Here is a 57,671-nt window from a genome sequence, read left to right on the forward strand (position 1 = left end):
CCAACTCCCAGGCGATTTAGTCAAACAAATTGAGCGCGAACGCAATAGTGCTGTTAGCCTTAAGAATCCTGGATAATTGGGCATTGGGCATTGGGCATTGGCGATTAAGTTTTATTCTCTATTCCCTATGTCCCATGCCCCATTCCCTACTTTGATATGCTTATTTGCAGACAAGTAATTGAGATATTAAACCAAAATGGAGATTCAGTTCCGCGAAATTAATCCTTTTGATGTGTGGATTTGGCTAAAATTCAGCACAAATCCTTCTGCGCGTGAAAAGCAGTATGTAGAAGAAGTTTTCAATTCCTGGTTTTATCTGGGTAAATTGGGTGCATTTAATGCAGAGAATCTTCAGGTGCAGGACACTGGACTCGATATCAGCTACATGAATTATGATGAACAAGGGTATGATAAAAGCCTACTAGCACTGATGCACAACATCGGTGAGTTTGAATATGAGGGTCAGTGGGGGCGTTGTTGGTTTGACTTAGGAACCAGTGATGCGATCGCATTGGATATTTTAATCAACGCTCTCACCCAGCTAAGTCAGGAATATGTCACCATTGAAGAATTGTACATCGGTGGTGAAAATCCAGATTGGCCTATTGAGGATAGCGAAAGTCGTCCTCAGTCTATTTATGATAATTAGTTACAAAAATGAATAAAGCAGGTGAAATTCGGGTAATAGCCTTGGGGTTAATTCGGAATGGCGATCGCATTTTTGTTTCTGAAGGCTACGATCCCGTAAAACAAGAAACATTTTATCGTGCTTTAGGCGGTGGTGTTGATTTTGGTGAAACCAGCCACGCCGCCTTAAAACGGGAATTTCAAGAGGAAATTCAGGCAGACTTAACCAATATTAAATATCTTGGTTGTATAGAGAACCTGTTTACATTTAATGGTAGGCAAGGTCATGAAATTATTCAGCTTTATCAATGTGACTTTGTTGATTCCAAATTTTATCAACTGGAAAGTTTAGTTTTTTCTGAATCACCACATCATAAACATAGAGCCTTATGGATAGACATCTCTCGCTTAAAATCTGGAGAATTAAGATTAGTACCCGAAGTATTTTTTGACTATTTATAAAGAATATGGAACTTTACTAAGATTACTTAGCTGTTAATTATGTTACTGCACTCAGCAAAGACACAATATACTGGTTGAGACTAACGCCCTCCCGTTCACAAGTCTCAGCTAAACGTCGATGTAAAGATTTCGGCATCCGTACTAGTAATTTACCGCTATAGCTATCGTTACTACTTGGTAAGGGAATATTATCATCGGCTTCATAAGCTGTCTCAATCCACAATTCCCGTGCCTCATTGAGATTTGCCATTGTTTCTTCAAGAGTTTCGCCTTGGGTAAGACATCCAGGTAAATCTTTAATTTGAGCTACATATCCATTCTCTGGGTCAGGGTAAAGTGTTACAGGGTACTGAAGATTTAAATAATATTCTAAGGATGGCTTCTCAATCTGCTGGTTCTTCTGGTTCAGTGTCTTCATCAATCCACTCTTCTAAATTTAATAGTTCAACTATTTGCTGTACATAGACTCCTTTAACTTTTTGTCCTCCTGTTTTGGGTACAGTGATGGTTTTACCTTGGGAGTCTCGGAAGCTATGATGGCTACCCTTAGACCTTTTCTCTTCAAAGCCAAAAGCTTCCAATAGATAGTAAACTTCCTGAAACCGCACTTCTGGAGGTCGTTTTAGGAACTGATCTACTAATTTTCTTAATTTGCTCATTGAGAAATGATACTATATATAGTATCAAAATTTTGAGAGATAAAAAAGCGATCGCTTGTTGTATAAAAAAAGGGCGATCACTTTAATCGAATCCGATCTACGTTAATTCTGCTTTAGATTTCGCCACCGTTTGCGCACAGTAAGCACCCATCTTTTAATCCAAATTGGGTATGCGAGCGCACTGTGTCGCTACAACTGAGAGAGCAACTTGTTATATTCTGCGTGTGAACCAAGCCAAAACCAAATAACGGTATCTCCATCTAACTGTCCAACCGCTCGATAATTTTTGCTAATCCGTGCTGAATAAATTGGTAGTTCTGTTGAACTTTTTTGAAGCGCAAGCTTGGATGACTCGGATCTTGTTTGAAGAGGCGGTATGCCTCACGCGTTTGCTCTTGAACTTGCTCAGGTAGATCAATCAGCAAACCCTTGACGAAACCGAGCGGTTATACGTGACTTCAGAATGTATCTGGATCTAACTCTTGGGTTTTACCTGCACGGTATTCAGCCATCGCTTCGGTTGCAAGTTTGGCAAACATATCTGGAGAACGGGCAAAAGCTTCATCCCAACGGCGTTCATCTTCTAGTTCTGCTAAAATCATTGTCGCGATGCCTACGGCGGGCTACGCCTACGCATCTTGTTCATTGGCAGGTAAATTTTTTAGTTTAGCGATCGCTTGTTCAAGTAGCTCAGTTATAGCTGTTAATCGTTACGAAAGTCATACTATAAATTATCTCTGCTTGCACTCTGTTGGGATTGTTTGCGATCACTAATAATGCAGTGGAGGTTAATATTACCTTCTCATAGAAGCCGGAACATCTGAGTCAGGTGAGTTCCGAAAAATAGCTCCACGGGCAAGTAGATTAGCTTTATCTTCTTCTGTTAAGCCACGATTTTCTCCAAAGATAGTGCTTTCTACAACAGTATTGGTGAAGTCAGCCTCACTAAGGTTAGCTCCAATAAGGTTTGCATAGCTAAGGATGGTATTTAGAAGATTGCTCCCACAGAGATCAGCCCTGTAAAGTTTAGCTCCGCTAAGGTTCGCCTCATGGAGGTTAGCTCCGCTGAGGTCAGCCCCAAGAAAGTTAGCTTCGCTGAAATTAGCTCCTGTGAAGTCGGCTCCGCTGAGGTCAGCCCCAATAAAATTTGACTCATTAAGATGGGATCTACTAAAGTTGACCTCACTGAGATGTCCTCTGCTGAAGTTGGCTTCATTGATATCCGCTTCACTAAAATCGGCTCCGCCTAGATGCGCTCTGCTGAAGTTGGCTTCGTTCAGGTTAGCTCTGCTAAAATTGGCTTCGCTCAGATTAGCTCTGCTGAAGTTGGCTTCGTTCAGATTAGCTCCCTGAAAGTTGGCTCTACTAAGGTGGGCATCTCGAAAGTCAGCATCTTGAAGGTCAGCCATGCCAAGATTCGCACCGCGAAGGTTGGCTCCGCGAAAGTCAGCCCCAGAGAGATTAGCCTCAGATAAGTTAGCTCCACGGAGATTTACTTTACTTAACTGGATCTCTATTGGTGTTTGTTGTCTCCAAGCATTCCATTCATGGATACTGCGCTGGAGTATTGCCAATTGAAAATCTTTAGTTATTAAAGGTTGTGAATGCTGATTTGATTCTTCTTGAGTTAACTCAAAAAGTTGTTTACTTGCTTCTGAACTGTGAAAATTTCGTTTGTACTCATCCCAGGCAACAAAAAGAACTCCAATAAAAATGTACATAGCTAACCAAGAGGAAGGTAGACGACCTCCGGTTACTAACAACAAGATTACAAACCCTAGAAAAACTAATGTCACCTGCTTGACTAATGATTTCAGGTTGACTTGAAGTTTTGTAACCATTGATAAATTAGGGGTTGCCGGCACGTTTACCTCCCTTCTTTGCAAGAAGTTGGTTAAGGTCTGACAGAAAGCGGCTTATTATTCTACCTGCTAGAACAATCCAAAGGCAAAAGTCGGAAATAACAATAATAAAACAGGCATAGCGGTTAACTCCAAATGGGCTTTCTTGCATACATACATCAAACCCTGAGAACTCTTTACCCAAAATCCATTTTCCAATTAAGCTCGGAATTTGGAGTAATAGACTCAGTGCGATCGCATCCTGTACGGACTCGTAAAAATTTTTCCATAGGTCGCCCATCAAAGCTTTGCCAAAGACATCAATAGGAGCTAAGACTGCTGCTAGAACTTTCTCTGCCTTTTCGCGTGGTGTCAGTTGTATCTTGGATGAAGAAGAACTAGATGGAGTCTGTGGAGAAGACATGGACAAAACTAAAAGTTCTTCTTTATTTTAGCCACTACTTACTACTTTTTAGCACATAAATTTTTCGGTATTGTTAGCCTAAAATATATTATTGTTAATAGAACATTAACAAGATTTGGCTTAGGGGAACCATTAGCTGTGCATAAAACAATTAAAGTGACTGATATTAAATGGGCTTATAGCAAAGTGCTAGACACTAGTACCACAGAAGGATTTATGAATAGCCTTTGCCTATTCGTTGGTGAAATAATTAGGAGTGACGAAGTAGGGCTTATTGTTTGGCAGCATCAACCTATCATGATGGTTTGCATCCATAAAGTAGATTTCGAGACTGAGGCAACTTATGCTGAAATGATCACCTTTAAGGATTCAGGATTGAAGGAGATGTTGAACAACTTACATCTTGAAAATAAAGATCCTAAAATAATTTGTTCAGGCTTTGAGGTATTCTGTTACCGTCCGAAACCGGAGCAACCGTATCATCCTAAAATTTATCCTACATACATTCGCGCTAGAGAACAAGCATCAAGAATATTGGATGCATTGTATGCATTGATAATAAATCCAGAAAGAGGAGCTTGTGTTTCGTTTGCTCAAGTTAGTGAGAAGATATCTAAAACTTTTTTTAAGAGATTGTCTAATAAAAACAAAAACCAACATGACCATGATGAAATAAGGAATTTTGCTATTGCTGTAGACACTTGGATGGGAGAATTTTATACAAACGAAATTGGATCAAAACAGTACAAAACTAAAAATAGGTATCCCATTGCTCCTAAACCTCTTGAAGGCGTTGAACTATTTATTATCACCTCAGATGAGGATGATAACCTCATATCCTACCAAACTAAAGTTTAAAGAACGCAATTTTATCTTGGGATCGCTTCCAAGTAGGTTTCTCCATCGGTATTTCTAAAACAATGTGCTGCTTGTTTTCTGGCTTAATCTGACTAAATCCGAGTTTTTTTGCTAACTATTTGAGTTCCATGACTCGTAAAAGTTGATTTGCCGATACTGGTAAAGTACCATAGCGATCGCCTTTAAATCCTAAACTCCACCTTGTAACTTCTCTAGGTTATCTCAACCTGAAATGCCATACTTTTGCTGCATTTCTTGGACAAAATCCCCAATGGGGCGAGTTTGACCAGCGTTGAGTTCCTCGAAACCTTGTCCAATACCAACAATTGTCTCTAACTGATCAATCAGTTGGCGTAATTTACTGGAGTCGATTTTACCAGGATCTAGAAAGGTGACGAGAACTTGGGAGCGATCGCTAATATCTTGCGGTAGCTGGGTGAGGTGAATTTCTCCATCCTGATAAATGCCTTCGACAGTTTTTATCATGAGTTGAAGTTGGGTTGATATTTACTTTAATTTTACTAACTAGACTCAAAGGGCTGGGTATGAAATTCTTGCCTGCTCAAGCGTCAATCATCTTTATAAACTTCTCTACGATGCCCTACTCTGACAACGGTTACTACTAAGACATCATCGTAAATATGATACAAAATCCGATAATCGCCTACTCTGATCCGATAACGATTTTCACCATTTTTTAATTTGCCGACACCATCAGGGCGAGGTTCAAGAGCTAATTGTTGAATTTTGCTCTCTAGTCTTTCTTGAATATCTACGGGTAATTTTTTGAGTTGTTTAGATGCATTTTTGGAAATTTCTACTCGGTAGCTCATGCAGTTTTTTGCTGATGTTCTGACCAAGTTAAAGTACCATTTTCTGCGATATCTTTTAATCCCTCTTCAAAGTCTCTTTCGTCGGACTCGTCTTCCTGCTTACGGATTTTCAACAGTGATAAAATTTCTTGCAATGTATCGTCATAAGCCAGTTCTAATTGTTCATTAATAGCCTTGATTAACGCTTGCCTTTTAGTTGTAGTTTCCATGTTTACACTCTTTTCAATTGCTCGTGATTGTCTATGCTTTGAACACCTTATTTTACTTTAAACTACTTCTCAGCAAGTCTGAGATATGTTTTCACTTGATGACTAATCTTTTTATCCCAATCAAACAACAGCCGCCTCTGGAATCGCACCTTGCATTCTCCCGAAAGCATCAATCAAATTTTGCAATTGTTGATCTGCTTTAAAAACTCCTAATCCGCGCACAGTCACTTTCCCCGGAGAATACACAAAGCGCGTCTTGAGATTGTCTGGTAAATTCGCCGCTAACAAATTCCAAGCAGGTTCTTCCATTGGCGTTTCTAAAACGACGTGCTGCTTGTTTTCTGGTTTAATCCGGCTAAATCCGAGCTTTTTCGCTAGTTGTTTGAGTTCCATAACTCGCAAAAGTTGATTTGCCGACACTGGTAAACTACCATAGCGATCGCTCCACTCGGCTGCAATCTGCTTTAATTCTGATTTAGATTTAGCTGTCGCTACCGCCCGATATGCACTCATCTTTTGATCCAAATCGGTGATATAATCTGCCGGAATAAATGCTGTCAAGTTGAGGTCAATCTGGGTATCCTCCACTTTCGGAATTTCTTGTCCGCGGATTTCCCGAATTGCTTCTTCAAGCATTTCCATGTATAAATCAAAACCGATGGCATCCATTTGACCGGATTGTTCTGCACCTAGCAAGTTACCCACGCCTCTGATTTCCATGTCGCGCATTGCTAGCTGATACCCAGAACCTAGCTGAGTAAATTCCTGAATTGCTCGTAATCGTTGCCGTGCCGCATCAGATAATGCCCGTTGCTTCGGATAAAATAACCAAGCATGAGCTTGTATCCCTGCACGTCCCACACGACCGCGTAATTGATACAGCTGTGCCAATCCAAAGCGGTGAGCATCTTCAATCAAAATCGTGTTGACTCGCGGAATATCTAAGCCAGACTCAATAATTGTCGTACAAACAAGGATATCTGCATCGCCATTACTGAAAGTGAGCATGGTTGATTCTAACTCGCTTTCATCCATTTGACCGTGAGCGATCGCAAACCTAGCCCCCGGTATTACTTCTCGTAAATTGGCTGTTGTCTCTTCAATTCCATCTACTCGTGGAACTACATAAAATACTTGTCCACCTCTGTCTAATTCTTGACGAATTGCAGTGCGGATACTTTCGGAATTTATCGGTGATAGATGGGTTTTAATCGGGCGTCTAGTTGGGGGTGGTGTGGTAATCAAACTCATTTCTCGAATTCCCGACAAGGACATATACAAAGTTCGGGGAATAGGGGTAGCTGAGAGGGTAAGCACATCAACTTGAGTTTTCAAGCTTTTAATTTTCTCTTTCTGGTTTACCCCAAATCGCTGTTCTTCATCTACTACCAACAGTCCTAAATCCCGGAATGTCACGCCTTTACCTAAAAGTTGGTGTGTACCAACTACTACATCTAATTCACCTGTTGCCAATCGCTTTTGAATATCACGGCGTTCTTCGGCGGAACGGAAACGGTTGAGCAAACCGACATTCACAGGGTAGGGTGCAAAACGTTCTTTGAGTGTATGGTAATGCTGCTGTGTTAAAATAGTCGTTGGCGCAAGGAGTGCCACTTGTTTACCGGCGGTGACTGCTTTGAAAATAGCACGAATCGCCACTTCCGTCTTTCCGAAACCGACATCGCCACAAACTAAGCGATCCATTGGGCGATCGCTTTCCATATCGCGTTTTACATCTTGTACAGCTTTGAGTTGATCCGTTGTGGGTTGGTAGGGGAAAGAATCTTCTAATTCCTCTTGCCAAGGCATATCACTTGGAAAGCTAAATCCTTGTTGTTGCGATCGCGCTGCATACAGTTTCAACAAGTCCACCGCCAATTTTTTGATCGCTTTGCGGACTTTATTCTTGGTATTTTCCCAAGCTTTACCAGTCATCCTGTTGAGTTCCGGTGCTTTATCACCTGCGGCACGGAACCGGGATAAAGCACCTACTTGATCGGCTGCGACTCGGAGTAAGCCATCAGCATACTGCACTACCAAATAATCACGGGTTTCATTATTAATCGTCAAACTTTCCAGCTTGACAAATTTACCAACACCATGATTTCTGTGAACTACATAATCGCCTGGACGCAGCTTATTGGGATCGACTTGTTTAGATGTCGCTTTGTGGCGCTTGCGGATATAGCCGGGAGTCGCCAAAGAATGCTGCCCAAAAAATTCCCGATCTGTGACAATTACTAATCGGTACGTAGGCAGAATAAAACCTTCTAGTTCCGCAAGCCCAGAATATTTTAAAGCTATGGGAGTATGGTTAATTTGCAGCTTATCAATCGCTTGGTAGTCGCGGGGATTGGGGATAAACTGAGCCGGACAATCATGTTCTTGTAACAGCGAGACAGAACGTGAAGGTTGAGCAGAAAGCAGCCAGATCGAGAAATTGCGATCGCGTTCTTGGCGGATGGTTTCAGCTAGTTTAGCAAACTGGTGTGGCGTGACTGGAACAGGACGGCTGGCAAGATTGATCCCATCATTTTCCTCTGACAATTCCGATAAATATAATGTTTTAAATCTGGCAACATCAACTAGACACTCATCAAACGAACGGTGAATTTTCGGCAATGTTAGAGGAGTAGATTCTTCCCCATACGCCATTCCCCATTGTTCCTGGGCATTTTCTACCCAGCGATCGCTATGAGCATGACACTGTTCTGGCTCATCAATGGCAATCAGGGTATTTTCTGCTAAGTAGTTTAGCAGAGATGCTGGTTGCTCAAACGCTAACCCCAAAAAGCGACGGCTACCCTCCAACATTGATGAGTTCGCAGTGCTAAGTTCTGAGTCAGAATTTAACTCAGCACTCAGCACTCCAAACTCAGCACTATTTTTCAGTGCAGCCATCACGATAGGAGTAAAGCTAGTGGGGGTAAGAATTAACTGGTCAACTTTGTCGAGGGCGGAACGTTGGGTTGCTGGGTCAAATTCCCGCATTTGCTCGATTTCATCACCAAACCATTCCAACCTGATTGGAAATTCCGAGGAAACCGGGAACACATCAACAATATCGCCCCGCCGACTCCATTGCCCCTCCATTTCCACCAAAGGAACTCTTTCATAGCCCAAAATAGTTATTTTTTCACTGAAGCTATTCAGGTCTAATTCCATCCCTTTTTTTAGGGTAAGACAGAATTGCCCAAAAGCTTCTGGTGGTGGTAAATGAGGTTGCAACGCCCCTTGAGTAGCCACAATCGCTAAATTTGTCCTTTGTCCTACCCTGCGGGAAGCCGCTGGCGCGTCTATGTCCCTTGTCATTTGTTCTTGGTTTGTTTCTAATGACAACTGACTAATGACTAATGACTCTTGATTTTTGAGTAAATCTGCTAAAACCTGCATTTGCCCCCAACTCATTTCAGTTTCCGGGTCAAAAGGTTCGTAGGGAGAAGCCTCGGAGGTAGGGTAAAAATGTACTGTTTGCCATCCCATTGCCTCCAGTTGTGCGTAAACGCGTCCAGCTTCTTCTAGGGTGGCGCAAACCACAAACAAATCTTTACCCTGAGACTGCGCTAATGCCGAAGCCACTAGAGTCTTGGGCAGCCTGGGAATGCCATTTAACCGCAATTCTTGTTGTCGATTCAGCTTAGAAATAAATTCGGTGGTGAGCGGCGATCGGCCTAAGGCACGCACAATAGAAGAAAATGACATAAGTACTACTAGCGATGGGAGTCTTTGTGGATCAGCAAATCTTGAGGCAGTTTATGTCAACTATTTTAAAAGTGTTAACAGCTTTCTTATTCTTTAGGTGCAAGAATAATGCACAGTGACTAATAAATTTAAGAACTATAACTACTACTTTGTGTATAGTCAAAGTATTTATCGAAGCACCTTTAATACTAGATACTAAGGATTGAGCTACGTTTGCTCTGATAAGCGGCAATTTTAAACATGTCCTCCATCACTTTTGAAATTTTAATCATTTTGGTGCTAATTATTGCCAATGGCGTGTTTTCTATGTCTGAGATGGCGATTGTCTCGGCACGGAAAGTAAGGTTACAACAGCTTGCCAATCAAGGAGATGTCAAGGCAATGGCAGCATTGAAATTAGCGGAGTCTCCAAATCATTTCCTGTCAACTGTTCAAGTGGGTATTTCCCTGATCGGTATCCTAACTGGTGCTTTTGGAGGAGCAACAATTGCCAATCGGCTGGCAGTCTATGTGCGACTTGTACCTTTGTTAGCACCTTATAGCGAACCGATATCTTTTGGAATAGTGGTTTTAATCATTACCTATTTGTCACTGATTGTTGGTGAATTAGTACCAAAGCGTCTGGCATTAAACAACCCAGAAAGAATTGCATCGACTGTAGCTATTCCAATGCGTGCCTTATCGGCGATCGCTTCGCCAATGGTATATCTATTAAGTGCTTCTACAGATTTGATCCTGCGAGTGCTAGGAATTACAGCTTCTACTGAGCCGCAAGTCACCGAAGAAGAAATTAAAATCTTAATCGAGCAAGGCACAGAGGCGGGAACCTTTGAGGAAGCTGAACAGGATATGGTAGAGCGAGTCTTTCGTTTAGGCGATCGCCCTGTCAGTTACTTAATGACACCCCGTCCTGATATTGTTTGGCTAGACTTAGACGACTCTGCCGAAGAAAATCGCCTAAAAATGGTTGATAGTGCTTATTCTCGGTATCCAGTTTGTCAGGGAGGACTTGACAATGTGCTGGGTGTTATCCCTGTCACCGACTTATTAGCCAGGAGTTTCCGAGGGGAACCACTAGACTTAACTATCGGATTGCGACAGCCTGTATTTGTGCCAGAAAGCACCCGTGGCTTGAAAGTTTTGGAATTGTTCAAGCAAACTATCACTCACATGGCGCTGGTAGTGGATGAATACGGCGTAATTCAAGGATTAGTCACTCTCAACGACATCATGAGTGAAATCGTAGGTGACGTTCCTTCAACGGATGGACAAGATCAACCACAAGCTGTACAACGCGAAGATGGTTCGTGGCTTTTGGATGGGATGTTGCCTGTAGAGGAGTTTTTGGAACTTTTTGGGATGGAAGAGTGGGAATCTGAGGAACGCGGTAGTTATCAAACATTAGGTGGTTTTGTGATTACCCATTTAGGTCGTATTCCTGCCGCAGCAGATCATTTTGAATGGCAAAGTATGCGAATTGAAGTAATGGATATGGATGGTAATCGCGTTGATAAGGTGCTAGTCGTACCGAAGGCAGTTAAATCAGCAGATACGAAAAAATCTGATTAGGATTGGGCATTGGGCATTGGGCATTGGGCATTGGGCATTAATAATTATCGTTTACTATTTACCATACGCCATAACCCATGCCCGATTTACGCAATTTATCAAGTGCGAGATAAACGTTTGACCTCTTCACCCACCAACATCTGATGAGCTTGTTTCAGGAGTTGGGGGATTTTATCGGCGTGGGGATTACGGGTAAGAGATTTCCCTAAATCTAATTCATCTAGCCGATCGGCTTTGTTGCCGGGGAACCAGTGACCGCCATTGCCAAGCAGGTTATAGCGCATTTTAGCGTAGTCTACTAAATCGTAGGCGATCGCTAAATTTCGCAGCCACAAAATCACCCGAATATTTACCTCACCAGGGGTTTCGTCAAAGGTTGGTAGATTTGTTTCCCAGGATTTTACCCAATCTTCTCCCAAAATTGCGATCGCTTCTTCTTCCAATCTTGCTAAAATTGGTGGCAAAATTTCTGATGCTCGATCTATTAATTCTAAAGTCTTCAGGTGTTCGTCAAAATCTTGTGGTTTTGCTGCTCCCAAGCTCAGGGTATGTACCTCTTGATGACTCAAACAAAACAAATCATTAAACACCATTGGACTCAACGGGGCACAAAGATTTACTAATTTTTGTGGAGGCTCATACAACAAACCTCCTTTATTAGATGGGCTAATAATAAACACCCCCATATCGTGGCGTTTAGCTGCTTCGATTGCCGCCCAATTCCATTGATTAATGTAGTACCAGTGCAGGTTCACGTAATCAAATTGATTGGTATTAATTGTCTGCACGATTATATCTGTCGAGCCATGTGTGGAAAAGCCAATAAATCTAACTTTTCCCTCTGCTCGCAACTGCTGCGCTACTTCCAAACAGCCGCCAGGACGGATGCTTTCATCTAACGACTCAGGATGATTAATGCCGTGCAACCCTAAAAGGTCAACATAATCTAGCTGAAGATTTTTCAAAGATTGTTCAAATGTCTCCCGAAATTCTTTCGCATCTGCCTTTGGATTTATTTTTGTCTGAACAATCAACTTTTCGCGGGGAAACTTGGGCAATATTCTCCCCAATTGCATTTCAGAAGTGCCATAACCACGGGCAGTTTCAATATGATTAATCCCAACCTCGACTGCCCTTCTAATAGTCGCTTCCAAGTTTGCCTGGTTATCAGCAGGAATTTCATGATTGGGAACATCCTCCCATTTGAACTGATATCTCATGCCACCGCAGGAAAACACTGGCATCTGTAATTCTGTGCGTCCAAATCTTCTATATAGCATCAGTGGATTGTGGATTGCTTACCAACTTAAAATCTAAAAACGATACTCATTCCAGCTTCTAGTGCCACAATCATTTCCTCTGTTCAATCTGTGACACTAGCAATATTCATCGCATTCTTAAATCGGTCAGGTCTTTTGGTTATTGGATTTTTACCAATATTCCAGTTCCACAGAATAATTATCTCACTCTAGTTACCACTAGCAAGCATTTTTCTATTATTATTTCAAGTTTAGACCATGAAATGGCAAAACAACCCAGCAGTCCTGAGTTGTGCGAAGGTGAACTAACGGAAAAGTTCAAATTAATTTTTTGCAATCTGAGACTGCGCCTGAGTTAAGCAATTTCTCAATTTTTCAGCTAATACTTGTACATGGGGTTCTTTAAGTATGTCAAGGTGAGATCCGGGAAGGTAATGAATATCTAATCCTCCAACTACTACCTCGTCCCAGCCGAATTGAGGAGCGTATTCTGTGCCTATAGCTTCGTCCCGATTTTGATCCTCTGTCCGCAAAAGAATAGCTCCACCAAGGTAAGGTGAAAAAATATAATCACTAAGGGCTTGAGTGTTAGTATCTATAACCTTTAAATGCTTGTCAGTTTCAGGTACATGAAGTACGTCTTCCAAATAACGGTTATATGTATTTTGCAGTTCTCGCTTACGCCAATAACTCCATCTCACAACCTTTTTCCAAACGTAGTTAGGCCCTTGTTGAACAATATTATTTAAATGCAAAAAAACTCGCTTCAGAAATGGCGCTTGCCAGCTATAACCTAGACGGCAACTATCAAGCATAACTAAAATGCCAATTTGTTCGCCTTGCTCATAGAGTTGCCGAGCCATCTCGAAGGCAACTGTACCCCCAAAGGAATAACCTCCGAGAAAATAAGGGCCATGAGGTTGAAGGGTTTGAATTTCTTGAATGTAGTGCGCTGCCATATCTTCAATGCGGGTATGGAGAGGGTATTTTTCATCTAGCCCTCGTGGTTGCAATCCGTAAAATGGTTGTTCTGTCCCCAGATGCAATGCCAATTCACGGAAACATAAGACTTCTCCACCCAGCCCGTGAATACAGAAAAAAGGTGGCTTGGAGCCGTTGGGTTGAATTTCTACTAGGGATGACCAGCTAGATTTTGACTGATTTAAGGTATTTACTAAAACCGAGTTTGTTGTTAAATCTTCTTCTTGACAGATTATTTTGGCTAGAGCTTCTACAGTCCCTGACTGGAAAAGAATAGCAAGAGGCAGGTTTTTATTAAATGTCTTTTCAATTTGCCAAAACAGTTTTACTGCTAGGATAGAATGTCCTCCTAGCTCGAAGAAATTATCTCTAACACCAATCGGCTGGACACCTAAAATTTGTTCCCAAATCTGGGTTAATTGACGTTCCACTTGATTGCGGGGAGCAACAAAGCTGGCTTCTGGCTCTTGCCTCGATAAGTCTGGTGCTGGTAGAGCGCGGCGGTCTACCTTGCCGTTGGGAGTTAAGGGCATGGTGTCCAGCACGACAAAAGCCGAAGGTAGCATGTACTGTGGCAATTTTGTCGAGAGGAAGCTACGGATATCAGTAATTGCAATTGCTGAGTCTTGATTCGGTATAATGTAAGCCACCAAACGTCGATCGCCAAGAACATCTTCACGAGCAATTACTACAGTCTGGAGTACATCTGGGTGTTGGGCTAACACCGTTTCAATTTCCCCTGGCTCAATGCGTATCCCCCGGATTTTGACTTGATGATCTCGGCGACCGAGAATTTCTAGAGAGCCATCTGGACGATAGCATCCGCGATCGCCTGTATAATAAAGCCAATCCTGGCGATCGTTCCGAAAAGGGTTCTTGACAAACCGAGAACGGTTTTCTTGCTGGGCATTGATATAGCCCAAACTGCGGAATGGAGTTCGGATTACAATATCGCCCGGTTCACCAATACCGCATGGTTGGTTATTTGATGTGAAAACCAGTGCTTGAGTTTGAGGCAACGGTAATCCTACTGGCTGTACACCAGGGCTACAGTCAACAGGTACTCGGTAATAACATTTTGCCAAAGTTGTTTCTGTCGGGCCGTAGAGATTAACTATTTCACCTGATTCTGGAAAAGCATCCCGCCAGCGAACTACAAGGGTTTCTTTCAAAGGTTCTCCAGCCAAGAATAACCAGCGTAAGTTACGTAAAGAGACTCCTGACGGCACATTCGCTAACCATAATTGCGCCAGCGAAGGAACTGTATGAAGTACGGAAATTTGCTCATTTTCCAAGTAACGCAGAATTCGAGTCGGTTCTAGATTATCGCCTTCTTCTGGCAAGCATAGGGTTGCACCACTAGTTAAAGGTAAAAAGATATCTCTAAGAACGACATCAAAAGAAAGACCAGTTAATTGGGCAATGCGGTCTTGCTGATTAATTTCAAAGGTCTGTCGCTGCCAGTTCAGAAAATGCGCCAACCCTTTATGACACCCCAGCACCCCTTTGGGTACACCAGTAGTGCCGGAAGTAAAGAAAATATAAGCTGCATCGTCGTCAGCGATTTCAGGTAGATTTACGGTTTCAATCCTTTTTTGGGAATTTATAGCTTCTCCTGTGTCTCGGTTAACACAGATGCTAGTTAAAGACTCCCCTATATTTTCGTCTTCTGGACGCTGACCATCAATATATAATATGTATTTAGCTTTAGCTTCCTGTAGCATCAGGCGCTGGCGTTGGCTGGGAAGTTTCGGATCGAGGGTGAGTAGCACACCACCACTCAAGAGTACACCAAGCATACTGGCAATTAGCCCAAAGCTGCGTGTACCATATACGGCTACAACATCTCCCCGCTTTATTCCGTAGGATAACAAAACCTGTGCTAAAGTTTGAGCGATTTTGCCTAATTCCTCATAATTCCAAGTGCGAATTCCTTGACGAAGTGATGAATGTTCTGGGGTACGGTTTACCCAAGAGGTAAACATTGTTGTCGTCAATTCATACTGTGGTTCTGGCAAAACCGCCCTTGGCTCTGGCAGCAAAGGTCGCGCTTCTGGTGTCACCAGAGAATATAAACTAATTTTCCTCTCTGGAGCAGCAACAATTTGATTTAGCAAGTGATGGAATTGATGAAGCATTTCCATCATCCGCTCGGAAGTAAACAGATCGGTGTTGTAGACTAAATCAAGTTGAATTCCTTGATTTTGTTCTGTAACGTAAAGGGTTAAGTCAAACTTAGAAGCTGTTTCCAGGATCGAGACTGGTTCGATAGCCACTCCAGGTAGTTTCAGTTGGATATCCCTTAAGTTGAGCATATTAAACCACACTTGAAACAGTGGGTTACGACTGGTATCTCGCTCTGGTTGCAGTTCTTCTACCAGTTTCTCGAAGGGCATATCTTGATGGGCATAAGCAGCTAATGCCATCTGGCGAACTCGATTTAGCACTGAACGAAAACTGGGGTTATCCGCAAAATCAGTCCGTAAAACAACAGTGTTAATAAAAAATCCAATTAACTCTTCAATCTCAGAACGGTTACGTCCGGCAATGGGAGAACCGATAAGAATGTCTTCTTGCCCAGTGTAGCGGTGCAGTATTGTCCCAAAAGCTGCCAGCAATGTCATGAATAGAGTGACACCCTCCTGATGCGAGAGTTCTGTGAGTGATGCACTCAAAGTCGGCGGTAGCATCAGAGATTGGGCTGCTCCTTGGTAAGTTTGCACTGGTGGCCGTGGTCGGTCGGTGGGTAATTCCAGTACAGTATTAGCACCTGCTAATTGGGTTTTCCAATAGTTAATTTGCTTAGAAAGTACCTCACCTGATAGCCATTGGTGCTGCCACACAGCAAAATCGGCATACTGAATGGGCAATTTTGCTAATGGAGAAGGCTTACTACTCAAAAAGGCTTCATAAAGCGCTATTAACTGCTGCCAAAGAATACCAATTGACCAACCATCTGAGGCGATGTGGTGCATCATTAACAGGAGTATATGCTCCTGCTCGTCTACTTGGAGCAAAGTAGCACGCAGCATTAAGTCAGATTCTAAGTTGAAGGGGCGTTGCACCTCTTGATTTAGGAGCAATTCTACTTGGTCTTTTGTTACCTGAATGATTTTAAGTTCCACTGGCCGAGGCGTGCCAATTACTTGTATGGGGCTACCATCAGGTGATGTAATAAAGTTGGTTCGCAATGCCTGATGATGGACAACGATCACATCTAATGACTGTTGTAATATACTCAGGTTTAACTTGCCCGTTAAGCGTTGTGCATTGGAGACAATATACGCTCGGCTGTTGGGTTCCAACTGCTCCAAAAACCAGACTCGCTGCTGAGCAAAGGATAGAGGGGCTGATTGCCGATTGGCTATTTGAGGAATGGTCTGATTTTGGGGGTCGTTTTTTGGAGTTTGGTTTTGGGTAATTGCTTGAGCTAAAGTAGCGATCGTGGGATTCTCAAATAAGAGTTGCAACGCTATTTCTATTTGAAAAGCTTGACGAACTCTAGACATCACTTGAGTGGCCAGGAGTGAATGCCCTCCCAATTCAAAAAAATTGTCGTGGATGCCTACTTGTTCCAGACACAAAACTTTCGCCCAAATGCCAGCTAAGACTTCTTCTGTCGAATTCTGAGGTGGAACAAAGTTATTTGACAGCCTAATATAAGATGTATCCGGTGCAGGTAAGGCGCGGCGCTCTATTTTACCGTTGGGATTTAATGGTAGGGTGTCCAAAAAGACAAAGAAAGCAGGCACCATGTATTCTGGCAACCGAGCTTCCAAAAAGCGACGCAATTCAGCCTGACTAGGAATTTGCTCTGGACTGGCAACAATATATGCTATGAGTCGCTTGTCTCCAGGCGCATCCTCTCTGGCTATGACTAAAGTCTGCGTCAGTGCTGGATGTTGAGCTAGTATGGCTTCAATTTCTCCTAATTCAATTCGGAAGCCACGTATTTTAACTTGGTGGTCAATCCGACCAAGGAATTCGATATTACCATCGCTCAAATAACGTGCTAAGTCCCCAGTTTTGTAAAGGCGTGCCCCAGGTTCAGAGCTAAAGGGGTCAAAAATAAACTTCTCTATGGTCAATTCTGGACGGTTAAGATAACCTCGCGCTAGACCAATACCGCCAATATGCAGTTCACCTGATTCACCAATAGGCACTGGCTGCAAATTGTCATCGAGGATGTGAATCTCTGCATTGGTAATCGGACGGCCAATGGGTGCAATAGCATAATTAGTGCCACGTTGGCAACTCCAGAAAGTGGTATCAATAGAAGCTTCTGTCGGGCCGTAACAATTATGTAAAACATTGTCCAAATTCAGTTGGGCAAAGAAGCGTTCTATAAGTTCGCCAGGTAAAGCTTCACCACCGCAGGTAATGTGTCTGATGAATCGGCAATTTTCAATTCCCTTCTCTTCTAATAAGACACGCAGGATAGAAGGTACTAAAGCCAGAACTGTGATTTGCTGCTCAGTAATCACCTTCACAAGATAGGCTGTATCTTGATGTCCACCAGGGCGAGCTATAAATAATTGCCCCCCAAAGCACAATGGCCAGAATATCTGCCACACTGAAGGATCGAAGCTAAAAGAAATAGTCAGTAAAACTTTGTCTGCGTGAGTTAATCCAAAAGTTGTTTGCTTCCAGTGGAGTTGATTGCAAATACCACGGTGAGAAATCATCACACCCTTGGGCTGTCCTGTAGAACCAGATGTGTAGATTACGTAGATGAGGTTATCAGCTGTAGTTTGATTTACAGGATTTTCTTGACTGTTTTGGATATTCCCTTGCCAGTTTGAGTCCAGACAAACCACTTGTGCCTGATGCGGTGGTAAGTTTTTGACCAATTTTTCTTGGGTTAACAATACTGCTGTTTGGGTGTCTTCCAAAATAAAGGCTAAACGTTCTGAGGGATATGCTGGATCTAAAGGCACATAAGCACCTCCAGCTTTGAGAATACCCAGTAATCCTATAATCATCTCTAAGGAGCGCTCCAGACATATACCCACAAGTACTTCCGGCCCAACGCCTAAAGAACGTAGGTAGTACGCTAGTTGATTCGCCCGCTGGTTTAACTGTTGATAAGTAAGTTGTGTATTTTCGCATATTACTGCAATGGCTTGGGGCGATCGCTCTACTTGCATCTCGAACATTTGATGAATGCACAGATACTGATGATAAACTACTTGGGTATCATTTAATTCCTGTAAAACTTGAGTGTCGATAATGTTAGTTAAGGTATTTAAGGTAATCTTTTGCTTATATTCTTCTGATGTCTGACTATTTATCTGCATTTTCTATATTAAGTTCCAGTGGGCATAAATAATTAAAGGTTTATGACTAAAAAAGATATGAGCAAATACAGTTTCCAATCTTTAGAAAATAAGCAGAATACTATTAGTTATCATAGAACTGATATACAGCAGTATTAAATCATACAGACGCTAGGAGCACACAGACATCTTGTGCACCCCTACTAATTATTTGAACTCCAAAGAATTGCAAACAGCTATAACACTTATCAAACTAAAAAGTTGCTTGCTCTTTAGTTTTTGACTATTACCAGTGCCTTCATTTCAGCATTGAGCAGAGGTTGATGATAATTTTTTTGGAGGTCTGGCACAGGTTTCCCATCTACAATAACTTTGTAGATTTTTGCATAGCAGTTGCTCGGTAAATTTTCAACAATTCTTGTTTTAAATGCATCAGGACTATAAGTTCTAGCAAAGCCTTCATATGCACCCCATCCAGCAAAGCTTGCAGTATTGTCAAAAATTGTAATTGCTTTGTCAACATTGGGCTTCTGAATCCGTTTATTGTTCCAGATTTCTGCATATTCGTTAGTTAAAAATAGCGGTGCAATGACAAGTTTTCTGCCCACTTTCAATAAACGTACTGCCTCTTTAATAAACTTAATATCCAAATCATCTTGAAAATGCTCAAAAGAATGATGACAGCTAATTCCATCTAAAGATTCATCTGGGAGAGGGATCGCATCAATAGAGCCACCAATGTACTTAATTCCATCTGTGACTTTTCCGTCCAATAAGGAGTCTTGACAGTAAGCATTCAATTTGAACTCCGAAACTGCCATTAAAGCCTTTATATATTCAGCTTTCTCACCACCAGCAGCATCTAGTATTTCATCACCTTCTTTCAAATCTAATAGACTCATTGTCGTCAGATATTCAAGTGGCTTAGAATGGATGTAATCAAGCTGATTATATTTACTTAATACATCCGAATTTATAAAATCCCTATAATCTTTTTCAGAAAAATATAAATTGTTTATCTCTATTTGGACTTTGCCTATTTCCGAATCATTTGTTGGTCGTAAAATCTTATTAACTTTTAAATTGTTTAGACGCAAATTTGTCAGCAAACGCCATTTTTTATTGTTTAAAAACCTGCCCAATCGATCTACTATATCTAATTTGCTAGTCACCATACTTTCACCCTGTGTCTTATTGATTGAAATGAAACTCGAAATTATTGCAGTTTAATCCCAAAAATCAAATTTCTGTTTTATCGAATAAATACAAACACTTACACGTAATTATAAAGGTACATTATCCTATCTCAGTAAAATCTACTTGATGAAAGATAGTTTTTACAAAATCTTCATTTTGTCTCTAATTATATAAATTTAATGTAAAGTCATAATCTTATTTTTTTGGATAATTTAGCCAACCTTATAAAACTCAATTAAGTTTGTAACATCAGCCTTCTACTCTAAACTACAGTCTCATCTTAAGGTTGCTGCCCTTTTAAGACTTCATTCAGAAATGTCTATGAAACTGACTTAAGTCACCAATGTAAAGTTTTATTACAAAAATCAAACTTTTAATGCATTTTGTTATAAGTTATGTAATATAATTTTTAATCAGTAATTCTGCGTAAGAACAACAGATAGAATAAGACAACTTTATATTCAAAGCTGAATTAGTCTAAATAAATATGCTAGAGTGATTTCTGAGGTTATATCAATAATTCTATACCTCGAACAAAGAAGTGAAACTCTCCAAGATATCTGCGATATCCACGATCGATCTGATGTATTAGTAACCTGGAAAATTATAATATTTTATTTTTATGTTTGCCTACTTGCTTGATTCTTAACATCCGCAGTTTTGTTTAATTACTAATAATCTAAATTGGTCAACAAATCCTTTTTTTCATTAAATTTGTACAGACTAAAATGTGATTATATACTGCAATCAAACCTAAATATCTCGTTAGTAAAACAGCACTCAACCCGACCTGGAAAATGTTTTTGATCGAGAACTTAAAGTTACTCTAAAGAAAATGATTAAGACTAAGACTAAAAATTCCAGGTTTATTTGTAAATAAAAATAGTGAAATAGCTAAATTGTCTTGTATTTTTAAGCTCCTATCAAATTTTACCTACACCAAGTGTTCCTACTCATGAGTAATCAAAGCATTACAACAAATAAATTCAGTGAAGCACCTTTGGATTTACGTGCATCGACGTTTGTCACAGTACGTAAGGGTTCGTGGTGGTTAAGATTAACAACATTATTCTTAGTAGACTGTACTCTTTTATTTTTAGCTTGGGTTTTAGCAGCATATCAATCTACTGATGGACACTTTAGTTGGTATATACCGAGCCATTATTTACCGATTTTAACAGCTATTGGGATTCAAATAGGATCGCTAGCTATCGAAGGAATTTATAGAGAAGGTCAAAAACGTTATGACTATTTCAATATTATCAAATCGCTAACTTTTGCTCATGGATTAATACTATTAGTTAGTTTTTTGTATAAACCAGTTATTGATATAACACGTCCAAAATTAATATTATTACCTTGGTTGCTAAGTGTATTTTTTGTTTGTACTGGTAGATATGCTGTAAATATTACTCTTGAATATCTACGCAAACAAAAAAAAATAGTTCGTTCTTCTGTTTTCATTATTTGCGATCCTCAGGATCACGAGCAGATAGAGAGTTTTATAAAAAAAGAAAAGCATTACATTATATCTGGAACTGCGAATGCCAATTCACTAGACAGATATCAGCGTCAGCAAACATTGACTCAGCTTAATCAACTAGGAGTGACAGAAGTCTTTATATCTTGGGATGCGCTAAAAAATAGAATGTTTTTGTGCTGGTTGTTTCAAGCATCTGGGATACAAGTACATATTTTACCGATGGAATTAAAACCAATTTATAAAAACGTACAATTCAACAAAATAGGAGGAATGCCTTGTTTAAGTTTGGATTGTCCGATAATTACAGGTAAAGATTTTTGGATAAAGCGTAGCTGTGATTTTTGTTTTGCAACTTTATTTGTAATGTTCTTATTCCCCATTTATATAGCTATAGCTATAGCTATAAAACTTGACTCTCCAGGCACAGTATTCTACAAACAAACGCGTATAGGTCTACATGGTCAACAGTTTAAAGTATGGAAATTCAGAACAATGAGGTCTGATGCGGAAAAGTTACAAAAAGAATTAGAAGCATTAAATGAAACAAAAGATGGGATTATCTTTAAAATTAAAGATGATCCTCGCATTACCCGTGTTGGAAAATTTCTCCGTCGTTACAGTTTAGACGAATTACCTCAACTTTTTAACGTTATCCTTGGAGAAATGAGTATAGTGGGACCTCGCCCTTTACCTACCAGAGATGTTGAAAAGTTTGCCGAACATCATTTTATTCGACATGAAATTTTACCTGGTATTACGGGTCTTTGGCAAGTCTCAGGTCGCTCAAATATTTTAGATTTTGAACAAGTGATTCATCTCGATATTAGCTATATCGAAAATTGGTCACTAAGGTTAGACTTTGAAATTCTCCTTAAAACAGTTATGGTGGTTTTGCAAAAAGATGGTGCTTACTAAGAGAAAAATCTCTAGCTGGGCAGCTATGATTAGAGAATTTACTTTTCGTATAAATCAATAAAATTATTGCAGTTTTCAGTTTAATTTGTGGCGGATTCAATTTAGATTTTTTACATTACACAGAGGATGTTCTAAAAAATCTAGCAGGATATATCCGAAAAAATCATGATGACTCAAAATGAAAGAATTAAGCTGAATTAAGAATTATAAGAATGGTAGAAAAGTACAAATTCATAAGTAATTCCTTCTCAATGATACTCAATCGTTTAGTACAAAGTGTTACAGCCTTTGTGTTAACCGCTTCGATTGCTCGTACTCTAGGAGCTGAGGCTTTAGGGCAGTATCTACTAGCATATAGCTACTATTTTATTTTTGTAGGCATTGCTTCACAAGGGCTAAAAACATTGTTCACTAGAGAACTAGCTCGTGAACCACAAAAAACATCAGTCTATTTAATGAGTGGTACTTGCTTACAGCTAATATTTAGTTTTTTCAGTTATGGAGCATTGGTGATTGTAGTATTTTTACTTCCCTATAGTACTAAAACCTCGACTGTTTGTTACATAATGGGTTTAACGATTATCCCCTTTGCGCTTTCTAATATCACAGAGGCAATTTTTCAAGCGAAAGAAAAGATGCATCTGATTGCGATCGCTACAGTGCCAGTTTATATTTTACGCCTAATAATTATGATTTGGGCGATGCAATTAAAATATGGAATTGAATATTTAGGGGCGATCCTAGTGTTTTCTGAAACACTAATTTTAGTAATTGAATGGATTTTTATCGCTCGGTTAGTAAAAATAAAATGGCAAATTGATAGAAATTTTGTCTTGAATACAATCAAAAATGCGCGCACATTTTTTGCTATTGAAGCAATAGCTGTAGTAATTGGCAGAATTCAAATACTGATCCTTTCATTATTAGGAAACGAGTTTTTAGTAGGTTTATTTGGCGGAATAACACAATTATTACAACCGTTTTTGATTATTGCTAACAGTATGAGTTTAGCAATATTTCCAAGGCTTTCAAAAGCAGTAGAGCAAGGAAGGGAAAAGCAGAGGCAGATAGCTGAAAATCTTATCGAAATCCTACTAATCATCGCATTGCCCTTATTTCTTGGGATCTTATTGTTTGGCAAAGATTTATTAGTTTTTCTCTATAATGCTAGCTTTGCTGAAGCAAATATAGCTCTTACGATCAGCGCTGCATCACTTATTTTTTTGCCGTTTACCCGCTCACTGACTTATTTACTTGTAGCCAATGGTTTCGAGATAGTGAACCTACGTGAAGTAGTTATTACCAGTACATTAGGGAGCTTAGGAGGTGTGGTATTAGTTTCGCGCTATCAGTTACTAGGTGCAGCTTTAATGGTATTATTAATGACTATTTCTGGTTTTAGCCAGTATATTTATTTCACCTATACTCGCCTATTTTCATTAAATTTATGGCAAATTGTGCGCCGACCATTAATAATAACTATTGTAATGCTACCTATATTAATATTTTTACAAAAACTTAGTTTAAACTTTATATTAACTCTAATTATTGCAACTTGTGTTTATACTTTATTTGTAGCTTATTTAGGTATTCGTGCATTTGGAGGGTTTCGGTTTTTATGGTTGAAATTGTTAAGATCGCAGTAATGTAATTAGTCTCAAATAAATTATTATTAACTCATAAATAAAAAAATATAAAAACTGATGAAATAAAGAATTTAAGAGGGAGGATATAATTGTAATTATGATTAAAGTTGCTTTATTACATTTTAGCTTTGAAGATTACACTATTGAATTAGCAAACAGTCTGGTTAAATATGTTGATTTAACGCTAATTCACCCGGAAAAAGTTTCAAATGTCTGTAGCAATGTTCTCGATCCCAACATCCGCGTAATTAGCTTTAAAAAACCACGGATTCGCGATCCACGCAACCTATTGTCGATGTACGCGATGATGCGTATTATCAAAGACATACAGCCGGATATCTTGCATGTGCAAGAAACTAACGATCCTTGGTATGATTGGGCTTTGTTACTCAACAAAATGCCGCCATTGGTGACAACTATCCACGACATATTCCGTCACCCAGGAGATAGCATGGCTGTATTCGGTTCAGAGTATACTAGGCGTATTGCCTTCTATCGTTCCCAACAATTGATTGTTCATACTCATCAACTAAAAAAGATTCTAATTGAACAATTTCGTATACCTCAAGAGCGAGTCAATGTTTTACCACATGGGGAACTTGGTAGTTTGTATCAGCGTCGGGGTAAGAAATATAGTCAGACTCGCGATCCAAATACGTTACTATTTTTTGGCCGCATCTGGCCATACAAAGGATTGAAATATTTACTTCAGGCTATGCCTTTAATTGCTGAACGTATACCTGAAGTCAAACTGATTATCGCTGGACGGGGAGAAAATATCAAACAATATTTCCCTAATGGTTATGATGAGAAACACTACGAAATTATCAATGACTTTATCCCCCTTGAAGAAGTAAGTAATCTATTTCAACGCAGTACGATAACAGTTCTACCATACATAGAAGCCTCTCAAAGTGGAGTGGCAGCCTTATCTTATGGGATGGGAACCTTGGTTGTAGCCTCTGAAGTAGGGGGATTAAGTGAGATAATTCAGCATAAAAAAGATGGTTTGTTAGTTCCACCTTGTGATGTTCAATCTTTAGCTGATGCCATTATTTATTTGTTAAGCGATCGCGATTTGCAACAAGGTATGCAAGCTGCGGCATTAGCTCGCTGTCAGGAAGATTTAAATTGGTCAAATATTGCCGCTCAAACAGTTCAAGTTTATTATAAAGAACTGAATATGCAAAATAAATATTAGTTAATTTATTTATGAGGAAAATACTAATTTTTGCTGAACAGGTATTCACAATTTTGAGCTTGCTGATGTATTCAGGGGCAATTTTTGTTGTTGTACTGTCAGGAGGAGCAGGGCAGACTGATTTAGTAGAATATGATAGCTCTGTGATTCGAATTATTTATTCTTTAATCTACCTAGTTACCTTAGTACTATTAGTTTTGCGTTGGAAGAAAACTCTTTATTTCCTTAGGAAAGACTTTTGGCTTTATTCTTTAATTTTATTGTCAGCTTTTTCTATTATTTGGTCTTTTGAACCATCAACAACATTAAAAAATAGTTTTTCCCTGATTAATTCCAGTTTATTTGGACTATATTTTGCTTCGCGATATAGCTTAAAACAGCAGTTACATTTACTTGCTTGGAATTTTGCAATTATTATAATACTCAGTTTTGTTTTTGCCATAGCTTTGCCTAAATACGGAATACAGAGCGATTTGGATGGCTCAAAGTGGCGTGGAGTATTCACGCACAAAAACGGTCTGGGAGCAAGAATGGTAACGAGTAGTATGACTTTTTTTATACTTGGTTATCAAACTCAAAGACGTAATTGGCTTTTCTGGGCAGGGTTTGTCTTGTCAATACTACTCTTACGGCTTTCTGCTTCCGGTTCATCTTTAGTTAACCTATTAATCATAATATTGACATTTTTTGCTTTTCAAATTTGGCGTTGGTCTTACCAGTTCATGGTACCAACCCTAATAATGATCGCTACTATCGGCCAAAGCTTATATTTTTGGTTGTCTAGTAACGCGAATGTCCTGTTCAATGCAATTGGTAAAGATGCGACGCTGACGGGTCGAACAGAGTTGTGGCCATTAGTAATTGATAAGATTTGGAAACATCCTTGGCTTGGTTACGGTTATGGTGGATTCTGGCAAGGATGGAATGGCGAATCTGCCGATATTTGGCTTGCAGCTGCATGGACGCCAAGCCACCCCCACAATGGATATCTGGCTCTTTGCCTAGATTTGGGTCTTTTGGGCTTAGGAGTCTTCTTTTTTGGATTTTGGCGCAATTATCTCCAAGGATTTGCTTGGGTGCGTAGTAGCAAAACAGCATTTGATATTTGGCCACTTATACACATGACATATATACTTTTATCTAGCCTCACTGAGTCTAACTTAATGGAATCAAATAGTTTGACTTGGATACTCTATGTGGCGGCATCTCTCTCAGTCAAAATCTAAAAATCAGATGATTAATCAATATAATTGTAACCAGCTAATAACAGCAAAACTGATAGCTGTCATGATGTGTATATGCATATTTATTATTTAATCCAGTTTCGCCAAGTTATGAATATAAGTTCCATAAATGAGGTATATTTTAGACTTGACGACTGAGTGTTTTACTAAAGTAGCCTTTCACATTTACCCTGGCTATACCCATAAATTCAGGGTTTCAACCATTTTTCCGAGTGAGTGAATAATTACTGACTAAACTAATTAAAAATTGAAATTATTATGGCATCACCGAAAAAAGTATTAATTATTGTTGAAAATCTCCCAGTTCCTTTTGATAGACGGGTATGGATGGAAGCAACTACTTTGCAAAAAGCTGGGTATGAAGTTAGTGTAATTTCACCTACGGGTAATGGCTTTGAAAAAGATTACGAAATTATTGAGCAGATTCACATTTACCGTCACCCTCTACCACCGGAAGAAAGTTCTGTCATTGGCTATCTCCGAGAGTACAGTTGGGCGATTAACTGGCAATTCCGTCTAGCTCAAAGGGTATGGCGAGAGCGTGGTTTTGATGTCATACATATTTGTAATCCGCCCGATTTACTTTTCTTGGTAGCAGCATGGTTTAAATTATTTCATGGTATATCTATTATCTTCGATCATCACGATCTCAGTCCAGAAATGTATGAAGCTAAGTATCGTCGGCGCGATATTTTTTATTATGGATTACGCTGGGCCGAACGCTTAACCTATGCCACAGCAGATATGGTAATTTCAACGAACGAGTCACACCGAGAAGTAGCTCTTAAGCGTGGGCACAAGAAACCAGAGAAAGTATTTGTAGTTCGTAGTGCGCCGGATCTTTCGCGCTTTCGCCGAATGCCTCCAAACCCCAATTACCGCAGAGGTAGAAACTACTTGATAGGTTACATGGGTGTCATGGGAGAACCAGAAGGTATCGATTATCTCTTAAGAATGGTATATTACATTGTCCACAAAAAAAATCGCTCTGATATTCACTTTATGCTAATTGGTAGTGGTCCTATGGCAGAAAAGCTCAAGGACTTATCCAAAGAGTTAGAAGTGAATGATTTTGTAGAATTTACAGGGTTTAAGCAAGGTGAAGAACTTTTAGAGCGGCTTTCCAGCTGCGACGTGTGTGTAGAACCTTCTCCAACATCTGCTTATAACGAAAACTGCACTATGAATAAAATTCTTGAATACATGGCAATGGGAAAAGCAATTGTCCAGTTTGATTTGCGAGAGGGAAGACGTTCTGCACAAGAAGCATCTCTTTATGCCAAACCTAATGATGAGGTAGAATTTGCCGAGAAAATTTTGGAACTTCTAGATTCTCCTGAACGTAGACAAAAGATCGGAGCCGAGGGCCGACGTAGAATGGAGGAAATTCTTGAATGGCAATATCAAGCTCCAAAACTGTTAGATGCTTACGATAAAGTTTGGCAAAGTAGGTAGCTACTTTAACTTTCAGAATTACTATATTAAGTAGTAAGTGAGTTGAGTAATGAGTAAATGTTTATGGTCAAAAATTACAAAATGACTAAAGAACGAGTTTTTTACTTGACTTTGAAATTTTTGCTTTGGCTAAGATAGTTAATATGACAAGGAATCTAGCCGTATAATATCTAAGTAAAAAATCCATCTAAGTAAAAAATCAAGTCTTTGATAATCCAAAAATAAATTTGAATGAATATTAGTGGTTGATGGCTAATGCAAAAAAAATTTAATTTAACCTCTTGTTATTAAAGGGTTGATTTATGGGAAGGCAGTTATAGTTAGGACGTAGTTAACTCACTTGAAATCCCAAAGCTAATAAAGGTTTTGCTCAATAAAGGTACACACACTACCGTTATAGATTTGCACTCAATGGGGACTAAATTTTTCACTTAAATATATACTACAATACATTTCATTTAAGCACTTCTTGCTTCTTTTATTTGCGTCTTTGGCGGTTCGTTAAAAAAAGGATTTCGATAAAGAGTTAAGCTTTAACTGAACCGTATTCGTCTATACTATGTTTTATATTGTAAAATTATACATAATCAGTATTGTCAATTGCACTGGTTTGTGACTGTTATAAGTCAATTTTGAGTTTCTTGCTTAAGACCTGTACTTTGGAAGATTTATGTCAGAAAAATCTATGGAATCTAGAGAATCTATTGATTTAGACCTTAATCGTTACTTATTGATATTGAAACGCTGGTGGTTGCCTGCTTTCAGTATATTTGTGGCGACAGTTATTCTGAGTGCCATATCTACACAATTTCTGAAGCCAGACTATGAAGCAGAAGGAAAACTGTTATTCAGGATTCCCAGTTTTAAAGTAGCAGGCAATAATCTTTACCCTGATACCTCTGAAGGAGGAGAAGCAGGAGATCTGAAACCATTGGTAGCAACTCAAAATCCCATAAGCAGTCAAATAGAAGTTATTTCTTCCCCAGCTTTATTACAACGGACAATAGACAAACTACAACTAAAAGACAACGAAGGTGAACCTTTGGAGGTGAAAGCATTACTAAAAGCCCTGAACCTAAAAATTGTTGGTGGGACAGATGTATTGCGTATTACTTATAAAAGTCACAATCCTGAAGAAGCAGCAGCAGTAGTCAACACAATTATGAGGTTTTATTTAGAAAATGATATTCTGACAAATCGCTCTGAGGCAGGAGCGACTCGTCAGTTTATGGCCAAGCAACTTCCTACAACTCAAGCTGCTGTTAATAATGCAGAAGTAGCGCTACGTATATTTAAACAAAAGCATCAGATTGCAGATTTATCAGAGGAAACAAGGTCAGCTGTTGCGACTATTGGAAATCTAGACAATGAGATGAATACTGTTAAGGCTCAACTGGATGAGGTAAATGCCCAAACCAATCAACTACGGCAGAAAGTAGAGCTAAATTCTCAGGAAGCGATCGCTGTGAGTGCCCTCAGTCAGTCACCAGCAGTACAGGGAATTCTTACACAACTCCAAGAGACCGATCGGCAGTTAGCGGTTGAGCGCAGCCGTTTTCTAGATGATAACCCAGTAATTATTAACCTAGAAGCAAAAAAAGCGAATTTAAAATCTCTCCTACAACAGCAAGTTGGTCAGACTGTTGGCAATCAAACACAAGTTCCCCAGAGCCTATTGCAGATTGGAGAACTCAGACAAAGCCTGATACAAAACTTTCTGCAATCAGAAATACAACGTTTTGGCTTAACTCAAAGACTCTCGTCACTATATAATTCTCGTGCCAGCTATGAACAGCGGGTGAAACTCATACCCCAGTTGGCTCAAAACCAGCGGGAGTTAGAACGGAAAGTTGAAGTTGCAGAATCGACCTATCAAACTCTATTGAAAAAGGTTCAAGAATTACAGTTAGTTGAAAATACAAATACCCCTAGTTCCCGAATTATTGCTCAGGCTTTAGTGCCTGAAGATCCTACATTAACCAAAAAAATAATTGTTTTGGTGCTAGGAGTCATGTTCGGTTTGTTTTTTGCTACCACAACTGTACTTTTTCTCGCGATGAGAGATAGATCTCTAAAAACACTTAAAGAAATTAGAGATGTATTTGGATATACTTTGCTAGGAATTGTTCCTTTGTCTGTTAAAAAGCTTCGTTCCCGTGATTCCAATGCAGAATCAACGTCTCAAACAGTTGCCGTCAGAGATACTCCCCACTCTTTAACGAGTGAAATGTACCGAATGATTCAAGCAAATCTGAAATTCTTAAGTTCAGATAAATTGCTTAAAACCATTGTGATAACTAGTGCAATTCCTAAAGAAGGCAAGTCTACAGTTTCAGCTAATTTGGCAGCAGCGATCGCTCAACTAGGACGTCAAGTTTTATTAATAGATGCAGATATGCGAGTTCCTTCTCAACATCATCTCTGGCAATTAACCAATGAAGTTGGTTTAAGTGAGGTTCTCGTAGGTCAGGCTGAATTTAACATTGCCGTATCTAAGGTAATGGACAACCTTGATGTTTTAACTGCTGGAGTTAGGCCTCCCAACCCACTTGCTTTGCTTGACTCAAAACGGATGGCATCACTCATTGATAGTTTCTCATCCCAGTATAAGTATGACTTTGTAATTATTGATGCTCCTCCACTGCTTTTGGCAGCCGATGCTTTGACTTTAAGCCAAATGACTGATGGTATTTTGTTAGTAGCCCGACCCGGAGTAATTGATTCCAACAGTGCTAATGCTGCTCAAGAGATATTAGAGAGATCCAATTACAACGTTCTAGGTTTAGTAGTCAATGGAGTCATTGATAAAAATGAATCTAGTAGTTATCGATATCATTCTCACGAATACTTTAACCCAAGAGAGTTGAAAAAAGAGCTTAAGGGACTGGCGAAAAAATAAAGCTTCTAAAAAATTATTTTAGGAGTTACATCAAGTCCGGATAAATATTTATTAATAAAGACTGACGTAAAGACGCCAGAAGTTTTAAATAATAAGTAATTAACCGGACTAAGAATTATTTATATAGCGCTCCTAGATCGGATAAGATATATCTTCACTGTTTTGCTTCGTGGCTGTTGCTGGCCTTCTTGAATTGAGTTGTAGACAAAAGCTATATATCAATAAAAACTTTATCCTACAACCCAATGCCATACTTTTAACTACTACCGATTTTCGTATGCTCCTCTATCAGGTGCAGAACCGGACACACGAGGATTGCCTAGAAAATCAGTTTTCAAACTACTCCACTTTAAGCCACTATTAATTGCCGGACTTGTTGATTTCAATCTAAAGTCACGAGCCGAGGCATTAACAAACTGTGGATCTGCAATCATATCGTTAGGCCCTGTAATCTTGATTGTCGAATTATTACGATAAACATTGTAGTTATAACTGACGTTGACATTTTTCATATTGCTATTCGCAACATTACCAGGGGAAGGATACATAATGTTATTGAAAATTTTGACATCAGACGAATAACCCGCATAAATTTCGCCTTTTCCCTTTTTTTTAACTTCTGGACTTTGCTGATTCAAATATGCCGTGTTGTTGATAATATCGATATGCTGACTATCATGGGAATGAATACCTGAACCGCCATTATTGTAGGTGAGATTGTTTGCAATTAAAATCCGTCCTCTATATCCTTTTGAAACATCAACAATAATACCATTACCGTCTGAAATCGTTCCGGAACCAATCCAAGGAACGTACATTCGATTATTGTAGCTTCTGTTATTGGTCACAAATATCTTGTATCCCTGCTTGTTGTCAGAACTCCAATTATTAAGCAGGGAAATGCCACTGCAACCATGAACTGTGTACCAAGCGTTATTGAAAACAGTGTTATTATCCACTTTCACATAATCAGCTTGGATTGCTGAGATACCTGCTCCTCCACAATCATGCACTTTGTTGTTTAGAATATTTATATGATGAGAACGGCCTTTGTTTCCTCCATCAATGCTTATGCAATTTCCGCTAGTAAACTGATTTGATGTGTTATATTTCTGACTTAACGCATAATTACGGGTGATATTAGCATTGTTCCCTATAACCTCCAGCTCGTTAATCTCGATGTATGAAGCTCCATTTGAAATCGAGATACCATTCCACGTATTGTGCTGAATTTTTGGAAAATGCCCAGGATATGCTTTATATTTAATCCATGCATTTGCAGTTCCAGAACGTTTAATACTTAGTACAGCACCGTTTTTGGGCCCATTTTTGTATTGCCCGTTCATAATAAGTACCGTGTCGCCAGGATTAGTCAGGTTTGCTGCCCTTTGAAGTGTTCTAAAAGCGGATGAGGTAGAAAGTCCGCTATTTCTGTCGTTTCCGTTACCACTAACATAGTATGTTGTCCCAGTTGAAATACCACTGATCAACTTGCGGTTAGGTAGTGGTGTTTCCTGAATAGTGGATGGCTGAGGAACATCTTTAAAGAAAGACTCTGTTATTCTCTGCCCTTGAACCAGACCTGTTAATGCCCAGGGAAGTACAAGAGATGCGCTCAAACTGAGAAAACCGAAACCATGAATCATCATAGGGAAAAAATAGGGTATGTTGCAAAAACTCAATCGTTAACGGTTAGTAACTCTAGCCTTAGTTAATAACCCAGTATTGGATACGGTCGTATCACTGCCACTTGTAAGTTTATACACGGTTTTATAGGTTTAAACCTGCGCATTTTCGCGTAAATATGGCTGAACCACCTTTTGAGCTTGTGTTCCAAAAAATTGCAAACATCTGATAAAGTCACTGAATAAAAAATATCAGTATCCAGAGTTACCCTATTCATGAACACCAAGCAACCGTACAAATGGCGTCATTTCCAATTCGACATCATTCTACTGTGTATACGCGGTATCTGTGGTTAAAATAGTATATCTGTCATCAATTAGTTGATTTACTTAAATAATTCTTATGATAATAAGAATCACTGAATGACTAAAAATCAGTGATGAACTAGTATTTACGAAATCTGCTTTCTAAAATATTCTCATTATCATAAGAAATCCGAGTACCTACAATAAAGATTTCAAAAGCCTATCAATGCACATTATAAATTTACAGTGAGAGTTTTAAAGTTTACAGTATTTTTTTATAGGTAATATTACTTAAAATTATTATAATGACGGATATATAAAAGTGGTCAGATAGCTTAGAACATTGGCAAATCAGAAGAGAGCGGCTGTCAGAGTATTTATAGCAGACTTGTCTTAACAAGTATCACAGCATTTAGAAAACGCAAGTTGGAAGAAGCAATGTCTTGTGAAGCGTTTGTTATGTGTAACTTGCTTTTGATTAAAGGATAGTGCAATTTTAGGGACGAAGAGGGTTGGCTAACGTCCCCAATTTGCATCTATCTTTTAAACTAAAGTCCGAATAAGTTCAAAAGATTAAAGATAACACCTAGAGGTCCAGTTATGGTGTTGACGGTATCGCCAGTCTTAGCTGAACCAGATCGGTTGACTACTACAACGTCATTATTGCGGAGTATGGGATTAGTTTGCTCATTAATCCCAGCCGAGAAATCCACTTTTACTATACGTTTAGTGACAGAACCATTAGGGTTGAGGCGAATTAAATCAACAGCACTACTACTAGCTCTGGCATCATTAAATCCGCCAGCAGCGAGTATAGCTTGATTTAAAGAACTATTTGGTTGAACGTCTGTTAGACCTGGTTTTTTAACTTCGCCTACCACACCAACCTGAATCCGTGTAGGAGACAAAGTAGTCGTAGCTAATTGAGTCGCTTCTGCGGGGTTAATTTCAGTTGCCGTCGGAATAACAATTGTATCTCCGTCTTGCACAATGATGTCTTGATTGGCATCACCACTCTGTAACAGTTGCCAAAGATTAATATCTATAGATTGTTCTGAGCCAGTTCTTGTAGGTCGGCGTAGCTTGAGATTACGCACATCAGCTTGTGCTGTAATCCCGCCAGCTAATTGAATTACTCGTGTCACATTTGGTAAACCAGTGGGACTGGCAGTGCCACTGTTAGGGGTTGCGCCCACTTGGCTATCTGTATTACCTGGGGTGACAAGATACGAACCAGGACGGTTAACTTCACCAATAATTGTTACTGTGCGGGGTGTGGTTTGACTGGCGGCAAAGTTGGATGCAAATATATTGCGAGATTCTGCGACGTTGAAGTTGGTTGCTGTTGGCACAACTATAGTGTCTCCATCCCGCAAGGTAATATCCTGCGATAACTTGCCTGTTTGAATGAGTTCTTTCAAATTGAGGGTGACAGATTGCTCTGAAGAACGTCCTATTCTACGCCGTAATTGAACTTGAGTCACATCCGCAGCTAAAGTCACCCCCTGCGCTGTTGTTAATGCGGCTAATACAGTGGGGTATTGTACGCCTGGATTGTTCCCGGCGCCTCCACTCAAGTTTAGAGTGTAAGCTCCAGGACGTGTCACCTCTCCAGCAACAAAAATATTTATAGGACGAGGAGACAAGAGATTGACTGAAATCAAGGGACGTTTGAGGAAGCGAGCATATCTTCTAGCTATTTCGTCAGAAGCTTGTTCAGTTGTTAGCCCTAATACCGATACACTGCCAATTAAAGGTAGGTTGATTGCTCCACCGGGAGGAATTTGGTATTCACCTGTATATTCAGGTACTTCAAATACATTTACACGGATGAGATCGCCGCCTCCTAATGAATAATTAGTATCTAATTGTGTTTGTGTAATTGGTGGTTGTGTTGTTGGTGGTAATGGTTGTCCCTGAGCTAGACTGGCAGATGACACAGCGGCATTGACAGCAGTTAACAAAGCCATACCTACAGCTGGCTGAATTAGGAATTTAGACAAACTTTTGTTAAGCATATTTACTTGAGACTCTGAAACTACAATCAATAAAGTACTGTCTAAACATTTTTATTTTGACTATACCTAAGTATTCATGTTCCCCGACACTCTTATTTTCCTAGAAAAGTGTGATTTTCCGGAGGAAATTTGTTTATTGAAGTTAAATTTTTAGTGAAGTTAGCTTAAAGTTAATGTTGCTTGAATAGAGTAATATCAAAAAACATAGGATTTACGCCAATAAACCCAGTTTCTACAATAAATTATCTGTTAGCTAACAATCAAGTAGTCACGAATAAATTTTTATTGTCAGAGTTAATTTGATGACATTTAAAATCTGTGATGAGTAGTAAGGGACTACTAAAATTAGGAACAAGTTCATTAAATAAATACAAATAACCTTGAAAAAATGTCGGAATTTTATTTTTTGTAGATTGTGTTGGCAAAGAGAACTCAAAAAGGCAGAATTTTGGGTTTTGTTCTTCAAGCCAGTCGACAATTTACTATTTGGCAACAAGACTAATTTAAGGGGTTGTTTTTTCTTTGGATCTGTTGAATAAAAAATTCTTCTAGGGATTGACGTGACAAGTTAATGGCGATAATTTTACCTTCCATAAGACGAAGACTGGCAAGAAAATCATAGTAACCATCTTGTAATGTACCGTGCCAGGAACCATCAGGCTCAAATATGAGAGTGGGTATCCATTTTTTGAGAATTTCCCAGTCACCACCTTGACCTTTTACTTGATATGTGTCATTTATGCCTAAGAGTTCATTGAGGGAACCAGAGCAAATTAGTTCACCTTGAGCGAGGATGGCAATGCGATCGCAAATCTGTTCTACTTCACTAAGAACGTGGCTGTTGAAAAAAATCGTCTTACCAGCAGCTTTGAGCGCCAGAATAATTTCTCGCATTTGGTAGCGTCCCACCGGATCGAGACCAGACATTGGTTCATCTAGAAAAACCAAATCTGGTTCGTTAATTAGCGCCTGTGCCATACCAACACGCTGGAGCATTCCTTTGGAATAGCGGCGCAAAAGCTTTTTACGGGCATCAGCTTGGGATAAACCTACTAATTCCAATAGTTGGGGAATGCGCTGGCGTTGGACACTTTGGGGAATTTGGAATAACCCAGCAGCAAGCTGTAAAAACTCCCAACCAGTGAGATAGTCATACAAATAGGGATTTTCTGGCAGATAGCCAATATGTTGCTTAACACTGCGATCGCCTATTGGCTTATCGAATAATAATCCCCGTCCAGAGGTAGGATGAATAATTCCCAGCAACAATTTTAAAAGGGTGGTTTTACCAGCGCCATTAGGCCCCAACAACCCAAAGGTTTCGCCTTTGTAAACCGTTAAAGAACAGTTTTTGAGAGATACGACTTTTTGATTTAGCCAAAAACCAGTGCGATAGACTTTTCGCAACTCAGAAGTTAGGACTACTGGCGGAGTGTCTGTCGTATTAAGTTGAGAATTAGGGTCATCTGCAACAGACTTCATCTCGGTTAAATCACTATTTATCAGCTTGGTATTAATTAAAAATTACCCGGTAGGCTGATAATAACCATCACAAACGAGTGTGTCAATTAGCTCAAACTGGTGAGTGGGGATTGGGAAGACAAGGGTGGATTTTTCCCAATGCCGAATACAACTCTTGAAGAGGCTGCGCCCGAAGCGTAGCTATGCCGCAGGCTTTACGACTACGCGATAGTTGAGCGCAGTCGAAACTCAGTACAAGTGCCCAATGCCCAATGCCGAATGGCACGCTTGTTAACGGCAAACCTATTATTCGTAAGGCTTTTGGGTGTGGGGTGTGGGGTGTGGGGTGTAGTGAGCAAGAAGTTCATTGATGTTCGCACGAGGATTGTACTTTTCTTACTTTTTCCCTACACCCTACACCCTACCCCCAACACCCAGCCCTAGCAGGGGTTTTATCTTTTCTTAGTGCCATTCGCCCAATGCTCAATGCCTAATCCCAATATTCAATTTGACTCCTGTCATAGAACTCCCTTAGAACTGGGAATAAAGCCAGCACGTCGGGGGTCAATTTCTACCGCCTGCCGTGTTGCTCTTGCAAAGGCTTTAAATGTCGCTTCAATAATGTGATGGGAATTAATACCATCCAGTTGCCGAATGTGCAGTGTCATTTGGCTATGGTTCACCAAAGCCACAAAAAATTCTCGCACCAGTTGGGTGTCATATGTTCCTACCCTCTGAGTAGGAATTTGCAAGCCGTAGCTGAGGTGAGGCCGTCCAGAAAAGTCTAGCGCTACCTGAACTAAGGCTTCATCCAGTGGTGCAAGAAAATTACCAAAGCGGACAATGCCTTTTCTGTCGCCTAGTGCTTGGTTGAAAGCTTGCCCTAAAGTAATGCCTACATCTTCGTTGGTGTGATGGTCATCAATTTCCCAGTCTCCCTTGGCTTGGACATCTATATCAATCAGCCCGTGGGAGGCAATTTGATGCAACATATGATCCAAAAACGGAATGCCTGTTCCTGCTGTGCAAGTTCCTCTACCATCCAGGTTGATGGTAACTTGCACATCAGTTTCACCAGTAGTGCGGTGAACAGTGGCAATCCGAGAAGTTTCAGTTAGGCGATCGTAGTTTGAATTAACTTGGCGATTGGTTGTTTGCATGGGGAGTGAAAAGAGTTAGGAGTTAGAAGTTAGGAGTTAAAAATTCATAACTCATAACTCCTAACTCCTAACTTTATCGCGTCACATTCCCATAATTTCATATCCTGCATCTACATATAGAATTTGTCCGGTAATCCCACTGGACAAATCACTACACAAGAAAGCCGCAGCGTTGCCTACTTCTAGCTGAGTGACGGTGCGTCGTAGGGGAGCTACTTCTTCTACATGATGAATCATATCCAAAATTCCACCCACTGCTGAAGATGCCAATGTACGGATGGGGCCTGCGGAGATGGCATTCACGCGGATATTTTGCGGCCCTAGTTCAGCAGCCAGGTAACGCACACTCATTTCTAAACCCGCTTTAGCAATTCCCATAACGTTGTAGTTGGGGATTGCCCTAACACCACCTAAATATGTCAGGGTGACGATACTACCTCCCTCTGTCATCAAAGGTTTCGCTGCACCACTTAATTGCACTAGTGAGTAAGTACTAATTTCTAAGGCGGTGTTGAAGCCAGAACGAGAGGTTTGGCTAAAATCTCCACTTAAATCGTCTTTGCTGGCAAAAGCCAGACAATGGATGAGGATATCTAGCTTTCCCCACTGTTCGCGAATTGTCTCAAAGGTAGATTTAATTTGGTCTTCATCTTGGACATTACAGGGAAGAAATAAGCTGGGGTTAAGAGGTTCTACCAACTCCGCGACTTTTTTCTCCATCTTGCCGCGTTCATCCGGCAGGTAAGTAATACCCAGGTTTGCTCCAGCTTTGTGCAGTTGTTGGGCGATGCCCCAAGCGATCGAGCGGTTATTGGCAATACCTGTAACAAGGGCATTTTTTCCAGTCAGATTTAGCATATAAATTGTTAATGCGATCGATCATTAGGAGCATACTAGAATCTGAGGCACGTTTTGTCTTTGTTTTATACAGGCTTGACAAAAATGAATATTGCTAAGGGTGTTTGCTGTGACAAAAACCTTGATTTTTTATAAAGATATTCTCAAGATATCTTTATTTGTTCTTCAAAAAACCTTTTGAATATAGCTATTGGAAGTACTTATCAACAATTAGTAGCTGAAAGGATCAACAATTATGTATCATTATAAACAAAGAGTTATGAAGAGATTAGTTGGAGTATAGGAAAGTACAGAAAGGTTGACGGTGCTTTATTCATTTTTCGGGTGTATTCTTAGGTAATCAGTTTTTGTTTTTCCGGCATTGGGTAGGGGAAGGGAGATGATCGTGACACAAGATAAAGCCCTAGCAAATGTTTTTCGTCAGATGGCGACCGGGGCGTTTCCGCCAGTTGTGGAAACGTTTGAACGCAATAAAACGATCTTTTTTCCTGGCGATCCTGCCGAACGAGTTTATTTTCTTTTGAAAGGTGCTGTTAAACTTTCCAGGGTGTACGAGGCAGGAGAGGAAATAACGGTAGCGTTGCTGCGGGAAAATAGTGTTTTTGGTGTATTGTCATTGCTGACAGGAAATAAGTCGGATCGGTTTTACCATGCGGTTGCATTTACGCCTGCGGAATTACTGTCAGCACCAATTGAACAAGTGGAACAAGCACTCAAGGAAAATCCAGAATTATCAATGTTAATGCTGCGAGGTCTGTCTTCGCGCATTTTACAAACAGAGATGATGATTGAAACTCTTGCTCACCGAGATATGGGTTCTAGGTTGGTGAGTTTTTTGTTAATTCTTTGTCGGGATTTTGGCGTTCCTTGTGCAGATGGGATCACAATTGATTTGAAATTATCTCATCAAGCGATCGCAGAGGCAATTGGTTCAACTCGTGTTACCGTTACTAGGCTACTGGGAGATTTGCGTGAGAAAAAAATGATTTCTATCCACAAAAAGAAGATTACTGTGCATAAACCTGTTACCTTAAGTAGACAGTTCACATAAAAACAATTGGAGAAAGGGGAATCGGCGCGTGTTCTATTTTGAAAAATGACACTAATAGCTAGAGGTAAATCTAAAATTGAATAATTTCAGCTATTGCCAATTTCCACTTCTTTCCAGACAATGCTTAAAAGTAGTAGGCTGTATCAGGAAGGATTTCGGTAGCTAAAGATGACCACCGGATACATCCTCATCGCAGCAATTTTGATTCTGGGAGGCGTAATTGCCACCGTGGGCGATCGCATCGGCACACGAGTTGGCAAAGCCCGCCTCTCACTTTTTAAGCTTCGTCCAAAAAATACCGCCGTACTAGTAACAATTTTTACTGGTGGTTTGATTTCAGCATCAACGTTAGGGATTTTATTCGCTGCTGACGAAGGTTTGCGAAAAGGAGTCTTTGAGTTAGAAGATATTCAAACAGACCTCAGACAGAAGCGGGAACAGCTAAAAACCGCAGAAACGCAGAAAAGTCAGGTAGAGGGTGAGCTAAATCAAGCAAGAATTGCCCAAGCAAAGGCACAACAAGACTTGCAGGCAATTAATCAATCTTTGCAGGCGGCGAATGCCAAACAGAGGGAAACGCAAGCCCAGCTGAACCGTACCATTAGTCAACAAGCCCAAACCCAAACTCAACTCCAACGCACTCAAGGCCAGCTAGGACAAGTTGTAACTCAGTACCAAAAAGCCATAGCTGAGTTGCAAAGCGTTTCCAATCAGAGAAAACAGCTACAGGCGGCAGTTGAACTCTTGAAAACAGAACGTCAAAGACTGTATGCAGAAGCGAAAAAAGCCATTGACGAAGCCAAAACAGCAATTGAAAAACGCGATCGCGAACTTGCTAACCGTCAAGAAGCCATAGAAGCGCGCGATCAAAAAATTGCTCAACTGGATCAACTGATTCAAAAGCGTAACGTAGAAGTTGCAGCACGAGAGCAAGTGATTGCCAAACGGGAATCGCGCCTCAAAGAATTGGAAGCACAACAGGAGGAACTAGAACAGGAAGTTGCCAGACTGGAAAAATATTATCAGTCCTACCGCGACCTGCGTTTGGGTAAGCTGGCTTTAGTTCGCGGTCAAGTTCTGTCCGCTGCTGTAATTCGTGTTACTCAACCTGCCGCTGCTCGTCAGGCAGTGGTACAACTTTTACAAGAAGCCAATCGCAACGCCAACCTCGAATTAAGCGAACCTGGTGCAAATTCGGCAAACTTAGAGCTGTTGCGCGTGACCCAGGATCGGGTCGATCAATTAAGCAAGCAAATTGGCGATGGTAAAGAATACGTCGTGCGAATTTTTTCTGCTGGTAATTACGTCAGGGGAGAAAAGCAGATCGAATTTTTTGCGGATACAGCCCAGAATCAACTGGTTTTTTCGGGAGGCACGGTGTTAGCCACGACTACTGCTGATTCCCAAACCATGACATCTTATCAGTTACAGCAGCGGCTAGAAATACTGATTTCTGCTTCCCAATTTCGTGCCCGTAATGCCGGAATTGTCGAAAATGTGCAAGTAGAGGGGACTTTTCTGCGCTTTGTCAGCCAATTAAGACAGTATAATCAACTTTTGGAGATCAAAGCGATCGCAGCAGAGGATACTTATACAGCCGGGCCATTGAGAGTAAAATTGGTGGCAATAGTTAACGGAAAAATTATTTTTAGTACTTAAAAAATTATTTGCACACTGTTATTAGTAAGATTTAAACATATTGAGCAGCAGTCAAAATAATTGCTGTAGCTGCATTTTTTATTTAGCAGATACTATGCGAACATTTTTAATTTTTAATTAATTATGAATTTCCGTGAATTTTCACCAACACAACCAGTCATCTTGGGGTTTGATCCAGGTCGAGATAAGTGTGGTTTAGGGGTGATGGGACTGGATCGGCAACTGTATTATCATCAAGTCGTGTTAGCAAAAGAGGCGATCGCTAGTATTGAGACACTGCGCCAAAGGTTTCCGATCTCTTTGATGGTCATGGGCGACCAAACTACAGCCAAACAGTGGAGACAGAGATTATATCAAGAATTGACAGAACCGTTGAGTATTATTTTAGTAGATGAGCGCTACACAACCTTAGAAGCACGCGATCGCTATTGGCAAATGTTCCCGCCCAAAGGGCTAATCAAGCTATTGCCACAGGGTCTACGACAGCCTCCAAGACCCATAGATGACATTGTTGCCATCCTTTTAATCGAAAGATACTTAAATCGCCTCACTGAATCAGCAACCAGCCAATTTTAGATTTTAGACTTCGGCTTACCTTAGCTCCGGTTCCATTGAGCGAAGTCGAGATGCTCGGCACACGCTCAGTCGAATACTTTTTTCTTCAATCCAGAATCCAAAATTGAATAACTCCAAACTTTTAAAGTTCCGCCCGAATCGTAAAAGCATAGTCTCCTCCAGGCTCTAGCTGGTAGTCTTGTTGCTCCAAGAATCGACCGAGAGGTTCTTTGATTAAGGCGCGACCTTGGGAAGGCTTGACGGCAAGTTCTCCTCGACGAAAATGCCACTGGAAATGCCACTCAAACTCACCCGCACTCACTTCACCCTCAAGGAAGCCGTGTTGCCAGGATTGGCGGGTAATTCTGACATGGGCAATGGTTTCTGGCAGACGTTTTGCACTCACAATGCTTTATGTCAAGTGTGGAATAACAGCCGATGATCTAGGCTACTTATTTTATTTACCAAACATATCTCAATTAGACAAACTGACAAAGTGGGTATTTGTAGTTAACTAGGTTGTGTTTATGAGTAAGATGACTTCAGCATCCTGGAGTTGCGCCACCGATAGTGTAAGCAAACTAGGCGTAGCCTCTCCTAGAGAAGCGTTAGCGAGTTTTACTTCGAGGGTCATAGTTCGTCATAGAGATTGGAAAATAAATCAAACGAGAAATGCTAATTTTTTCGTTGCTTCTAGCGATCGCATTTCAACTACTGGTACATTTCAGGAATCGTTCCCACTCGCAATGTGAAGCAGTCTCTAGCGTAAATACCCAAATTAAGCAGTGTCTAACACTCGTATCATAATTATGTCGCTGAAAGTTTTTGTTGGGAACCCACAATATATTTATGCCGCAAGATAGCTGTTTTTTGAATCTATATGTACTTCAAATGTTGGGCAAAAGTATCTGAAGCATACAATAAATTAAAAACTACAGATAAAAAGATTTTGTGAATTACGCATAGACTCTTATACGATTGGGTAGTCTTACTAAAATAACTATCTCTAACACCAATGCCTAAAAAAGTAGGGAGAATGTCTTGTGGAGTCCTCATCACAAACTAAAAAAGGCTTTTTAAAAGTTAGTGGTTTCTAAGTGGATTTTCATAAATAACTTTATATATTTTAGCATTTCATTTAGTTTGACTGCTTCAATAGTTTGTCAAAAACGATTTAGGTAGAACTATTAGTTATTACTATTTATGTGATGCTCAATTCCCTAACTCAAGTAAGATGTGCCCTCACTCTCAAAATAGATATTATATTTATTAAATGTAAATTTCAGTTTACGTAATGAGGTAAGTAATGGCAATTAAATTGAAAGTTCCCGATATTAAAGGTGATGAGTGCGCTAAGAAAATAACTAAATCTATTCTGACTATGGAATCTGATGCCAAAGTAGATGTGAACGTTGATACTAAAACCGTAACTGTAGATGCTGCGGCTTCTGAAGAATCAATTAAACAGATGGTTCAATCTGCTGGTTATACTATAGAGGGCTATTAATTAAATTTCTAAATTTCCTAATAAATTTAGAGGAAATAATTTAGCCAGCACAATTACTTAATGATATTTACGTCCGTTTGACGGGCGTAAATGTTAATATATTACTTTACTCGATCGCAACTATTCCTACTCTGATAGCATGGCAAACGGCTATAAATATTGGTAAGTATCAATAATAATTAATTTCACTAAGAGGATGTTTGAAAAGTCATGATTAATGTATTAAATATTTTTTACCCCACCCTAACCCTCCCCTTGTAAAGGGGAGGGAACTGGATTTTTGGTTTCCCCCAATGTATCGGGGGGATTAAGGGGGGTAATTTTAATCACAGCCAACCACTTTTCAAACAACCTCTAAGACCCAATCAAAGATGACTTTTAGAAAATGAAATTAAAAATTTCATGTCAATCATCTTTATTAAGTATAAGTTAGAGTAAATCGTCGTTTATCTGTCAAATAATGTGGTATGTCACACATAGCAGAAAGAAGAATTACATTCACTTATCCTCAAGTCTAAGTACTAGGGAGGATTTCTGATGAATAACTAACTGATAGATAATTGGGGCAGAAAGCTATAGCTAAAAGCATGGAAACCAAACAGCTAGGAAAAACTGGTATCTTTGTAAGTGCGATTGGTTTGGGTGGTATGCCGATGTCAATTGCTAATCGTCCTCCTGAATCGGAATCAATCCAAGTTATCCATCGGGCTTTGGATTTGGGTATTACATTTATTGACACAGCCGATTCTTACTGCAAAGATGAGTCAGATAAGCACCACAATGAGCAGCTAATTCACAAAGCACTTAGTAGTTACAAAGGCGATGTTAGCCAAGTGATTGTAGCAACTAAGGGCGGGTTGATGCGTCCCAATGGCAACTGGACAAGCAACGGCAACCCAGAACATTTGCGCCAAACAATTCGAGCCAGTTTTGAGGCTTTGGGCAGTGCTAAACCCATCGATGTTTGGCAATACCATTCTCCCGATCCTAATTACACCATTGAAGAATCTCTTACGCCAGTTAAAGAAGCAGTGGAGGCTGGTTTGATTCGGTTTGTAGGAGTTTCTAACTTTTCCGTTGAACAAATTAAGCGGGCGCGGGATATCGTCGATATTGTTTCGGTGCAAAATCAATACAGCCCTTGGCAGCGACAGCCAGAAAATGACGGCGTATTAGAATATTGCGAACAGCAGGGATTGACCTTTTTACCTTGGAGTCCCTTTGGTGGTAGGCGTCGCCATCAGGATTTGCAAGATATTTCTGCGATCGCTAAATTAGCTAAAGAAAAAGGCGTGTCGGTGTATAATATCGTTCTAGCGTGGTTGCGTTCCAAATCGCCCATTATTTTGCCTATTCCTGGTGCTAGCAAGGTTTCCAGCATTGAAGACTCAACGCGTGCTATCAACGTGAAATTATCTGACGAAGAAGTGCAAAAAATCGATCGGGCAACTTAATTATTCGGCGTTACTAATTCAATCTATGAATCTGCGTGTAAAGACGTTGCTATGTAAAGTTTTTACAAAAATTTTGAAATCATGCAAAAGCATTTTTCTACCTGAATTCAGTAACGCCAATCATTCCACTGGCTAATATAAATATGGTAGAAATTGCCTATAAAAAAAGACATGATATTAGAAACACACCGCTTGCTAATGCGTGATTTTGTAAAGACAGATTTGCAGGCGGTTTTTGCCTATCAATCCGATCCTTTGTATTTGCGTTATAACTACTGGACACAACGCACACAGAACGATGTTTGCGAGTTTATCCAGATATTTATCGATCAGCAAAAAGAGCAACCCCGAACTAAGTTTCAGTTAGCTATTGTCCTCAAAGAAGAAAATCGGCTGATTGGTAATTGTGGTATCCGTGTAAACCATCCAGAAATGCGGGAAGCAAATATCGGCTATGAACTAAATACTCAATATTGGGGACAAGGTTATGCAACAGAAGCAGCAGAGGCAATTTTAAAGTTTGGCTTTGAAGAATTGAGAATGCATCGTATCTGGTCTTGGTGTGTTGCAGAAAATGTTGCTTCTGTAAAGGTATTAGAAAAAATTCGTATGCGTCGTGAAGGTTATCTGCGGGAAAAAGAGTTAATCAAAGGCAGATGGTACGACAACTTTCTTTACGCGATCCTTGAGCATGAGTGGCAAGCAAACTAATATTGCTTCTATGAGCTACCTCAGAGACAATATCATAAATTACTGAGAAATTGAGGATAAGACAAGTTCAGAGGGTCGCACAGATGATCAACCCTATCCTCTATTTTCAAACAGCTATAGAACACGAAGCATTAGCAGCAGCGGGTAAAAAGTATCTGCATTCTCGTAGACGAATAGCTACAGAGAAATTATCTCAGCGGGCAAACTTTCAGCCTGGAAGATTATCAGCTTTTATTTACAGATCATAATCCGAAAATCTTATGAATTGGTGTTTTTGTTTTGATATCTACTAATCTGATGCTTGAAAAATTGAAGAAAACCTGACATTTTTGCTCACCCTCTCAGAGAAAGTCACAGCGAAAACTTAATTAATTTTGGAGTCTAAAAAAAATGCGATCGCTACTTTTAACTTTTGCTCAAAATTTGAACTTTTCTGAAACTCAGTTGGAAGAAATACTATCACAACTTTTAACTGAAGTTCTCAATTCACCTGGATTGCAACAAGAATTAAACAGCTTAGATACCAGTTTACTTAAGGAAACTTTACCCACAGCAGGAGGAGTTTTAGCTAAGGAATTACCACCTTTTTACAACTGGCTAAAAAATGAGTTGGGAGTCAAGCGGGTTCCTGATAGTCCCGATCACACAACAACATGGGTAATTGGTTTTCTCCATAATCAAGAAAGTCTAACTCATTTAGTTGAGTTGCACCGTCCAGTACCTCGTCCGGCTTTAGAAGCTTCTATTCCCCGCTTGATAGGTATGTTTGAAGATGTCGAAGACGCGCAAGTTCGGCAAGAATGGCAAAAAGCGATCGCAGCTCTATGTCTAGTTTTAGTTGTGGCTGCACGCGAACAAGATAGAGCAGCTGTAGCAGTCTGAATTGCTGTCTACCGCGTGTAGTGGCGCACAGATGTGCGCCCCGACTAATCTATATCTCCAGATGCGATCGCATCCAATTTCTTAACATCAAGGATCGTAATCGTCCCACCCCGACGATAAGCAATTACTGACTTGAGACTTTTAATTAATCGCACGCATTCTTCGTAAGTAATGCCGCTACTTCGAGCCATCCGATAATAAGATAATTTAACTTTTAAACACTCGCCTTGTGAAGTAGATTCAGTTCCCGATTCAGCAGCAAAATATTGAATTAATCTCGCAAGGCGAACAATCGCTCTTTCAGAAACTAATCCGTGGACTGTTTGATGTAATTGCTGAATCCGACTGTTAAAAACCATCAGCATTCGTAAGGCGATTTCAGGATTTTCGCCAATAGCTTTTAATAAAGCATCTCGCTCTACAGTGAGGATTTCACAATCAGATTCAGCAGTGACAGTTGCCGGAGAAATTCCATTTCCCAACAAAGCAGGAGCCGCAAAAATTTCTCCAGCAGCTAAGGCACGAAGAATTGTTTCTTTCCCCGTTGTTGCTGTTTTAGTAACTTGAATCGATCCATTGACAAGAGCGTAGAGTTTTGCTGGTAAACGATCGCCTTCATGGAGAATAATCTCTCCTTTGCGATAGCCTTGTACCTGAGTGTAAGCTTGTAAACCGATCTTCTCTGCCGTTTTTAAACCCGCAAACACGATAATTTGTGAAAGTTGTTCCAGGGACGCTTGCATGATTAGCCTGATATTGCCCAGGCTGGACGATGATGAATCCAAGGATTAGCCGCTTCTAATTGTGCTGCTAGGCTGATGATTGTGGCTTCAGCGGCAGGTTTACCAATTAGCTGCACACTGATGGGTAAACCTTGATTATCAAAGCCGACAGGAATTGCGATCGCAGGTTGTCCAGTTGCATTCGCAGGCGGACAAGGGGCAACCCACTCAATAATATTTTGGAATGTCTCTTCTGGACTGAGCGAAGCCCATTCCCCAACGCGGATAGGTGAATGTAGATAAACTGGCAATACCAGCACATCCACGGTATCGAAAAACGCCACAATTTGACGTGCTACTATCTGCATTTGAGAAACTGCTTGCAGGTATTCTCCAACGGAACCTGTACGTGCAAATAGCCAGCGATTTAATGGCTGCAAAGCTTCAGCAGGAAGTCCCGATGCGGCTACCCCAGCTTGCCAAACGATTTGAAATGGTTCAACTAAACTACTAAAATCTGGGGATTTTTGTTCAACGTGGTGGCCGAGTTGTTCTAACAACTGGACTGTTTGGCGAACACCTTGCTGACAGTTAACGTCAGCTTCTCCCAAAGGAGAAATGCTAGTGTCAAAGGCAATTCGCAAAGCACCGAGTTTTGTCTGAGTAGCGGCGAGAAATGATGGTTCGGGATCTGGCAACCAGTAAGGATCGCCTGTCATGTAACCAGATATGGCATCTAAAAGGGCAGCAGCATCAGCAACAGTGCGGGCGATCGGCCCGTTGACGGCAATTCCAGCGAGGCGTTCGCCTACGGGTGCTTTACTCACCCTGCCTCTGGATGGTTTAAGTCCCACTAAACCACAACAAGCCGCAGGCCCGCGAATTGAACCACCGCCATCAGAACCTTGAGCGATCGCACACAGTCCCGCCGCTACCGCCGCCGCCGCGCCACCACTGGAACCGCCAGGGGTGTATCCTAAATTCCACGGATTTCTCGCTGGGGGAAAACCCATAGGTTCGCTGTAGGGAAAAGAACCTAATTCGGAAGTGGCTGTTTTACCAAGAATAGTAAATCCAGCTTGCTTAATCCGCGTTACAACACCATCATCATAGTTAGGGATATTGTTCAGTAATGCCGGATTTCCATAAGTACAGGTAACACCTGCTACAGCATTGAGGTCTTTAATAGAAATCGGCACGCCAAAAAATGGCGGTAGTTCTGAGGTAGTTGTTAATAATTCTGTTTTGGCTTTGGCATCTGCGATCGCTAATTCTGCCGTCACTGTAAAATAACTTCCTAATTGAGGATTTAATTGCCCAATCCGTTCTAAATATATTTCTACCAACTCTAGCGGTGATATTTCCCGGCGACGAATTAATTGCGCCAACTCTAATGCTGGGGTAAATGCTAAATCAACTTCATTCATAGGTTAGTGAATGGGTAATTTTGTCTTTCTCTGGGATTTTTAAACTGAAATTGTTACTTTAGCAGGATTTCCGGGAACTATAAATTTTATAGCTCCTAAGATTTGTGACTTGTTTAGGATGCTCAGATGCAATAAACGTGGTTGTATTACTCAAGCTATTTTAATTGTTCTGCATAAACTTTCGACAAATCCCCAAGGGGTATTTATGGCTAACCTAGAAATACTTGTTAGTAAATTGCCAACACTAATTCAAAATTTAAAACTGACTATTGGTGATTCTAATCAAATTATGGAACAAATTATCTTAATCAATAATGCTCAGGAACAGCTACGGAGTATTAAAAAAATAATCGCTCAGGAATTGAGATTCGAGCGCACTAAGAATTCTGCGATCGCTACACTTCCTCCATTGAGCGCAGCAGCTACTTTATTTATACCTAATTTGGGATTAGTCGATCCAGCGATCGCAGAAAAGTTTGGGAACTCAGAAACTAAAATTTCATTAACTGATTTACAATCAAAAATTGATGATTGGATTGAATGGGGTTATTTTTTACAAGCGATAGCTGCTGATATTCTTAGCGACATTCAATTAGTAAATCAACTAAATTCTGATATTCTTAATTTAAGTATATCTAATGAATTTCAAACCTTTAATGACAGCTTAAAAATTGACTTAGCCTTGGCGAAATCTAATATTTTAAAACATCAAATTGAAAAAATTGGCGATTCTCAAACACAACTCTTACAGTTACAGCAAAAATTAAATTATATTTTTGATACTATTAAAAATAGTCGTAGCTTATTAAATATTTTATTAGGTGTCTCAGCTTTTTATGGTAAATCTGGTTTCGCTTTAGAGTGGTTAGACGATGACCACGAATTAATTATATCGAGTGAGGGAAAATTTCAAGAATTGACAGATATTCTCAATGATTGTGATTCTTTCCAAGAACAAATTGCTGCTTTAATTATTAGGGGTAATACTTTAACTCAACAGGGAGAACAAGCCCTGAAAAACATTGAACAGGAAAGTAGTAGAGAAGCAACCAGTAGCCAGGAAGTAGGAATATTAACAAAGTTTTCAACACCAAAAATAATACGTTCAGCTTTGATTATCACTTCAAGTTTATTAATCTTAACTTTTGCTGGTTTGAAAATTAGAGAACAAAGTCTAAGTTTAACTCAAGAAGGAAGTGCGATCGTTAACTTTAAATCTGCTCAAAAACTTGGTATGGAGGCTGCTTCTCTGGTTCAAAAGCCACCGCATCCTTTAAAAGTCTGGCAACAAGCAGAAACTAAATGGTATCAAGCAATAATTTTATTAGATAACATTCCTGCTAAAACATCAGTTTATGACCGGGCAAAGAAGAAATTAGCTTACTATCAAATTAACTATGAATCTATTAGTCAAAGAGTACTAATTGAAAATAAAGCTGTAGGAAACTTAGAATTAGCCCACAAGTTAGCAACAGAAGCTAATTTAGTTGTTAAAAATTCACCTCATTCACGACTAAGTCGGCAGCAAGCACAAAATAAATGGCGGCAAGCAATTAATTTGTTAGAAGCTATTCCAGAAAGTACGTCTGTCTTTGTGCAAGCTAAAGAGATGCTTTCTATTTACAAAACTAATTATGCAGGGACTAATCAGCAGTCCTAAATCATTTATGAAAAATTAGATAGGATTGCTATAGCAGTTATTGAATATTTTACAAATTGGGTTAAACAAATAAAGAGATAAATCGCCCTCTTTTGACGCTTTACCTCTCTCAACAACAGATAATTACAACTAAACAATTACAGCTTAGAACGGTCAGTTAAAATCTCATAACCAGTCTCCGTTACCAAAACTGTATGCTCAAATTGAGCCGACAAAGAATTATCCATAGTGACTGCTGTCCAACGGTCAGATAATGTTCGTGTGTGTCTGGAACCCGCGTTTAAAATTGGCTCAATTGCCAGCGTCATCCCCGCCCGGAGTTTAACATTTGGCATCTCACGAGTACGATAGTTGAATACTGAAGGTTCTTCATGCAGGTTACGACCGACACCGTGTCCAGTAAACTCTTCAACTATACTAAAGCCGTTAGATTTCACATGATCTTCAATTGCTCCAGCTAAGTCAAGTAGGTATACACCAGCCTTTACTTGTTCAATGCCTTTATATAAAGCTTCTTCTGCTACGCGAATTAATTTAGCAGCTTCTTGCGTCACTTCACCGACAGCAATTGAAATGCAAGAATCACCATGAAAGCCTTGGTAATAAGCACCCGTATCTACTTTTAATACATCCCCGACGCGAATCACTTTTTTGGGGCTAGGAATGCCATGTACTGCTTCATTATTAATACTGGAACAGATAGAACCCGGAAAACCGTGATATCCTTTAAAACTCGGTGTTGCACCCATTTCGCGGATGCGTTTTTCTGCATAAGCATCCAAATCAGCTGTTGTCATTCCTGGCTTTACTAGCTCGGAAATTTCTTTGAGGACAGTTGCGACAATTGCCGATGATTGCCGCATGATTTCTATTTCACGCGGCGATTTAATTTCAATTCCTCGGCGCTGTTTTTTCGCAGGTGCAGGCTGAGTCGCTTGAGAAAGTAAGTTACTGAAAATGTTCATGGGAAATTAATAATTACTGGTGGCTGTGACGCTGAAGTATGAATGCTTTCTCTAGATTAATTGAGAAATAATATCTATAATTTAACACTATGGGAGTTAGTACAGTTTAGTCTAAAATTGTGGTGAATTGAGGTTTCAAATTTAAACGCAAAGGGGCGCAAAGTTAAGCGCAAAGGTACGCAGAGAATTTCATGAAATGTTGTATTTATCTCAATTATTTTTAATTTTTGATGGCAATTTCTCCAATCATACCCGCTTCTGTATGTCCTGGTATTGTACAACGTAAGCCATAAGTACCAGATTTCAAGGGCACAAATACCCATTCGGCTTCAGCACCGGGCTTAAGTTCCAGTTCGTGAATGGCTCCTTTGATTTCTACTTTGCCTGCTTCAACTTTTTGTGTCCAGATGCCATCGGCAAAATCTTTAGCGGTAAAATAGTGCTTCAGTTGGCTGGGATTATTAAGCCGTAGTTGATAACGTTTACCAACCTCAAATTCCAAATGATTTGGCTCAAATTTGAGGTCGTTAGCCGCATTACCCAAGCTAACTGTAATTTCTGTGGCTGGTTGCTTGAGCAAATCAAAAGACTTATTCGCCGCCATTGCTGGAGTAGCAGCGATGAAATTTAGAGCTAGGAGTAACATTAAGATCGCGTAGTTACACCGTAATATTTGTACCCAAGTAGGAAGTGTGAAACTAAGGGATTTAATTACAAATTCGTAAAAATAGTTATAAATTTTCATCACTAATTCTCAAAAGGCAATGCTGATGAGCAATAACAATTAATAGGTAGCGGGGAAAACCACTTTACCTATTCTTTATATTATCCATGCCCAGTGCCTTATCTCTACCTAATACTTTTCTCTACTAACACAGATGGCCCAGCAGTAACGACTACGATTTGATCTGGGTGGAGTAACTCACGAGCCGCTTGATTAACTTGAGTAAGGGTAACTTTCTGGATTTTATCAGCGAAGGAGTGCAATTCTACTTTATTTAGTCCATACACCTCATTCATCAGTATTCTATCTGTTAATTCCTCTGGGTTTGCTAGGGAAACGTTGTAGTTGCTGATAAGGGTGTGTTTAGCTGTTTCAACTTCCAGTGCCGTGACACCTTGTTGATGGATTTGTTGTAGTATTTGACGGGTACTAGCGATCGCTTTACTGCTATCTTCAGGACTAGTCTGCATCTCAATCAAAAATGTCCCTACATTCTTCCCGGCTTGGAAGGAGCTATAAATCCCATAGCTCAAACCTTGGCGATCGCGCACTTCTGCACCTAGTCTACTAGATAAGGTATCGCCTCCCAATATCTGGTTTAATACTAAGGCTGAATGAAATCGAGGATCGTAACGGTTAATGCCTGTGTAACCCATATAAGTTACAGCTTGGGCTTTATCTGGTAAAACTGGGTTGACACTGACAATTTTCTGTGGCATTGCCACCGGAGGATATTTTAATGTGGGTGCTTGGCCGCTAACTTCCCAGTCTCCCAACTTATTTTTAATCAGCGATCGGACTTTGTCTAGATCGAAATCTCCCACCAGCGCTAGCACTGTTGTATCTGGGCGATAATGTTTAGCTTTGAAATCAATCACATCCTGGCGCTGAATCTGCTGTAAACTCTCCTCTGTCGGGAAGGTATGTAAGGGGTGTTTTTTCGGATAAATTGACTGAACAAATACTCTTCTGGCTACTTCTGATGGCTCATCTAATTCCTGTTGCAAATCAGTTAAAGTTTGTTGGCGATGCAGTTCTAACTCTTTGCTGGGAAAGGTACTATTTTTCACAACATCTGCTAATATCTCTAGGAGTATTGGCAAATCATCTGCTAAACTATCACCTTCGATATGCACGCCTTCGCGGTAGGTTTGAAAGTCTAGACTTGCGCCTCGTTCTCCTAAGACTTTAGCAATAGTTAAAACATCTTTGCTCTTAGTACCATTTAGCAAATTATCTGCCACAAAAGCAGCCAATCCAGCTTTATTCTCTGGATCGAATTCCGTCCCAGCTTGAATATAACCGCTCAAGGTAACGGTGGGAGTACTCCGATCTGGTAACAGTAATAACCGCAATCCATTAGTCAATTTAAATTCCTGGGGTAAGACTTGGGCAATCGCATCTGTAGCCAAATCCACAGGCGGTAAGTACTTTATCACCTCAGAAAAAAGCACAGGTGCGCCAGGAGAGAAATTTTCTGTAGTTTGGGCTGAGTCTGGTTTTTCACCAACTTCTGTTATCCGCTTTTGAGTTGGTTCAAAAAAGCCTACTGTCCGCGCTTCTTTTGTCAGGTATTTGTTAATCACAGCAACGACATCCGTCGGCTTCACCAAACGAACAGCTGCCAAATAGCGGTCTGTGTAGCTATAATCACCAACAGTTGTCTCATCAGTGCCCAATCGCATTGCTTGAGAGGTGATATCACGATTACTCAAAATTACATCTGCTGCTAATTGAGTTTTGGCTCGTTCTACTTCCTCAGATGTCACACCTTTTTCTGCTACATTGGCGATCGCACTACTCAACATTGAGTCAATTTTTTTCAAATCTTGTTTAGCTCCAGCCGTTACCAACAACTCATACCAGCCAGATTCTCGCAAACTGGTAACGGATGCTGTAAGTTCACTAGCTAAACCTGATTCCACCAATGCCTGATAAAGTCTAGAATTCCGTCCCTCTGTCAAGATGTAATCCATCACATCCAGCGCCGGGACATCCGGTTGATTTGCATCCGGTAACGGATACACAGCTTGTAACAGCCGCCCTGCTCCCGGTTCTCGCAATACTATTGGGGATGAGGGAGAAATAATTTCTGCCTTCTGTCTCCTGCCTTCTGCCTCCTGCCTCCTGCCCCCTGCCTCTTGCCTGGGTAATTTACCAAACACTTCTTTAATTGTTTCGAGAGTATTTGCTGTTTGAAAATCTCCCACAATCACTAAGACAGCATTATCAGGACTGTAAAAATTGCGGTAATATTTTTCTACCTGCTCGACTTCAAATTTCTCGACATCAGCTTTGGTGCCACCTACAGGCAACCCATAAGCATGATTAGGAAACGCCGCTTGCATAACGGCGCGGTTGAGGCGATATTCTGGACTATTTTCGTAACCCTGTAACTCGGAAATTACTACCCGCTTTTCACTGGCTAATTGCTCCGGCTCAATCTGGGAATTTCGCATTCTGTCTGCTTCCAGCACCAAGAGCGCTTTCAGCTTGTTTCGTTCCACAGTACCGTAATATGCAGTTTGGTCATAGCTGGTGAAAGCATTAGAATCACTACCTAAAGCACTAAACAAACGTCCAAATTGAATTGGACGGTTTTTTGTACCTTTAAACATCATGTGTTCTAGCTGGTGGGCAATGCCATTCACGCCTGGTTCTTCGTTACGCGAGCCAACCTTGTACCACACTTGCACCGTCACCACTGGCGCAGTATGCACTTCCTTTGTCAGGACAGTTAGACCATTCTCTAGTACTGTCTTGCGGACATTTTCTGTCAGTGTTGAGGGCATTATTCTTTTTGCTAGCAAGGTTGACTGATATTTTTCTTTGTTAGTAAATATAACTGGATGTTGGCTATGAGCAGGTCGATCGCTCAACAAAAAAACAGCTACTAGCCATAAACTTAAAAGTAATATCGGCAAGGGATATTTATAAAATTTAGAATAAAATTTGGAAAATCCATACATGTATTTAGCAGATTTATTTGTAAATTAAGTTACATAGTTATTTTGAAGAATGACTACACTCTAATCTGACGAAAAAATCTGTGACTTCAGTAACAATACAGAAAAACAATATATTAGCAACAAAGCTAATAAAAAAGCTGAATTACGAGAGTTTTGCTAAAATCCGAATGAATTCCAGAGGTAAGCCATCAGTATCGGCGATGAAAGCCACTTCGTAAATGCGATCGCCTATTTGCTGTTGTGTCGGTTCTAAAAGTACCTTCAACGGTTCTAATCCTTCGGTTTGACTCTCAACAGCTTGCAATGCACGTTCTTGTAAACTTGTCAACCAGCTAGGTAAATCTGGTGTAATCTCAGTTAAATCGAACGAAAGATGATAATACCCTACATAATGTTCGTCAGCAAAGGCGTCTGGGGCTGGCTTTGGTTCGGGAATTTGGATCAGTTCAATTCTGCCGCCCAATCCTTCCATCCAGCAAGCTAAGGTGTAGCCTGTGGTAAAGCGTTCTGAGATTGTAAACCCTAAAAGTTCGTAGAAAGCGATCGCTCGATGAATATTCGCAGTCCGAATAGAAGCGTGGTGCATAACAAAAGTTAGGAGTTGTAAGTTATGAGTTCTAAATTGAATTTAACTCTTAACTCCTCACTCCTAACTCCTAACTTTACTCAAACAACCTGAAATAAGGGTAGCGTACAGGGACACCAGGCTCTTTTTCCAAGTCAAAATTAATCACTTCCCAACAGGCATCATCTGAGCTATCGGGGCTAAACTCCACGGGTAAACCGTACAAACGTGCCGCAGTAGCTTCTGGTTGTCCAGAACGCCAAGGCGTGCTGCGTTCTAAGTAGCCACTCATTAATTCCTGATAGCGTCGAGCAATAATCACTCGTGTTGCTCGAAAACCTTGGGTATAGAGCTTGTCTAATGCTTCGTGAATTTCAAAGCGAATACCATCAGGATGAGTATGTTGTCTATACCATTCATTATTCCATCTCCGCCAATGACGCCCCGATTGCAAATGGATTAACTCTCCATTTTTAGGATTAGCTTCAAACGCGCCATGACGCGGACACAGATAGGTATCTGTGAGTGTCAACGCCGGAATAGTCTGGCGACAATGGGGACACTGTATTTCCGGCCCAAACATCGGGTACTGCAAACCTGGATTCATCATGAAGTGCGTACAAACATAGTTTTGTCTTCACCAGCACTAGTGGGTTGGATTATACACTTCGGCTCAACCACTTTGGGTTACTTGCTCGCTGCTGCATAGACACGGTGTTGCGGCAGGAACATTGTTCACTAGTGTTTTCCTCAGCGTAGAGGCTTGACGCTGTGATATCCTGGTTGTGCAACCAGCCTCAAAGGTTGGTGTTTCTCCAGTGTTCCTGGGTACCATATTCATATTCTATCGTGTCTACCGCTTCTTACTGGACATCTCCTGATTTTTCTCAAGCTGCCTTCATTGCGAACAATGCTGTTGTTATGGGTTCGGTAAATATAGCAACAGGAGTGAGCATTTGGTATGGAGCAGTGGTTAGGGGAGATGTAGAACGAATTGAAATTGGCGAATGCACAAATATTCAGGATGGTGCAATTCTACATGGTGACGCTGGTTTTCCAACAATTTTAGAAGATCATGTTACCGTAGGGCATCGCGCTGTAGTACATTCTGCTTACATTGAGCGTGGAAGTTTGATTGGCATTGGCGCAGTGATTTTAGATGGGGTACGAGTGGGCGCTGGTAGCATTATTGGTGCTGGCGCAGTAGTAACTAAAAATGTACCGCCTTTGTCATTAGTTGTCGGTATTCCAGGTAAAGTATTACGGCAAGTAACAGATGTTGAAGCCGCAGAACTGATTGAACACGCTAAACGTTACCAAAAGTTAGCTTTAGTTCATGCTGGTAAGGGTACTGATATTGGTTTTAGCAAGGCTTAGAGAGTAGGGAGTAGGGAGTAGGGAGGCAGGGGGGCAGGGGAGCAGGGGGGCAGGGGAGCAGGGGAGGCAGGGGAGGCAGGGGGAGAAGAATTAATAACCAATGCCCAATCCCCAATGCCCAATGCTCAATACCCCATAATTTAAACATTCTTTACATTTGGATTTGGAAAAATTGCCCACTTCAGCTAAAAATAAAAATGAGAGCTGTTGACAAAACTTTAATTTCTACTTAAAAGAGGGGTTCTTAGATATGGATATCGATTTTCGTATAGCGATCGTTTTAGCACCAGTAGTCATTGCTGCTAGTTGGGCAGTGTTTAATATTGGCGCTGCGGCTTTAAGACAATTTCAAGGCTTTTTCGATAGAGAAGCTTAAATTCATTAATGGGGCATGGGGCACGGGGTACTTGTACTGAGTTTCGACTGCGCTCAACTACCGCGAAGCCGAAGTATTGAGCATTGATTATTCATCTTGTCCCCTTGTCCCCTTGTCCCCTTGTCCCCTTGTCTCCACTCCCTACTCCCATTCCTTGGATATCGATTCTGTAATACAACCCCTGCAACGCTTTGGTGTCCATTTGGGACTCGATCGCATTGTCAACCTATTGGCAAATCTCGGCAATCCCCATCACCAAGTCCCGGTAATTCATGTTGCTGGCACTAATGGCAAAGGTTCTGTCTGTGCCTATATTTCCTCAGTACTCACAGAGGCTGGTTATCGTACAGGACGCTACACTTCACCCCATCTAGTTGATTGGACGGAACGTATTTGTCTGAACGAGCAGCAAATTTCCTCTGAGGAATTGAGTCAATTATTAGAAAAAGTCCAAGCGGTTATTCGTCATCAGGACGAATCGGCAACTCAGTTTGAAGTAATTACGGCGGCTGCTTGGTTATATTTTGCTCGGCAGCAAGTTGATGTAGCTGTGGTAGAAGTCGGACTGGGAGGGCGCTTAGATGCAACCAATATCTGCTTGGAACCTTTGGTTACACTCATTACTTCCATTAGCTGGGAACACTGGCAACAACTTGGCCCTACTGTCGCTGACATTGCTGGAGAAAAAGCAGGTATTCTCAAACCTGGATGTCCCGTTGTGGTTGGGCCATTACCACCAGAGGCAGACCAAGTGGTGCGATCGCGCGCCTTAAAATTACAATGTCCAATTTTTACACCTCAACCCGCCCGTGAAATCGCTACAGGATGGGCAGAATATCAAAATATTCAAAATTCAAACTTAATTAAATATCCGTTGCCGTTAGCGGGACAAATTCAGT

Annotated in this window: 47 protein-coding genes and 2 pseudogenes (2 of these 49 running past the window's edge); 23 read left to right on the forward strand and 26 right to left on the reverse strand. The window is 40.4% G+C overall.

Annotated features, from left to right (window positions below):
* The 3 genes from RM049_RS00525 to RM049_RS00535 all read left to right on the forward strand — a co-directional run.
* Positions 1-76, forward strand: the end of a protein-coding gene (locus RM049_RS00525) for a Sll0314/Alr1548 family TPR repeat-containing protein (protein WP_322702798.1). 857 nt of this gene lie to the left of the window's left edge; the window shows 76 of its 933 coding nt (coding positions 858-933); its start codon lies beyond the left edge, outside the window; its stop codon occupies positions 74-76.
* A gap of 120 nt (positions 77-196) precedes the next feature.
* The gene (locus tag RM049_RS00530; protein ID WP_322673316.1) at positions 197-649 is read left to right on the forward strand and encodes a DUF3531 family protein; all 453 of its coding nucleotides are present in this window, start codon (positions 197-199) and stop codon (positions 647-649) included.
* A gap of 8 nt (positions 650-657) precedes the next feature.
* On the forward strand, positions 658-1,089 hold the full coding sequence (locus RM049_RS00535; protein ID WP_322702799.1) for an NUDIX hydrolase: 432 nt from the start codon (positions 658-660) through the stop codon (positions 1,087-1,089).
* Between the two features lie 37 nt (positions 1,090-1,126).
* On the opposite strand, the gene RM049_RS00540 is transcribed toward RM049_RS00535, so the two are convergent.
* The 5 genes and pseudogenes from RM049_RS00540 to RM049_RS00565 form a co-directional block, all read right to left on the reverse strand.
* A complete protein-coding gene (locus tag RM049_RS00540; RefSeq protein ID WP_322702800.1) occupies positions 1,127-1,507 on the reverse strand; it encodes a type II toxin-antitoxin system HicB family antitoxin in 381 nt (126 codons plus the stop codon).
* Positions 1,473-1,748, reverse strand: coding sequence for a type II toxin-antitoxin system HicA family toxin (locus tag RM049_RS00545; RefSeq protein WP_180277449.1), 276 nt, complete (start codon positions 1,746-1,748; stop codon positions 1,473-1,475). Before RM049_RS00545 ends, RM049_RS00540 begins: the two co-directional genes overlap by 35 nt.
* 458 nt (positions 1,749-2,206) lie before the next feature.
* Positions 2,207-2,446, reverse strand: a pseudogene (locus tag RM049_RS00555) (hypothetical protein).
* A gap of 96 nt (positions 2,447-2,542) precedes the next feature.
* Entirely contained in the window at positions 2,543-3,589 is a 1,047-nt protein-coding gene (locus RM049_RS00560; protein ID WP_322702801.1) for a pentapeptide repeat-containing protein, read from the reverse strand.
* A 7-nt stretch (positions 3,590-3,596) separates the two neighbouring features.
* Positions 3,597-4,013, reverse strand: coding sequence for a hypothetical protein (locus tag RM049_RS00565; RefSeq protein WP_322702802.1), 417 nt, complete (start codon positions 4,011-4,013; stop codon positions 3,597-3,599).
* A 138-nt stretch (positions 4,014-4,151) separates the two neighbouring features.
* Here RM049_RS00565 and RM049_RS00570 point away from each other — a divergent pair, with 138 nt between their 5' ends.
* Complete coding sequence (locus RM049_RS00570; RefSeq protein WP_322702803.1) at positions 4,152-4,871, forward strand: hypothetical protein; 720 nt, start codon at positions 4,152-4,154, stop codon at positions 4,869-4,871.
* Positions 4,872-4,899: 28 nt separating this feature from the next.
* Here RM049_RS00570 and RM049_RS39175 read toward each other — a convergent pair.
* From RM049_RS39175 to mfd, 5 genes and pseudogenes are all read right to left on the reverse strand, one after another.
* A pseudogene (locus tag RM049_RS39175) lies at positions 4,900-5,049 on the reverse strand (TRCF domain-containing protein); the annotation flags it as partial.
* A gap of 44 nt (positions 5,050-5,093) precedes the next feature.
* On the reverse strand, positions 5,094-5,357 hold the full coding sequence (locus RM049_RS00575) for a hypothetical protein (protein ID WP_322702804.1): 264 nt from the start codon (positions 5,355-5,357) through the stop codon (positions 5,094-5,096).
* A gap of 83 nt (positions 5,358-5,440) precedes the next feature.
* Positions 5,441-5,704, reverse strand: coding sequence for a type II toxin-antitoxin system RelE/ParE family toxin (locus RM049_RS00580; RefSeq protein WP_322702806.1), 264 nt, complete (start codon positions 5,702-5,704; stop codon positions 5,441-5,443).
* The gene (locus RM049_RS00585) at positions 5,701-5,913 is read right to left on the reverse strand and encodes a hypothetical protein (protein ID WP_322702807.1); all 213 of its coding nucleotides are present in this window, start codon (positions 5,911-5,913) and stop codon (positions 5,701-5,703) included. Before RM049_RS00585 ends, RM049_RS00580 begins: the two co-directional genes overlap by 4 nt.
* A gap of 120 nt (positions 5,914-6,033) precedes the next feature.
* A complete protein-coding gene (gene mfd / locus RM049_RS00590; RefSeq protein WP_322702808.1) occupies positions 6,034-9,615 on the reverse strand; it encodes a transcription-repair coupling factor in 3,582 nt (1,193 codons plus the stop codon).
* 240 nt (positions 9,616-9,855) lie between these two features.
* On the opposite strand from mfd, the gene RM049_RS00595 reads away from it, so the two are divergent.
* The gene (locus tag RM049_RS00595; protein ID WP_322671717.1) at positions 9,856-11,184 is read left to right on the forward strand and encodes a hemolysin family protein; all 1,329 of its coding nucleotides are present in this window, start codon (positions 9,856-9,858) and stop codon (positions 11,182-11,184) included.
* A 98-nt stretch (positions 11,185-11,282) separates the two neighbouring features.
* On the opposite strand, the gene RM049_RS00600 is transcribed toward RM049_RS00595, so the two are convergent.
* From RM049_RS00600 to RM049_RS00610, 3 genes are all read right to left on the reverse strand, one after another.
* On the reverse strand, positions 11,283-12,464 hold the full coding sequence (locus RM049_RS00600) for an aldo/keto reductase (RefSeq protein ID WP_322702809.1): 1,182 nt from the start codon (positions 12,462-12,464) through the stop codon (positions 11,283-11,285).
* A 302-nt stretch (positions 12,465-12,766) separates the two neighbouring features.
* Positions 12,767-18,721 (reverse strand): non-ribosomal peptide synthetase, encoded by a 5,955-nt coding sequence (locus RM049_RS00605; RefSeq protein ID WP_322702811.1) that lies wholly within the window; start codon positions 18,719-18,721, stop codon positions 12,767-12,769.
* A 251-nt stretch (positions 18,722-18,972) separates the two neighbouring features.
* Entirely contained in the window at positions 18,973-19,875 is a 903-nt protein-coding gene (locus tag RM049_RS00610) for a methyltransferase domain-containing protein (protein ID WP_322671720.1), read from the reverse strand.
* Between the two features lie 977 nt (positions 19,876-20,852).
* On the opposite strand from RM049_RS00610, the gene RM049_RS00615 reads away from it, so the two are divergent.
* The 6 genes from RM049_RS00615 to RM049_RS00640 all read left to right on the forward strand — a co-directional run bounded on the left by RM049_RS00615 (position 20,853) and on the right by RM049_RS00640 (position 30,740).
* Positions 20,853-22,295, forward strand: a complete 1,443-nt coding sequence (locus RM049_RS00615) for a sugar transferase (RefSeq protein WP_322685411.1) — start codon at positions 20,853-20,855, stop codon at positions 22,293-22,295.
* A 212-nt stretch (positions 22,296-22,507) separates the two neighbouring features.
* Positions 22,508-23,941: an oligosaccharide flippase family protein gene (locus tag RM049_RS00620; protein ID WP_322702813.1), complete on the forward strand. Its 1,434-nt coding sequence runs from the start codon at positions 22,508-22,510 to the stop codon at positions 23,939-23,941.
* A 97-nt stretch (positions 23,942-24,038) separates the two neighbouring features.
* The gene (locus RM049_RS00625) at positions 24,039-25,142 is read left to right on the forward strand and encodes a glycosyltransferase family 4 protein (protein WP_322702814.1); all 1,104 of its coding nucleotides are present in this window, start codon (positions 24,039-24,041) and stop codon (positions 25,140-25,142) included.
* 65 nt (positions 25,143-25,207) lie between these two features.
* Positions 25,208-26,368, forward strand: a complete 1,161-nt coding sequence (locus tag RM049_RS00630; RefSeq protein WP_322702346.1) for an O-antigen ligase family protein — start codon at positions 25,208-25,210, stop codon at positions 26,366-26,368.
* A 276-nt stretch (positions 26,369-26,644) separates the two neighbouring features.
* On the forward strand, positions 26,645-27,841 hold the full coding sequence (locus RM049_RS00635) for a glycosyltransferase family 4 protein (RefSeq protein WP_322671725.1): 1,197 nt from the start codon (positions 26,645-26,647) through the stop codon (positions 27,839-27,841).
* A 670-nt stretch (positions 27,842-28,511) separates the two neighbouring features.
* The gene (locus tag RM049_RS00640) at positions 28,512-30,740 is read left to right on the forward strand and encodes a GumC family protein (RefSeq protein WP_322671726.1); all 2,229 of its coding nucleotides are present in this window, start codon (positions 28,512-28,514) and stop codon (positions 30,738-30,740) included.
* Between the two features lie 263 nt (positions 30,741-31,003).
* On the opposite strand, the gene RM049_RS00645 is transcribed toward RM049_RS00640, so the two are convergent.
* The 5 genes from RM049_RS00645 to fabI form a co-directional block, all read right to left on the reverse strand.
* Complete coding sequence (locus RM049_RS00645; protein ID WP_322702815.1) at positions 31,004-32,389, reverse strand: choice-of-anchor Q domain-containing protein; 1,386 nt, start codon at positions 32,387-32,389, stop codon at positions 31,004-31,006.
* An 830-nt stretch (positions 32,390-33,219) separates the two neighbouring features.
* A complete protein-coding gene (locus RM049_RS00650) occupies positions 33,220-34,689 on the reverse strand; it encodes an SLBB domain-containing protein (RefSeq protein WP_322685417.1) in 1,470 nt (489 codons plus the stop codon).
* A gap of 498 nt (positions 34,690-35,187) precedes the next feature.
* Complete coding sequence (locus RM049_RS00655; protein ID WP_322702816.1) at positions 35,188-36,171, reverse strand: ABC transporter ATP-binding protein; 984 nt, start codon at positions 36,169-36,171, stop codon at positions 35,188-35,190.
* A gap of 497 nt (positions 36,172-36,668) precedes the next feature.
* Positions 36,669-37,310, reverse strand: coding sequence for an imidazoleglycerol-phosphate dehydratase HisB (hisB, locus tag RM049_RS00660; protein ID WP_322671730.1), 642 nt, complete (start codon positions 37,308-37,310; stop codon positions 36,669-36,671).
* 81 nt (positions 37,311-37,391) lie between these two features.
* Complete coding sequence (fabI, locus tag RM049_RS00665) at positions 37,392-38,168, reverse strand: enoyl-ACP reductase FabI (protein ID WP_322671731.1); 777 nt, start codon at positions 38,166-38,168, stop codon at positions 37,392-37,394.
* A 379-nt stretch (positions 38,169-38,547) separates the two neighbouring features.
* Between fabI and ntcA the strand changes: the two genes are divergently transcribed.
* From ntcA to RM049_RS00680, 3 genes are all read left to right on the forward strand, one after another.
* On the forward strand, positions 38,548-39,219 hold the full coding sequence (ntcA, locus tag RM049_RS00670) for a global nitrogen regulator NtcA (RefSeq protein ID WP_017652326.1): 672 nt from the start codon (positions 38,548-38,550) through the stop codon (positions 39,217-39,219).
* A gap of 168 nt (positions 39,220-39,387) precedes the next feature.
* Complete coding sequence (locus RM049_RS00675; RefSeq protein ID WP_322702817.1) at positions 39,388-40,878, forward strand: DUF3084 domain-containing protein; 1,491 nt, start codon at positions 39,388-39,390, stop codon at positions 40,876-40,878.
* Between the two features lie 123 nt (positions 40,879-41,001).
* Positions 41,002-41,454, forward strand: a complete 453-nt coding sequence (locus RM049_RS00680) for a resolvase (protein ID WP_322671733.1) — start codon at positions 41,002-41,004, stop codon at positions 41,452-41,454.
* A 121-nt stretch (positions 41,455-41,575) separates the two neighbouring features.
* On the opposite strand, the gene RM049_RS00685 is transcribed toward RM049_RS00680, so the two are convergent.
* A complete protein-coding gene (locus RM049_RS00685) occupies positions 41,576-41,839 on the reverse strand; it encodes a DUF3146 family protein (RefSeq protein ID WP_069070640.1) in 264 nt (87 codons plus the stop codon).
* 121 nt (positions 41,840-41,960) lie between these two features.
* On the opposite strand from RM049_RS00685, the gene RM049_RS00690 reads away from it, so the two are divergent.
* From RM049_RS00690 to RM049_RS00710, 5 genes are all read left to right on the forward strand, one after another.
* On the forward strand, positions 41,961-42,185 hold the full coding sequence (locus RM049_RS00690) for a hypothetical protein (RefSeq protein WP_322702818.1): 225 nt from the start codon (positions 41,961-41,963) through the stop codon (positions 42,183-42,185).
* A gap of 554 nt (positions 42,186-42,739) precedes the next feature.
* Positions 42,740-42,940: a heavy-metal-associated domain-containing protein gene (locus RM049_RS00695; protein ID WP_104908368.1), complete on the forward strand. Its 201-nt coding sequence runs from the start codon at positions 42,740-42,742 to the stop codon at positions 42,938-42,940.
* A gap of 587 nt (positions 42,941-43,527) precedes the next feature.
* Positions 43,528-44,394, forward strand: coding sequence for an aldo/keto reductase (locus RM049_RS00700; protein ID WP_322700224.1), 867 nt, complete (start codon positions 43,528-43,530; stop codon positions 44,392-44,394).
* Positions 44,395-44,565: 171 nt separating this feature from the next.
* On the forward strand, positions 44,566-45,105 hold the full coding sequence (locus tag RM049_RS00705; protein ID WP_322702819.1) for a GNAT family protein: 540 nt from the start codon (positions 44,566-44,568) through the stop codon (positions 45,103-45,105).
* 390 nt (positions 45,106-45,495) lie between these two features.
* Positions 45,496-45,987 carry a hypothetical protein gene (locus RM049_RS00710; protein ID WP_322702820.1) on the forward strand — a complete coding sequence of 164 codons (492 nt, stop codon included), beginning with the start codon at positions 45,496-45,498 and terminating at the stop codon, positions 45,985-45,987.
* A 44-nt stretch (positions 45,988-46,031) separates the two neighbouring features.
* On the opposite strand, the gene RM049_RS00715 is transcribed toward RM049_RS00710, so the two are convergent.
* Together RM049_RS00715 and RM049_RS00720 are read right to left on the reverse strand one after the other, a co-directional pair.
* The gene (locus RM049_RS00715; RefSeq protein ID WP_322702821.1) at positions 46,032-46,730 is read right to left on the reverse strand and encodes a Crp/Fnr family transcriptional regulator; all 699 of its coding nucleotides are present in this window, start codon (positions 46,728-46,730) and stop codon (positions 46,032-46,034) included.
* A 2-nt stretch (positions 46,731-46,732) separates the two neighbouring features.
* Positions 46,733-48,136: an amidase gene (locus tag RM049_RS00720; protein WP_322702822.1), complete on the reverse strand. Its 1,404-nt coding sequence runs from the start codon at positions 48,134-48,136 to the stop codon at positions 46,733-46,735.
* 205 nt (positions 48,137-48,341) lie between these two features.
* Here RM049_RS00720 and RM049_RS00725 point away from each other — a divergent pair, with 205 nt between their 5' ends.
* Positions 48,342-49,796, forward strand: coding sequence for a hypothetical protein (locus RM049_RS00725; protein WP_322702823.1), 1,455 nt, complete (start codon positions 48,342-48,344; stop codon positions 49,794-49,796).
* A 137-nt stretch (positions 49,797-49,933) separates the two neighbouring features.
* Here RM049_RS00725 and map read toward each other — a convergent pair whose 3' ends face one another.
* From map to RM049_RS00750, 5 genes are all read right to left on the reverse strand, one after another.
* A complete protein-coding gene (gene map / locus RM049_RS00730) occupies positions 49,934-50,761 on the reverse strand; it encodes a type I methionyl aminopeptidase (RefSeq protein ID WP_322671741.1) in 828 nt (275 codons plus the stop codon).
* Positions 50,762-50,981: 220 nt separating this feature from the next.
* A complete protein-coding gene (locus tag RM049_RS00735) occupies positions 50,982-51,407 on the reverse strand; it encodes a plastocyanin/azurin family copper-binding protein (protein ID WP_322702900.1) in 426 nt (141 codons plus the stop codon).
* 203 nt (positions 51,408-51,610) lie between these two features.
* Positions 51,611-54,454: a pitrilysin family protein gene (locus RM049_RS00740; RefSeq protein ID WP_322702824.1), complete on the reverse strand. Its 2,844-nt coding sequence runs from the start codon at positions 54,452-54,454 to the stop codon at positions 51,611-51,613.
* Between the two features lie 142 nt (positions 54,455-54,596).
* A complete protein-coding gene (locus RM049_RS00745) occupies positions 54,597-55,040 on the reverse strand; it encodes a VOC family protein (RefSeq protein WP_322702825.1) in 444 nt (147 codons plus the stop codon).
* 76 nt (positions 55,041-55,116) lie between these two features.
* Positions 55,117-55,629 (reverse strand): TIGR02652 family protein, encoded by a 513-nt coding sequence (locus RM049_RS00750; RefSeq protein WP_322664825.1) that lies wholly within the window; start codon positions 55,627-55,629, stop codon positions 55,117-55,119.
* Between the two features lie 239 nt (positions 55,630-55,868).
* On the opposite strand from RM049_RS00750, the gene RM049_RS00755 reads away from it, so the two are divergent.
* The 3 genes from RM049_RS00755 to RM049_RS00765 form a co-directional block, all read left to right on the forward strand.
* Positions 55,869-56,396 (forward strand): gamma carbonic anhydrase family protein, encoded by a 528-nt coding sequence (locus tag RM049_RS00755; protein WP_322686321.1) that lies wholly within the window; start codon positions 55,869-55,871, stop codon positions 56,394-56,396.
* Positions 56,397-56,646: 250 nt separating this feature from the next.
* Positions 56,647-56,772, forward strand: a complete 126-nt coding sequence (locus RM049_RS00760) for a photosystem II protein Y (RefSeq protein WP_322671746.1) — start codon at positions 56,647-56,649, stop codon at positions 56,770-56,772.
* 154 nt (positions 56,773-56,926) lie between these two features.
* On the forward strand, positions 56,927-57,671 hold the 5' portion of the coding sequence (locus tag RM049_RS00765) for a folylpolyglutamate synthase/dihydrofolate synthase family protein (protein ID WP_322702826.1). It continues 554 nt past the right edge of the window; the window shows 745 of its 1,299 coding nt (coding positions 1-745); its start codon is at positions 56,927-56,929; its stop codon lies off the right edge, out of view.

It is taken from the genome of Nostoc sp. DedQUE04 (assembly GCF_034530995.1).
Lineage (GTDB): Bacteria > Cyanobacteriota > Cyanobacteriia > Cyanobacteriales > Nostocaceae > Nostoc.

What these genes read in the sequence shown, in the direction of transcription:
- RM049_RS00530 (WP_322673316.1), top strand. Translation starts at nt 197, where the DNA reads ATGGAGATTCAGTTCCGCGAAATTAATCCTTTTGATGTGTGGATTTGG.
- RM049_RS00535 (WP_322702799.1), top strand. Translation starts at nt 658, where the DNA reads ATGAATAAAGCAGGTGAAATTCGGGTAATAGCCTTGGGGTTAATTCGG.
- RM049_RS00540 (WP_322702800.1), bottom strand. Translation starts at nt 1,507, where the DNA reads ATGAAGACACTGAACCAGAAGAACCAGCAGATTGAGAAGCCATCCTTA.
- RM049_RS00545 (WP_180277449.1), bottom strand. Translation starts at nt 1,748, where the DNA reads ATGAGCAAATTAAGAAAATTAGTAGATCAGTTCCTAAAACGACCTCCA.
- RM049_RS00560 (WP_322702801.1), bottom strand. Translation starts at nt 3,589, where the DNA reads ATGGTTACAAAACTTCAAGTCAACCTGAAATCATTAGTCAAGCAGGTG.
- RM049_RS00565 (WP_322702802.1), bottom strand. Translation starts at nt 4,013, where the DNA reads ATGTCTTCTCCACAGACTCCATCTAGTTCTTCTTCATCCAAGATACAA.
- RM049_RS00575 (WP_322702804.1), bottom strand. Translation starts at nt 5,357, where the DNA reads ATGATAAAAACTGTCGAAGGCATTTATCAGGATGGAGAAATTCACCTC.
- RM049_RS00580 (WP_322702806.1), bottom strand. Translation starts at nt 5,704, where the DNA reads ATGAGCTACCGAGTAGAAATTTCCAAAAATGCATCTAAACAACTCAAA.
- RM049_RS00585 (WP_322702807.1), bottom strand. Translation starts at nt 5,913, where the DNA reads ATGGAAACTACAACTAAAAGGCAAGCGTTAATCAAGGCTATTAATGAA.
- mfd (WP_322702808.1), bottom strand. Translation starts at nt 9,615, where the DNA reads ATGTCATTTTCTTCTATTGTGCGTGCCTTAGGCCGATCGCCGCTCACC.
- RM049_RS00595 (WP_322671717.1), top strand. Translation starts at nt 9,856, where the DNA reads ATGTCCTCCATCACTTTTGAAATTTTAATCATTTTGGTGCTAATTATT.
- RM049_RS00600 (WP_322702809.1), bottom strand. Translation starts at nt 12,464, where the DNA reads ATGCTATATAGAAGATTTGGACGCACAGAATTACAGATGCCAGTGTTT.
- RM049_RS00605 (WP_322702811.1), bottom strand. Translation starts at nt 18,721, where the DNA reads ATGCAGATAAATAGTCAGACATCAGAAGAATATAAGCAAAAGATTACC.
- RM049_RS00610 (WP_322671720.1), bottom strand. Translation starts at nt 19,875, where the DNA reads ATGGTGACTAGCAAATTAGATATAGTAGATCGATTGGGCAGGTTTTTA.
- RM049_RS00615 (WP_322685411.1), top strand. Translation starts at nt 20,853, where the DNA reads ATGAGTAATCAAAGCATTACAACAAATAAATTCAGTGAAGCACCTTTG.
- RM049_RS00620 (WP_322702813.1), top strand. Translation starts at nt 22,508, where the DNA reads ATGGTAGAAAAGTACAAATTCATAAGTAATTCCTTCTCAATGATACTC.
- RM049_RS00625 (WP_322702814.1), top strand. Translation starts at nt 24,039, where the DNA reads ATGATTAAAGTTGCTTTATTACATTTTAGCTTTGAAGATTACACTATT.
- RM049_RS00630 (WP_322702346.1), top strand. Translation starts at nt 25,208, where the DNA reads ATGTATTCAGGGGCAATTTTTGTTGTTGTACTGTCAGGAGGAGCAGGG.
- RM049_RS00635 (WP_322671725.1), top strand. Translation starts at nt 26,645, where the DNA reads ATGGCATCACCGAAAAAAGTATTAATTATTGTTGAAAATCTCCCAGTT.
- RM049_RS00640 (WP_322671726.1), top strand. Translation starts at nt 28,512, where the DNA reads ATGTCAGAAAAATCTATGGAATCTAGAGAATCTATTGATTTAGACCTT.
- RM049_RS00645 (WP_322702815.1), bottom strand. Translation starts at nt 32,389, where the DNA reads ATGATGATTCATGGTTTCGGTTTTCTCAGTTTGAGCGCATCTCTTGTA.
- RM049_RS00650 (WP_322685417.1), bottom strand. Translation starts at nt 34,689, where the DNA reads ATGCTTAACAAAAGTTTGTCTAAATTCCTAATTCAGCCAGCTGTAGGT.
- RM049_RS00655 (WP_322702816.1), bottom strand. Translation starts at nt 36,171, where the DNA reads ATGAAGTCTGTTGCAGATGACCCTAATTCTCAACTTAATACGACAGAC.
- hisB (WP_322671730.1), bottom strand. Translation starts at nt 37,310, where the DNA reads ATGCAAACAACCAATCGCCAAGTTAATTCAAACTACGATCGCCTAACT.
- fabI (WP_322671731.1), bottom strand. Translation starts at nt 38,168, where the DNA reads ATGCTAAATCTGACTGGAAAAAATGCCCTTGTTACAGGTATTGCCAAT.
- ntcA (WP_017652326.1), top strand. Translation starts at nt 38,548, where the DNA reads ATGATCGTGACACAAGATAAAGCCCTAGCAAATGTTTTTCGTCAGATG.
- RM049_RS00675 (WP_322702817.1), top strand. Translation starts at nt 39,388, where the DNA reads ATGACCACCGGATACATCCTCATCGCAGCAATTTTGATTCTGGGAGGC.
- RM049_RS00680 (WP_322671733.1), top strand. Translation starts at nt 41,002, where the DNA reads ATGAATTTCCGTGAATTTTCACCAACACAACCAGTCATCTTGGGGTTT.
- RM049_RS00690 (WP_322702818.1), top strand. Translation starts at nt 41,961, where the DNA reads ATGAGTAAGATGACTTCAGCATCCTGGAGTTGCGCCACCGATAGTGTA.
- RM049_RS00695 (WP_104908368.1), top strand. Translation starts at nt 42,740, where the DNA reads ATGGCAATTAAATTGAAAGTTCCCGATATTAAAGGTGATGAGTGCGCT.
- RM049_RS00700 (WP_322700224.1), top strand. Translation starts at nt 43,528, where the DNA reads ATGGAAACCAAACAGCTAGGAAAAACTGGTATCTTTGTAAGTGCGATT.
- RM049_RS00705 (WP_322702819.1), top strand. Translation starts at nt 44,566, where the DNA reads ATGATATTAGAAACACACCGCTTGCTAATGCGTGATTTTGTAAAGACA.
- RM049_RS00710 (WP_322702820.1), top strand. Translation starts at nt 45,496, where the DNA reads ATGCGATCGCTACTTTTAACTTTTGCTCAAAATTTGAACTTTTCTGAA.
- RM049_RS00715 (WP_322702821.1), bottom strand. Translation starts at nt 46,730, where the DNA reads ATGCAAGCGTCCCTGGAACAACTTTCACAAATTATCGTGTTTGCGGGT.
- RM049_RS00720 (WP_322702822.1), bottom strand. Translation starts at nt 48,136, where the DNA reads ATGAATGAAGTTGATTTAGCATTTACCCCAGCATTAGAGTTGGCGCAA.
- RM049_RS00725 (WP_322702823.1), top strand. Translation starts at nt 48,342, where the DNA reads ATGGCTAACCTAGAAATACTTGTTAGTAAATTGCCAACACTAATTCAA.
- map (WP_322671741.1), bottom strand. Translation starts at nt 50,761, where the DNA reads ATGAACATTTTCAGTAACTTACTTTCTCAAGCGACTCAGCCTGCACCT.
- RM049_RS00735 (WP_322702900.1), bottom strand. Translation starts at nt 51,407, where the DNA reads ATGTTACTCCTAGCTCTAAATTTCATCGCTGCTACTCCAGCAATGGCG.
- RM049_RS00740 (WP_322702824.1), bottom strand. Translation starts at nt 54,454, where the DNA reads ATGTATGGATTTTCCAAATTTTATTCTAAATTTTATAAATATCCCTTG.
- RM049_RS00745 (WP_322702825.1), bottom strand. Translation starts at nt 55,040, where the DNA reads ATGCACCACGCTTCTATTCGGACTGCGAATATTCATCGAGCGATCGCT.
- RM049_RS00750 (WP_322664825.1), bottom strand. Translation starts at nt 55,629, where the DNA reads ATGATGAATCCAGGTTTGCAGTACCCGATGTTTGGGCCGGAAATACAG.
- RM049_RS00760 (WP_322671746.1), top strand. Translation starts at nt 56,647, where the DNA reads ATGGATATCGATTTTCGTATAGCGATCGTTTTAGCACCAGTAGTCATT.